The organism is Streptomyces sp. NPDC101225 (assembly GCF_044767585.1).
Lineage (GTDB): Bacteria > Actinomycetota > Actinomycetes > Streptomycetales > Streptomycetaceae > Streptomyces.
Map to the genome: position 1 here is coordinate 113,718 of NZ_JBIWOE010000012.1, position 55,725 is coordinate 169,442.

Sequence of the window (55,725 nt, forward strand, 5' to 3'; positions counted from 1 at the left end):
CGGCGCCCTCCGGGTCCACCTGCGCCGCCAGGTCCTCGACGAGCTGCGCGACCCGGGTGCCGGCGAGGCGCACGTACCGGTGCCGGCCCTGGCGTTCCTCGGTGAGCAGCCCGCCCGCGACGAGCTTGCCCAGGTGCTCGCTCAGCGTCGACGCGGCGACGCCCGCGTGCCGGGCCAGCTCGCTCGCGGTCCAGGCCCGTCCGTCGAGCAGTGCCAGCAGACACGCGGAGCGGGTCTCGTCGGCGATCAGCCCGGCGAGCCGGGCGAGCTGCGGTGCCTGCGGATTCCTGGCGGTCATGCGTCCCAGGATGGGGCACGGACACTTCGGCGCCGGCCGAAGTGTCTCAGCCGGTCCGCCGGGCCTGCTCGTACTGCTGCGCCAGCCCGTCCAGCAGGGCCGTGAGCCCCGTCTCGAAGGCCCGCTCGTCGATCTTCTCCTGCTGCTCGGCGAGCAGGTGGGCCTGGCCGAGGTGGGGGTAGTCGGCGGGGTCGTAGGCGCCGGCGTCGTCCACGAAGCCCCCGGCGAAGGAGCCGAGCGCGGAGCCCATGACGAAGTACCGCATCAGCGCACCGATGGAGGTGGCCTGTGCGGGCGGCCAGCCGGCGTCGACCATCGCGCCGTAGACCGCGTCCGCGAGGCGCAGTCCGGCCGGGCGGCGGCCGGGCCCGGTGGCGAGGACCGGGACGATGTGGGGGTGGTCGCGCAGGGCGCTGCGGTAGGAGACCGCCCAGTCGTGCAGCGCGGTCCGCCACTCCCGGCCGTCCTCGAACATGGACAGGTCGACCTGCGCGCTCACCGAGTCGGCGACCGCCTCCAGGATCTCGTCCTTGGTGCGGAAGTGGTTGTAGAGCGAGGGGCCGCTGACGCCCAGCTGCGCGGCGAGCCGGCGTGTGGAGACGGCCGCGAGACCCTCCGCGTCCACCAGCGCACGTGCCGTCTCGACGATGCGGTCGGTGCTGAGCAAGGGCTTGCGCGGTCGGGCCATGGCGCACATAGTAGGGCTGCACCTTGAAACTAGCAGTGCTAATTTAAATGTCCGGCTTTCAAGATCCGTCTTCTGTGGGGTGACTCGGCATGAACCTGGAGCTCAGCGAGGAGCAGGCCGCCGTCCGGCGGCTCGCCCGGGACTTCGTGGACCGCGAGATCGCCCCGCACGCCGTCGCCTGGGACCGCGCGGAGGAGGTCGACCGGTCGATCGTGAAGAAGCTCGGCGAGGTCGGCTTCCTCGGCCTCACCGTCGACGAGGCGTACGGCGGCAGCGGTGGCGACCACCTCGCGTACTGCCTGGTCACGGAGGAGCTCGGGCGCGGCGACTCCTCGGTGCGCGGCATCGTGTCCGTCTCGCTCGGGCTGGTCGCGAAGACGATCGCGGCCCGGGGGAGCGAGGAGCAGAAGCGGCGGTGGCTGCCGGGGCTCACCTCCGGCGAGTACGTCGGCTGCTTCGGCCTCACCGAGCCGGGCACCGGCTCCGACGCGGGCAACCTCACCACGCGCGCCGTGCGCGACGGCGACGCCTACGTCCTCAACGGCTCGAAGATGTTCATCACCAACGGCACTTGGGCCGATGTGGTGCTCCTGTTCGCCCGCTCCACCGATGCCCCCGGCCACAAGGGCGTCTCCGCCTTCCTGGTACCCGCCGACAGCCCCGGCCTGACCCGCCGCACCGTCCACGGCAAGCTCGGCCTGCGCGGTCAGGCCACCGCGGAACTGGTCCTGGACGGCGTCCGCGTCCCCGCCTCCGCCATGCTGGGCGAGGAGGGCAAGGGTTTCTCGGTCGCGATGTCGGCGCTGGCCAAGGGGCGGATGTCGGTCGCGGCGGGATGCGTGGGCATAGCGCAGGCCGCGCTGGACGCGGCGGTGGGGTACGCGGGCGAGCGCGAGCAGTTCGGCAAGCCCATCGCCGGGCACCAGCTGGTGCAGGAGCTGATCAGCGACATCGCCGTGGACGTGGACGCGGCGCGCCTGCTCACCTGGCGGGTGGCCGATCTGATCGACCGCGGGCAGCCCTTCGCCGTCGAGTCCTCCAAGGCCAAGCTCTTCGCCTCCGAGGCCGCGGTCCGCGCCGCCGGCAACGCCCTCCAGGTCTTCGGCGGCTACGGCTACATCGACGAGTACCCGGCGGGCAAACTGCTGCGCGACGCCCGGGTGATGACCCTCTACGAGGGCACCAGCCAGATCCAGAAGCTGCTCATCGGGCGTGCGCTGACCGGAGTCTCGGCGTTCTGAGGGTCTTCTGAGTAGCCGAGCTGAGTATCCCGGCGGATGTGGCACCGGCCAGGCCCGCCGACGCTTGTCCCCATGAGTGACACACCGGGCAAGCAGCAGAACACGGCCGCCTTCTACGGCCAGGCCGTCGCCTCCTTCGCCGTCGCCATGGCCGCGACCGCCATCGGCATCTTCAAGCTGAACGCGGACGCCTGGGTGCGGGCGTTCCTCGCGATCGCCGTCCTGTACCTGGTCACCTCGGCCTTCACTCTCGCCAAGGTGATCCGTGACCGGCAGGAGGCGGCGGAGCGCGCGTTCCATCCCTTCGAGAAGCTCTGACGTCCCCTGAAGGCGCGGGCGGGCACCCTAAGCGCTCGCTCACCTTCGGCGGTATGGTGGGGTGTCTGTCTGCGAGAGGGGTCGGCGAGCGATGAGTACGGCGGAGGAGACGGCCGGCGGCGAGGCGGCCGCGTGGGGCGAGGTCACGCCCGACGCGGCCCGGCGACTGCTGATCGCCGCGGTGGAGGCCTTCGCCGAGCGGGGGTACCACGCCACCACGACCCGTGACATCGCGGGCCGTGCGGGCATGAGCCCGGCCGCGCTCTACATCCACTACAAGACCAAGGAAGAGCTGCTGCACCGGATCAGCCGGATCGGCCACGCCAAGGCGCTGGAGATCCTGCAGAAGGCGGCCCGGCGCGAGGGCACCGCGACCGAGCGGCTCGCCGACGCGGTGAGCTCCTTCGTCCGCTGGCACGCGGGCGGGCGCACCACCGCGAGGGTCGTGCAGTACGAGCTGGACTCGCTCGGTCCCGAGGCCCGCGAGGAGATCCTCGCGCTGCGCCGGCGCTGCGACGCCGAGGTGCGGGCGGTCATCGAGGAGGGCGTGGCGGTCGGCGAGTTCGACGTGCTCGACGTGAAGGGCACCACCCTCGCCGTCCTCTCGCTGTGCATCGACGTCGCCCGCTGGTTCAACGTCGAGGGCCCCTGGACGCCGGACGAGGTCGGCGCGCTCTACGCCGACCTCGTGCTGCGCATGGTGGGGGTCACGTAGCCGCCGGGCTCAGAGGTAGAAGCGGGCCACCGACTCGGCCACGCAGACCGGCTTCTCGCCGCCCTCGCGCTCCACGGTGTAGGCGACGGCCACCTGGACGCCGCCCGCCACGTCCTCGACGCCGCTGATCCTCGCGGTGGCGCGCAGCCGCGAGCCGACCGGTACGGGGGCGGGGAAACGGACCTTGTTGGTGCCGTAGTTGACGCCCATCCGCACCCCCTCGACGCCCATCAGCTGCGGGCCGAAGAGCGGCAGCAGGGAGAGGGTCAGATAGCCGTGCGCGATGGTGGTGCCGAAGGGTCCGGCGGCGGCCTTCTCCGGGTCGACGTGGATCCACTGGTGGTCCCCGGTGGCCTCCGCGAAGAGATCGATCCGCTTCTGGTCGATCTCCAGCCAGTCGGTGTACCCCAGCTGTTCGCCCACCGCCGCCTTCAGTTCGTCGACGGACCTGAAGATCCTCGGCTCTGCCATGTCCCGGCCTCCCGTGCCTCGCAATGTCTAAGCAACTGCTTAGCATGGTCGGGCCCGCATCCGATGTCAACGGACCGCCACGGGGAGCGGGTGGGTAGGGTTCGAGGGGTGCCCCAGATTCCCGAGAAGATCCACGAGCTCACGGTGGGCCAGCTCGCCGCGCGGAGCGGCGCCGCGGTCTCCGCCCTGCACTTCTACGAGTCCAAAGGCCTGATCAGCAGCCGGCGGACCACGGGCAACCAGCGCCGCTACCACCGTGACGCGCTGCGCCGGGTCGCCTTCGTGCGGGCCGCGCAGCGCGTCGGCATCCCCCTCGCCACGATCCGTGAGGCACTCGCCGAGCTGCCCGAGGAGCGCACCCCCACCCGGGAGGACTGGGCCCGGCTCTCCGCGGCCTGGCGCGCCGAGCTGGACGAGCGGATCAAGCAGCTCAACCGCCTGCGCGACCACCTCACCGACTGCATCGGCTGCGGCTGCCTGTCCCTGGACACCTGCGTCCTGTCCAACCCGGACGACGTGTTCGGGCAGAGCCGCTCGGGGTCGCGGCTCATGATCGAGCCGGGCGGCCGCCGCACGCCGCCGGAGCGGGGCTGAGCCGGGCCCGGCCCGGCTCACCCGTACGCGGTGCCGCCCTTGCGCGTCGGGGAGACCGCGCCGGCCGCCCTGCCGCCGATCGCCGGGCCGCAGCGCTCCGCGGCCGGGCGGATCACGACCCCCTCGCGCAGACGCAGTTCTCGCCCGGACACCACTCGTCGGCCCGCTCGCGATCCCCGGCACGCGTCCGATGCCGTACGGCCGCCCGTCCCGCAGGGGCGCCAACGGCGGCTCCCCGTCGAGCAGTTCGGCCGCGTCCGGCCGCCGGACGGTGTCGTCGGTCTCCGCGCCGACGTCGCACACGGCGCAACCCGAGGCCTCGCGGCGTCTGTCGGCGCCGTGGGCCAGGGCCTGGACGCCCGCGCCGTACTCCTCGCCGAAGAGGCCGACCGGCGCGCGCCCGGCGTGCCCGACGCCGGCCCGGGGGCAGCGGACCGGGCGCGGACTCGGCCTCGCCGCTCATGGCACGCGGGATCGGCGGCACCCGCCTGGTGATGCCCAGCCGCTCCGCGAAGTCCGTGCCGTCCAGGGCGGCCCGCGCCCTCGGCGACGGCCGCGGGACGGGGGCCCGTCTGGGCCGGTTCGAGCGCGTCGGCGTTCGGGTGCGCGTGGAGCGTCGGCACTCCGGCGGTGACGCGGAGCGCCGGCATCGCGGGTCCCCCTGGGCACACGGCTCTCAGGCGTGCTGCCCCTCCTGGCCACGAGGGCCGTACCGGGCCAGCGCCTCGGTCACCAACTGCGCGTTGGAGCGGGCCCGTCGGCCGTCCGGCAGCAGCAGGGTGTCCTCCAGGCCGATGCGGGTGGCGAGCCCCAGGCGCCCGGCCAGGCGCAGCACCGGCCAGGCCCCGCCGTCCTCGCCGTGCAGCAGCACCGGCCGGCCGTGCGCGCGGCCCACGCCGGACAGCAGGGCGCGGGCCGTGTCCTCGGCCGTGTCCGCCGAGGTGTCCGTCACCTCGGCCAGCACCCGCAGCACCCGCGGGCCGAGCGGGGAGACGGCGAACCGGGCGGCTCCGTCCGTCCCGGACCAGATGCCCGCCTCGACCCCCACCCCGAGTTCGATCAGCGCCGCGGCGATCTCCTCGGCGCCTTCCTCGTGCCAGTTGACCGAGGCGTGGTCGGGCGGCTCGGGCAGGCCGGCCCAGCCGCGGATCCGCTCCAGCCGGTCCGCCGCGTGCGGTTCGGCCCAGGCGCCCGTGGTGACTCCGACCGGCACCGCGACCCGCGCCCGGATCGCCGCCAGGGTCGGCGCGAGCACGCGGGGAGAGAGCGAGTCGTGGCCGCACGGCGACTTGGGGTGGACATGGAGATCGCGCGCCCCGGCCGCCACGGCCCGCGCCGCGGACTCGGCCATCGCCTGCGGAGTCAGCGGCACCATCGCGCCGTCGGCGGACCCGCGCGGTCCGTTCAGACACACCTGCACCATGGCTCAAGCCTGGCAGGCGCCACCGGCAACTGGCCGGTGGCCTCGGGAGGTCAGGGTTTCAGGGGGTGCGGCATCCCCGGCGCACCCCCGCCGTGCTCAGGCCGAGACGAGCAGCCTGCCGCGCCTTGCGTCCGCCAGGGCCTCGGGCTTGAGCACGGGCCGTGGCACGAGAATTCCGCAGTGTGTGCAGACCGGACCGGTCGAGGGTTCGTGGTCCAGGTCGTACTTCCAGATCAGGCGTTCGTCGCCGCACACCGGGCAGACGGCCCCCGGTTCACGCTCCAGAGCGGCGATCAGCCGGCGCAGCACTTCGGCCAGCGGTTCCCGGGGGTGCACGCGTGGATCGTCGCACCAGGCGACACCGAACCCCCCCCAGGTCAGCCGATGCCAGTCGTCGACCGTGCCCGGCCGGCGCAGCCCGTCGTGCTTCTCCTTCTTGCGCCGCTCGGCGAACTCGACCTCGTAGGCCAGCCAGACCGAGCGCGCTTCCTCCAGTTCCTCCAGTGCGGCCACGAGCCGCACCGGGTCGGGGGAGCGGTCCTCCGAACCGAACCCTGCCCGGGAGCACAAATGGTCCCAGGTCGCCCTGTGCCCGTAGGGAGCGAACCGCTCAAGGCACTTGCGCAGTGAGTAGCGCCGCAGTGCCAGATCGCACCGCGGGTCGCGGACCTGTCTCGCCAGACTCCGGAAACCGGCCATCGCCCTGCACCTCCGTCACACCTGCACCTGTACTTCGGTCACTTCGGCGTCGTCGTAGGGACGTCGCCGAATAGACGTATCGACAAGCGAATCGGCTCCATCCGATTTCCGATGCCCTCCATAAGCCCGTCGTACGACTCCCGAAACTTGACGCATGTTCATCTTCACTCCCGGGGATACCGGCGGTAACGTCCCGGCTCACCCCCGTCGGTAGGAGCTGCCATGCCACGACGTACCTCGCGTAGCACCCCGTTCAGACTGAGAACTCCCGGCAGACTCGCCGGGTTCCTGAAGACGGCATCCGTATGTGCCCTGATTGCTGGTCTTTTGTCCCCACTGGCCCAGGCGACGGCAGCCGCCGCCACGGCCCCGAACGACTACTGCGGCGGCCAGTGCTCCGACATCGTGCCGCCGGGCGAGAACGGCAACGCGACCCTGGCCCAGATCCTGCTCAACCAGGCCTTCGGAACCCAGCCCGCCCATGCGGACGACCAGCTCGGACCGTACGCGAACCTGGCGTCGGAGTACTCCACGCTCACCGACGCGAAGATCAACACCTTCTTCAACGACGCGTCGTTCGGGGTCGCTTCCGACCAGGTCGCCTCCTCGGAGAAGCCCGCGGGACGCGGCGACGTGACGATCGTCCGTGACAAGAAGACGGGTGTGCCGCACATCACGGGCACCACGCGCTACGGCACCGAGTTCGGGGCCGGGTACGCCGCGGCCGAGGACCGGCTGTGGCTGATGGACCTGTTCCGGCACGTGGGGCGCGGCCAGCTGACGTCGTTCGCCGGCGGCGCGGCCGCCAACCAGGGGCTGGAGCAGCAGTTCTACCGCAACGCCCCCTACACCGAGGCCGACCTGCAGGCCCAGATCGACAACGCGGTCGCCGACAACGGGGCCCGCGGCCAGCAGGCCCTCGCCGACGCGAACGCCTACCTCGCCGGCATCAACTCCTACATCGACGCCTCGGACTCGGGCCGCTACTTCCCCGGCGAGTACGTCCTGACCGGGCACAAGAACGCGATCACCAACGCCGGCACCATCGACCACTTCAAGCTGACCGACCTGGTGGCGCTGGCCTCGGTGATCGGCTCGCTGTTCGGTTCCGGCGGTGGCGGTGAGGTCGACAACGCCCTGTCACTGATCGCCGCCCAGTCCAAGTACGGGGTGGAGGAGGGCACCAAGGTCTGGGAGTCCTTCCGCGAGCGCAACGACCCCGAGGCCGTCCTCACCGTCCACGACGGCCGGAGCTTCCCCTACGGCACCAAGCCCGCGAACGCCCAGGGCGAGGCCCTGCCCGACGCCGGCTCGGTGACCGCGGAGCCGCTGGTCCACGACGCCACCGGCACCGGCGCGAGCCAGAGCGCCACCGCGGCCGCCCGGCAGGCGACCGCGACCGCCCTCGGCTCCGCGAAACGCGGCATGTCCAACGCCCTCGTCGTCAGCGGCGCGTACACCGCGAGCGGCCACCCGGTCGCCGTCTTCGGTCCGCAGACCGGCTACTTCGCCCCGCAGCTGCTCATGCTCCAGGAGATCCAGGGCCCGGGCATCAGCGCCCGTGGCGCCTCCTTCGCGGGCCTGAGCATGTACGTCGAACTCGGCCGCGGCCAGGACTACTCGTGGTCGGCGACCACATCGGGCCAGGACATCATCGACACCTACGCCGTCGAGCTGTGCCAGGACGAGTACCACTACCTGTACCACGGCACCTGCACGGCCATGGAGAAGGTCGAGCAGAAGAACTCCTGGAAGCCGACCACGGCCGACGGCACGGCGGCGGGGTCGTACACCCTGCGCGTGTGGAGAACGAAGTACGGGCCGGTCGCCTACCGGGCGACCGTCGGCGGGAAGAAGGTCGCCTACACCACCCTGCGCTCCTCCTACCTGCACGAGGCCGACTCGATCATCGGCTTCCAGATGCTCAACGACCCCGACTACGTGAAGAGCCCGCAGACCTTCCAGTCCGCGGTGCAGCACATCAACTACACCTTCAACTGGTTCTACGCCGACTCCCAGCACACCGCCTACTACAACAGCGGGGACAACCCGGTGCGCGCGAGCGGCGTCGACACCGAGTTCCCGGTGTGGGGGCAGGCCGCCTACGAGTGGAGGAACTGGGACCCGGCCACCAACACGGCGGACTACACGCCCGCCGCGCAGCACCCCAACTCCGTCGACCAGGACTACTACGTCTCCTGGAACAACAAGCAGGCCCTGGACTACACGACCGCGAGCTGGGGCGACGGCTCGGTCCACCGCGGGAACCTGCTGGAGGACCGGGTGAGGAAGCTGGTCGCGGCCGGCGGGGTGACCCGTACGAAGCTGGTGCAGGCCATGGCGGACGCGGCGCTCGCCGACCTGCGCGCCGAGGACGTGCTGCCGGACCTGCTGAAGGTCATCGACAGCGGTACGGTGACCGACCCCACGGCCGAGGCGGCCGTGAGCGAGCTGCGGGCCTGGCTCACGGCGGGCGCCCGGCGCACGGAGACGTCGGCGGGCTCGAAGACGTACGCCGACTCCGACGCGATCCGCATCCTGGACGCCTGGTGGCCGCTGCTGGTGAAGGCCGAGTTCCAGCCCGGTCTCGGTACCGACCTGTACAGCGCGCTCACCGCCGACCTGCCGATCGACGAGTCCCCGTCGGCCGGGCACGGGCCCACCGGCTCGCACGCCGGCAGTTCCTTCCAGTTCGGCTGGTGGAGCTATGTCGACAAGGACATCCGGGCGGTGCTGGGTGAGTCGGTGAAGGGACCGCTGGCCGAGAAGTACTGCGGCGGCGGCAGCCTGGGCGACTGCCGGGACATCCTGATCAGCACGCTGACGGAGGCGGCCGGCACGTCCGCGTCCGACGTCTACCCCGGCGACGACCTGTGCTCGGCGGGCGACCAGTGGTGCGCCGACTCGATCAACCAGCGCACCCTGGGCGGCATCAAGCACCGCACCATCAGCTGGCAGAACCGGCCCACCTTCCAGCAGGTGGTGGAGTACACCTCGCACCGGTGACGCTCGCGGACGACGCGGCAGCGGCGGCGGGTCAGCGGATGCGGCCCGCCGCCAGCACGATCCTGGCCAGTTCCGGGTGCACGATGTCGCTGTGCGCGCCGGAGGGCGGCCCGCCGGTCCTCACCACGGCCGCGGCGTCCACGTTGACGCAGCCCGACGCCGGCAGCGTCGCCTTCAGCGCGTCGGCGAGCTTGTACGCGCGCGTGCCGGTCACCGCCTGCACGCCGTCGTGCCCCATCGCCCCCCACCGGGCGCCCAGCAGGTCCGTGAGGCCGAAGCCCTCGATCAGCCCGCGCGCGTCGTCCGCCATCCGCGAGGCCAGCGGATAGATCGTGCCGAGCGCCGAGTCGAAGCGGGAGAAGCAGCACACCAAGGGGCCGTCGACGCGGTTCTGCTGCCCCTGCAGGACGCCGCCCTCGTGCGCGTCGTGCGGCAGCCGGGCCGCGAACGCGTAGTGCGAGAAGGCCCCTTGGAGCAGCGTCACGGACTTCACCGTGCGGACGCCGTCCGGCAGGCCGCGCAGCGCGAACGACACCAGGCGGGCGCCGAAGCTGTGCCCGACGAGATGCACCCGCACCGCCGGCGCCGCGCTGGCCAACTGCCCCACCAGCGGCCCGAGTCCCCGCTCGCCGACGGTGCCGGCGCGCCGCTTCATCGCGTAGTACGTCGCCTGCCGCAGCAGTTCCTTCGCCCCGTCCCAGGGGTTGGGCAGGCTGAACTCCGCGGTGTCACCGCCGGAGCGCAGGTTCGCCAGCGCCTGGGCGAAGTCGTCGCAGAGCGTGGCCGCGTCCCCGGTGAAGAGCACCGGGTCGCTCCGCGGCACGCCCTCGCAGAGCGTGTCCGCCGCGAACAGGGGCTGCGGCCCGCCCGGCACGACCTCCACCAGCAGCCGTACCAGCCGCCCGAACTCCTCGATCTCGTTCTCCGGCCGCTGGTCCAGCATCCGCGCGATCTGGTCGACCACCGTGGCCCGGCCGGGGAAGGCCTCCAGCAGCGCGTGCCGGGTGTCCTTGTCGAGGGCGGGGCCCGGCACGGCCTCCGCCTCAGTGGCCACCACGGACTTCGGGAAGTTGGGGACGGGTTCGTCGCTGAAGCGCATCGACGGCCAGATCACCCCCACGTACCCGATCCTCGCGTTCGGCGCGAGGCCCGGAACGGGCGCGAAGAACCGCCGGTACAGCGCGGTGGCACCCGAACGGTCGTTGTTCCAGCCGTGCGCGAAGACGATGAGGTCGCGGACGCCGCGGCGGGTGACCTCGCCCAGCAGCCTGTCCCGCTCCCGGCCGTCGACGTCCCCGTCCGCGTCGAAGGTCAGCTCCCAGTAGGGAGTCACACTCATCTGCGGCTGTGCCATGACAGGCCCCCTCGCCCCCGTAGCAACGCGTGGTGGGCGCATCGTCCTGCCGGCGGGCGAGGTTGGCCATACGTCACGAGTCACTTGTAGAGGAGGTAATCCTTGCGAATGCGGCGGAAAGCGGTCAGCTCCTGCTGCCAGCCCGCGACCACCTCGTCCGTGCTCGCGCCCGCGTCGATCGCCGTCCGCACGTGCGTGGAGCCCGTCAGTTTGTCGATCCAGTTGTCGGACCGCCAGGCGAATCCGCTCCAGACCTGACGGGCGGTCACCAGCAGGGCGATGCCGGTGCGCACCGGGTCGTACGCCGCGCGGTCGGACACGTGGATCTGCACCCCGCCGACGGTCCTGCCCTGGAACTTGGAGAACGTCGGCGCGAAGTACGCCTCCCTGAAGTGCACACCGGGCAGGCCCAGCCGGCCCACCGCGGCGGCCCAGCGGCCGTCGACGCCCTCCGCGCCGAGGAGTTCGAAGGGCCGGGTCGTGCCGCGTCCCTCCGACAGGTTGGTGCCCTCGAACATGCACGTCCCCGGGTAGACCAACGCCGTGTCGGGTGTGGGCATGTTGGGGCTCGGCGGCACCCAGGGAAGGGCGGAGGCGTCGTAGAAGTCGGCGCGCCGCCAGCCCGTCATGAGGACGGTCTCCAGCGGGACGGGCGCGTCGAGGAACTCCCCGTTGAACAGCCGGGCCAGCTCGCACACGGTCATGCCGTGCGCCTGCGAGATCGGCTGCCTGCCCACGAAGGTCGCGAACTCCTTGTGCAGCACCGGGCCCTGGGCCGACCGGCCGCTGACCGGGTTGGGGCGGTCCAGCACCATGACGTGCTTGCCCGCCAGCCGGGCCGCCTCCATGCAGTCGTACAGCGTCCAGATGTACGTGTAGAAGCGGGCGCCGGCGTCCTGGATGTCGAAGACGATCGTGTCGACGCCGGCGGTGGTGAAGACGTCGGCGAGGGGCTGACCGCTCTTGAGGTACGTGTCGTAGACGGGCAGGCCGGTGGCGGGGTCGTCGTAGCGGCCCTCGGAGCCGCCGGCCTGGGCGGTGCCGCGGAAACCGTGCTCGGGGCCGAAGACGGCCACCAGGTTCACCCGATCGTCCGCGTGCATGACGTCGACGATGTGCCGCACGTCACGGGTGACGCCGGTGGGGTTGGTGACGATTCCCACACGCCGGCCGCGCAGGGGTGCGTAGCCGCTCGCCCGGAGGTTCTCGAAGCCGGTGCGCAGTGGTCGGTGGCGGCCGGCGTCGGCGGCGCCGGCCGGAGGTGCGGCGGTGAAGGATGCTGCTGCCGTGGTCGCTGCGAGGAGGGCTCGTCTGGATAGGCGCATGGGGTGCAAGGTATTGCTCCCGCCGGTCGTGGGAAAGGTGGCGGTGAATCGTGGCCTGTCGCGCGGTTCCCCGCGCCCCCAAGACCTTGCAGGCAACCCTTTCCTGTTACATACCGACCGGTTAGTCTGGCCGTCGCGGGGTGCTGAGCCGAGCCTTTGTCGAAGGAGACCGATGGTGGAAGCCGTTCGAGGTGCTGGTGTCGTCGTCACGGGGGCCGGAGGTGGGATCGGGGCCGCGATCGCACGGCGGTTCGCCGCCGAGGGGGCCCGGGTCGTCGTGAACGATCTCGACGGGGCGCGGGCAAGGGCCGTCGCCGACGAGATCGGGGGCACCGCGGTGCCCGGCGACGCCTCCGGGATCGTGGCCGAGGCGAAGAAGGCGCTCGGCGGCACCGTCGACGTGTACTGCGCCAACGCCGGGGTCGCCTTCGAGGACGGGGCCCGGGGGCTGTCCGCCGACGAGAAGTCCTGGGCGACCTCCTGGGACGTCAACGTGATGGCGCACGTCCGTGCCGCGGACCAGCTGCTGCCGGACTGGCTGGAGCGCGGGAGCGGGCGGTTCGTGTCCACCGTCTCCGCCGCCGGGCTGCTGACGATGATCGGCGCGCCCTCCTACAGCGTCACCAAGCACGGGGCCTACGCCTTCGCCGAGTGGCTGTCGCTGACCTACCGCCACCGCGGGATCAAGGTGCACGCGATCTGCCCGCAGGGCGTGCGCACCGACATGCTCGCCGCCACCGGCGCCGCGGGCGACCTGGTGCTCAGGCCGACCGCGGTCGAGCCCTCCGACGTCGCGGACGCCCTGTTCAAGGGCATCGGCGAGGACCGGTTCCTGATCCTTCCGCACCCCGAGGTCGCCGCGTACTACCAGGCCCGCGCCGCGGAGCCGGACCGCTGGCTGACCGGCATGAACCACCTCCAGCAGAAGTGGGAGGAGGTGCGGTGACCGGCTCCCGGTACGAGGCCAGGCCCTGGGTGGCCCTGCTGAACGACGCCCAGCGCGCACCGATCCGGCCCGACCACTCCCTGGTGCACTCCCTGCGGCGGGTCGCCGCCGAGACCCCCGAGCGGGACTGCCTCGCCTACTTCGACGGGAGGCTGAGCTACCGCGAGGTCGACGAACTGAGCGACTCGGTCGCCGGGCACCTGGCCGCCCGCGGACTGGAGCGCGGCGACCGGGTGGCGATCCTGCTGCAGAACTCCCCGCAGTTCGTGCTCGCCCTGCTGGGCGCCTGGAAGGCCGGCGCGACCGTCGTGCCCGTCAACCCGATGTACAAGTCGGGGGAGGTGGGACATGTCCTGCGGGACGGCGAGGTGGCCGCGCTGGTCTGCTCGGACCGCGCCTGGGAGACGTATCTGCGCGAGACGGCCGCGGACTCGCCCGTGCGGATCGTGCTGACCGGCTGCGAGCTGGACTTCCAGACGCGCGGGGACGCGCGCGTGCTCGCCTTCGAGCGGCAGCCGCAGGCCGCGGACGCCGCCGACCTGACCACCGTGGCCCGGGCCGGCTACGAGGCGCCCCAGGGCCGCGCACCCGGCCCGTCGGACATCGCGCTGATCAGCTACACCTCGGGTACCAGCGGCACCCCCAAGGGCGCCACCAACACGCACGGCAACATCATGTACAACGCCGAGCGGCAGCGGACGGGGCTGGGGCTGCCGGACGCGCCCGTCTACTACGCGCTGGCGCCGCTGTTCCACATCACCGGCATGGTCTGCCAGCTCGGGGCGTGCCTGAACAGCGCGGGCACGCTCGTGCTGACGTACCGCTTCGAACCGGGTGTCGTGCTGGAGGCGTTCGCCGAGCACCGGCCGCACTACACGGTGGGTCCCTCCACGGCCTTCATGGCGCTGGCCGCGCACCCGGAGGCCGGTCCGGACCACTTCTCCTCCTTCGTCGTCATCTCCAGCGGCGGCGCGCCCCTGCCGCCCGCCCTGGTGGAGAAGTTCCGGGCCGGCTTCGGGCCGTACATCCGCAACGGCTACGGCCTGACCGAGTGCACCGCGCCCTGCGCCTCCGTCCCGCCCGACCGGGAGGCGCCCGTCGACCCGGTCTCCGGGACGCTGGCCGTGGGCGTGCCGGGGCCCGAGACGGTCGTACGGATCGTCGACGACCAGGGGCAGGAGATGCCCTTCGGCGAGCAGGGCGAGATCGTCGTCCGCGGGCCGCAGGTCGTGCCGGGCTACTGGCGGCGGCCGGACGCCACCGCCGAGACGTTCCCGGGCGGTGAGCTGCGCACCGGCGACATCGGCTTCATGGACGAGCAGGGCTGGCTCTACGTCGTCGACCGCAAGAAGGACATGATCAACGCCTCCGGCTTCAAGGTGTGGCCGCGCGAGGTCGAGGACGTGCTCTACACGCACCCGGCGGTGCGCGAGGCCGCCGTCGTCGGGGTGCCCGACGGCTATCGCGGCGAGACCGTCAAGGCGTACATCAGTCTCCGGCCGGGAACGGATACGGACCCCGGTGAACTCGCGATGTACTGCAAGGAGAGACTGGCTGCCTACAAATACCCGCGGCAGGTGGAGATCCTGCCCGACTTGCCGAAGACGGCCAGTGGGAAGATCCTCCGGCGGGAGCTCCGCTCCCGGCCGCAGCACAGCGAATAAGTACGTCGAGAACGGCAGAAAGACCGGAAGGCAGGTGGCGGCACAGTGCCCAGGACGACGGACGGTGACGGCACGCCCGTCCCGCAGCGGCTGCTGGCCGCCGCCACCAGGCTCTTCGCCGAGCAGGGCTACGATCGCACCTCGGTGCAGGAGATCGTCGAGGCGGCTGGCGTCACCAAGGGGGCGCTGTACCACTACTTCGGCTCCAAGGACGACCTCCTGCACGAGGTGTACGCGCGCGTGCTGCGCGTCCAGCAGGAGCGGCTCGACGCGTTCGCGGACGCGGACGAGCCGATCGAGAAGCGGCTGCGGGGCGCGGCGGCCGACGTCGTCGTCACCACCATCGAGAACCTCGACGACGCGATGATCTTCTTCCGCTCGATGCACCATCTGAGCCCGGAGAAGAACAAGCAGGTGCGCGCAGAGCGCCGGCGCTACCACGAGCGCTTCCGTGCGCTGGTGGAGGAGGGCCAGCAGACGGGCGTCTTCTCCACGGCGACCCCGGCCGACCTGGTGGTGGACTACCACTTCGGCTCCGTCCATCACTTGTCCACCTGGTACCGCCCGGACGGCCCGATGGGCCCGCAGGAGGTCGCCGACCACCTGGCGGACCTGCTGCTGCGGGCACTGCGCCCGTAACGAGCGCACGAGTAGGGGGTGGTCGCCACGGCGACCGCCCCCTACCGCTTGCCCTTACAGGTACTTCTTCAGCTCCCGCCGTGCCAGCGACCGCTGGTGCACCTCGTCCGGGCCGTCCGCCAGCATCAGGGTGCGGGCGGCGGCGTAGAGCTCGGCGAGCGGGAAGTCCTGGCTGACGCCGCCCGCGCCGTGGAGCTGGATCGCGCGGTCGAGGATGTCGACCACCGCGCGCGGGGTGGCGATCTTGATGGCCTGGATCTCCGTGTGGGCGCCCCGGTTGCCGACGGTGTCCATCAGCCAGGCCGTCTTCAGCACCAGCAGCCGCAGCTGCTCGACGGCCACGCGCGCGTCCGCGATCCAGTTCTGCACCACGCCCTGCTGGGCCAGTGCCTTGCCGAACGCCGTGCGGGAGACCGCCCGGCGGCACATCAGCTCGATCGCCCGCTCCGCCATGCCGATCAGCCTCATGCAGTGGTGGATACGGCCGGGACCGAGGCGGGCCTGGGCGATGGCGAACCCGCCGCCCTCCTCGCCGATCAGGTTCGAGACGGGCACGCGCGCGTGGTCGAAGATCACCTCGGCGTGGCCGCCGTGGTAGTGGTCCTCGTAGCCGAACACCTGCATGGCGCGCTTCACGGTGACGCCCGGCGTGTCCCGCGGGACCAGGACCATGGACTGCTGGCGGCGGATGTCCGCGCCGTCCGGGTCCGTCTTGCCCATCACGATGAAGATCTTGCAGTCCGGGTTCATCGCCCCGGAGATGTACCACTTGCGGCCGGTGACGACGTAGTCGTCGCCGTCGCGCTCGATGTGCGTCGTGATGTTCGTGGCGTCGGACGACGCCACCTCCGGCTCGGTCATCGCGAACGCCGAGCGGATCTCGCCGGCGAGCAGCGGCTCCAGCCACTGCTTCTTCTGGCGCTCGTCGCCGAACTGCGCGAGCACCTCCATGTTGCCGGTGTCGGGCGCCGCGCAGTTCGTCGCCGTGGGCGCCAGCTGCGGGCTGCGGCCGGTGATCTCGGCGAGCGGCGCGTACTGGAGGTTGGTCAGCCCGGCACCGTGCTCGGCGTCCGGCAGGAACAGGTTCCACAGGCCCTGCCGGCGCGCCTCGGCCTTGAGCTCCTCCACCACGGCCGGGGTGTCCCACGGCGACGCCAGCGCGGCCCGCTGCTCCTCGGCCACCGCCTCGGCCGGGTAGACGTGCTCGTCCATGAAGGCGAGGAGTTGGGCGCGCAGTTCCTCGGTGCGCGCGTCGAACGCGAAGTCCATGACTGATCAGCCTTCCTGAAGAGTGGTCAGGCCGTGCTCGATGAACACGGGCACCAGGTCACCGATGCGGTCGAAGCCGCGGCCGACCGTCTGGCCCAGGGTGTAGCGGTAGTGGATGCCCTCCAGGATCACGGCGAGCTTGAACCAGGCGAACGCCGTGTACCAGGAGACCGCGGAGACGTCGCGCCCCGAGCGCGCGGCGTACCGCTCGATCAGCTCGGCCGGATCCGGGTGCCCGGGCGCCTCGGCCGTGGTGGAGACGGGGGACTTCGGCAGCCCGAGGGGCATGCTGTACATCACCAGCAGGCCGAGGTCGGTGAGCGGATCGCCCAGTGTGGACATCTCCCAGTCGAGGATCGCCTTGATCTGGTCGTCGTCGCCGATCAGGACGTTGTCGAGCCGGTAGTCGCCGTGCACCACGGCCGGCGCGGGGGACCGGGGAAGGTGCCGGCCGAGCGTCGCGTGCAGCTCGTCGATGCCGGACAGGTCGCGGTTGCGGGAGGCGTCCAGCTGCTTGCCCCAGCGGCGCAGCTGCCGGTCCAGGAAGCCCTCGGGGCGGCCGAAGCCGGCGAGACCCACCTCGGCGGGGTCCACCGCGTGCAGCTCGACCAGGGTGTCCACCAGGGACAGCACGGCGTCCCGGGTGCGCTCCGGGCCGAGGGGAGCGAGCTGGTCGGCGGTGCGGTACGGCGTGCCCTCCACGAACTCCATGACGTAGAACGGGGACCCGAGCACCTGCTCGTCCTCGCACAGCAGGACCGGGCGCGGCACCGGGACGTTCGTCGGGTGCAGGGCGCTGATCACGCGGTGTTCCCGCTTCATGTCGTGCGCGGTGGCCAGCACATGGCCGAGCGGGGGCCGCCGGACGACCCAGCGGGACGTGCCGTCCGAGACCGAGTACGTGAGGTTCGACCGTCCGCCCTCGATCAGCCGGCCGGTCAGGGAGCCATGCACCAGACCGGGCCGTTCCTGGTCGAGGAGGCCGCGCAGCCGGTCGAGATCGAGACCTGGCGGGTGGTCGGGGCTCATCGGTGCTCCTTCGCGGGCGCGGCAACGTGTCCCGACCAATGATGCCGACCGGTCGGTATGCCGTCCAGTGCGGAAGCCGAACGTGATCCGGGCCACGATAGGCCGACAGCTCCCCGCGCGGTGCCGCGGGGAGCTGCCGGGAGGCCGGTTCCGGCCGGGCCGGGGGCCGTCAGCGGGCCCCGGCCGGCGTCAGTGGTCGTCCCAGTGGCCGTCGTGCGCGGCGTGCCGGTGCCCGTCGTGGAGGTAGTCGACGTGGTCGCCGTGCAGCACGCTCTCATGGCCGCAGCCGTCGCCGTGCCGGTGGTCGTGGCCCTCGTGCGGGACGTGCTCCTCGGCCTCGCACTCGTCCCAGTGGCCGCCGTGCTCCCGGTGCAGATGCCCGCCGTGCGCGTAGTCGACGTGATCGCCGTGCGGCACCTTCGTGTGGCCGCAGTCCGGGCCGTGGTCGTGTGCGTGGGAGGCGTGTTCCTGATGGAGGGGGGTCATCGTGCTCACCTTCGGGGGTACGGGTGATGACGACGCACAGGCTGCCACGCATGTGCCCCATATCGGGGCATCCCGGTTGCGTGGCGCCGGGAGGAAGGCCGCGGCCCGCCCGCTCGCCCCGGTGTCCCGCCCGCCGGCACCGTCCGTCAGTTCTGCGCCTGGAGCACGAGCGCCGCTCCGCACCATGCCATCGCCACCGTGCACAGGACGGCGGCCGCGGCGTACCGCGGGGCCAGGGCCGGGGGGATGCCCGTCGCGGCCAGGGCGCGGATGCGGTGGTGGGCGACCAGCAGGAAGCCCAACCAGAGGGCGAGGAGCAGGACGCAGGCGACGACTCCCGCCGCGGAGGCCCCGCCGTGCAGGGCGCTCTTGCCGGCGAGGACCGCGGCGACCGTGCTCGTCAGGGTCGTGCGCCGCCAGGCCAGGCGGGTGCGCTCCGGCTGCAGGCCGGGGTCGCGGTCGGGGACGGCACTCATCCCTCCCACCCGACGATCACGACCACGACCATCGCGACGGCCACCACGGCGACCACGACGCTCAGCACCGCCGGGAACCGGGAGGCGGGCAGGTCCTCCCCGCGGCGCATCGCCCGCTCGCAGCGCATCCAGTGGTTGACCGCCCGCAGGGAGCACAGCCCGCCCGCGCCGAGCAGGGCCAGCGCCAGCCCGACACGCCAGGCCCAGCGCAGGTCGGGCAGGAACTGGTCCACCGCGAACCCGCCGCCGATCAGGGCGAGCGCCGTGCGCAGCCAGGCCAGGAAGGTGCGCTCGTTCGCCAGCGAGAAGCGGTAGTCGGGCGTGCTGCCTTCCTCGCGCACGCCCTCGGGCGCGAACCAGAGGCGGACGTTCCGTACGAATGCGATCACGCGAAGGACCTTATCCGGCGGAACGGAACGCCTTCAGGCGCCGATAGGCGGCCAGTCCGTCCGGCACCCAGTCCCACTCCGTCAGACGCCGCTCCACCTCCGCCTCCGGCAGGAAGTCGTGCCAGGCCACCTCCTCGGCCTGCGGGCTGACCGGCAGCTCGCAGCGCACGTCGTACACCGCCGACCACCAGCTGTGGCCGGCGCCGTCGTCGTAGAGGAACTTGAAGCGGAAGCGGGGGGCCGGGAGGCCGGAGACGCCGAGCTCCTCCTCGGCCTCGCGCAGCGCCGCCTCGTCGTAGGACTCGCCCGCGCCGACCACGCCACCGACGAACATGTCGTAGCGGGAGGGGAAGACCAGCTTGGTCGGGGTGCGGCGGTGGACGAAGAGGCGGCCCTGCGCGTCCCTGGCCTCGATGAACACACAGCGGTGGCGCAGGCCCTGGGCGTAGGCCGCGCCGCGCGGGGACTGCCGGACCACCTGGTCGTGCTCGTCGACGATGTCGAGGATCTCGTCTGCGGGGCTCGTCATACGGCCATCCAAGCAGGACGGCGTCAGTTCGGCTGGGGGTCCCGGACCCGCTGGTTCTTCGGCCGGAGGTCCCCGGCCCGCTCCGGGCGGGCCGCGCCGCTCGGCATGCAGGGGTGCAGCCCCAGCAGCACGATGCCGCCGACGATGGCGGCGAGACCGGCCGCCTCCCAGGCGAGGGCGCCCGCGTCGGTGCGCAGCCGGTCGCCGAGGAAACCGACCCCGCAGGCGATGCCGGCGAGGGGCTGTGCGGCGGTGAGGGCGGGCAGGGACATGCGCAGGGGTGCGGTCTCGAAGGCGCTCTGGACCAGGATCAGGCCGGTGACGCCGATGACGAGGACGCCGTACGGCTGCCAGGTGGTGACCAGGTCGGTCAGGCCGCCCGCGGAGAAGCGCTGCCCGCTGATGCGGGTGAGGGCGTCCTGGACGCCGTAGAGGAGGCCGGCGGCGAGGGCGAGCAGGACCGGGCCCGCACTGAGCCGCGAGCGCTTCGCGAAGGTCGTCAGCAGGAGCGCCAGGCCGACCATGGCGCCGATGATCAGCCAGTGCCGGAAGGGGTCGGTGAGCGCGGTGCCGCCGCGCGGCTCGCCCGCGACGATGAAGGCGGTGACACCGCCCGCCAGCAGGGCCAGTCCCGCCCAGCCCTGGCGGCCCAGCGACTGTCGGGTCTGCAGGCGGGAGAGCCCGAGCGCGAACAGGAGGTTGGTGGCCAGCAGCGGCTCGACCAGGGAGATCTCGCCCTGGCTCAGCGCGATCGCGCCGAGCACCATGCCGGCCACCATCAGGGCGATGCCGCCCAGCCAGCGCGGCACCTGCATCAGGTCGACGAGCAGGCGTGGCGAGAGGAAGTCGCTGAGGGGTGCCCGCTGGGCCGCGTTCTGCTGGAGCACGAATCCGAGGCCGAGGCAGCAGGCCGCGCTCACGGCGAGAATCAGAACCAGAACGGACACGCGCGTACCTCGATCGTCGGGGCGGGGTCTCGGGGTGCGTTTGGGTGACTGTAGCGTCCCCTCGCCGTCCCGTCATGGTGAAGCGGTCCTCGCGGCACCGCCATGGCGTACGCCACACAAGGAAACGGATATTCCGCGCGGCTGTGGGACGTACGGATCCAAGTGCCTCTTCCGGCACGGGAGTTGACGCGTGTAACACCCGTTCGTCCCTTGACGCGGACCAATGGCTGCGGGTTTGCTGTCCGTGACCAGTCGACGGCACATCGATATCGGGCGACGAGCAGCGTCGCGTGAGGACGTTTCCCGCGGTGTCTCCACCTCCGCCACCTCTCGGCCGGGGCCGCAAGCGCGCGGCCCGGGCCCTCGACGCGGCGCTGGACGACGCCGGGCTGCGGGCCGCCCGCGCCGCGCTGGCGCAGGGCCGGTGGCAGGCCGCCCGGTCGCTGCTCGTCCAGACGGGCGACGACTGGGACCGGCGCGGCCACCGGGTCGCCGTGCTGGCGCTGGAGCCCTACGCGCAGGCGTGGGCCCGCGACTGGCTGCTCGCCGAGCCCGACTCCACCGACGCCGCCCTGCTGCACGCCCTGGCGCTGGTCCAGCGCGCCCTGCGCGGCAAGGAGAAGCCGGAGCGCGCACGAGAGGCGTGCCGGGCGGCCGCGGACCGGGTGCCCGCCGACCCCACCCCGTGGCTCGGCCTGCTCATGCTGGAGCGCGGGACCGGTACCGGTGACGAGACCGCGCGCCTCTTCGACCAGGTCCGCGGCCGCTACCCCGACCACCACCACGCCCACCACCTGATGGTCGCCCACCTCGCGGAGCGGCACCCCGGCGCGGGCCCCGACCCGCTGCACGAGGTCTACGACTTCGCCAACTGGGCCGCCGAACAGGCCCCGGCCGACTCCCCGCTCGCCATCCTGCCGGTCGTCGCGCACGCCGAGCGCTACCGCGTGCTCGCCGCCGCCGGGCAGGAGTCCCCGGACCCGGCCGCCTCGGGCCACTGGAGCGGACGCCGGGCCCGGCAGGTGATGAAGGCCGCCTTCGACTGGTGGCTGGAGTGGGAGCACGAAGGTCACCCGCGCCGCCTGGTCGACCTCAACTTCCTCGCCCACGCCAAGTTCTGCGAGGGCCGGGGCGCCGAGGCGGCCGCGCTCTTCCACCGCATCGGCGAGCTCGCCACCCCGGCCCCGTGGTCCTACCCGGACCGCGATCCGCACTCCGCCTTCCGTGCCGCGCGCGCCGCCGCACTCGGCACGGCATGACACTCCCGACTCCGACAGAAGGACGGTCTCCGCGATGACCACGGGCAGTTCCAGCGCGAGCAGATCCACCTCCGACGGCATCAGCACCTATCTCGGCCAGGAGCGCGCCCTGCGCGCCGACCGCCTCGGCACGGGGGGCCTGCTGCTCTCCGTGCTCGCCGCGACCGCTCCCCTCATGGTGGTCGCGGGTGTCATGCCCACCACATTCGCGGTGATGGGCATCGTCGGGCAGCCGCTGCTGTTCGTCGCCCTCGGCGTGGTCCTGATCCTGTTCAGCGTCGGATACGCCGAGATGAGCCGGCACGTCCACAACGCCGGTGCCTTCTACGCCTACATCTCCCGCGGCCTCGGCGGCACCGCCGGAGCCGGCGCGGCCCTGGTGGCGCTGGTCGCCTACAACGCCCTCCAGGTGGGCATCTACGGCATCTTCGGCTTCGAGGTCTCCGGGCTCCTGGACAAGTACGCCGACGCGACGGTCGCCTGGTGGATACCGTCGCTGGCGGCCCTCGTGGTCGTCGGCCTGCTGGGCTGGCTGAAGATCGACGTCAACGCGCGCGTGCTCGGCGTGCTGCTGGTCATCGAGGTGATCCTGGTGGTCATCTTCGACGTCGCGGCGATCGGCGACCCCGCGGCGGAGGGCCTGTCGCTGCACGCCTTCAACCCGGACACGCTCAGCGGCGCGGGCGTCGGCACCGCGCTGTGCTTCTGCATCGCGGCCTTCCTCGGCTTCGAGCAGGCGCCCGTGTACGCGGAGGAGACCAGCCGGCCGCACATCCTGGTGCCGCGCGTGATGTTCTACGCCGTCGGCGGCGTCGCCGTCTTCTTCGCCCTCAGCAGCTGGGCGCTGTCCGTGGCCGCCGGACCCTCGAAGGTCGTCGGCGTGGCGCAGAAGGAGAGCGCCGGCATGCTCTTCTCGCTGACCGACTCCCGGCTCGGCCCGGCCTTCACCGACGTCCTGCACGTCCTGTTCGTGACCGGCATGTTCGCGGCCATGCTCAGCTTCCACAACGTCGTCGCCCGCTACACCTTCGCCATGGGCCGCGAGGGCCTGCTCCCGCGCGCCTTCGGCCGGACCACCGGCTCCAGCGGCGCCCCCGGCACCGGCTCCCTGCTGCAGACGGCCGTGGCGGCGGTGGTCGTGATCGTCTTCGCGGTGACCGACGACAGGCCCACCGGGGACCCGACCGCGCCCGTGCTGCACCTGTTCACCTGGTTCGGCAACATCGGCGCCCTCGGCGTGATCCTGCTGATGGCGGCCGCCTCGGCGTCGGTCATCGTCTTCTTCGCCCGGCGGGGGGCCGCCGGCGCCCAGTCCTGGCGTCTGGTCACCTCCGGGCTCGCCGGCGCCGCGCTGCTGGTCATCGCCGGCTACACGGTCAAGGACTTCGACGTCCTGGTCGGCACCGGCCCCGGCTCGGCGCTGAGCCGGCTGCTGCCCGGCATCATCGGGCTCGCCCTGGTGGTGGGCCTGGCCCAGGGACTGTGGCTGCGCTTCCGCTCGCCCGAGGCGCACGCCCGCATCGGGCTCGGCAACGAGGCGTTCCAGCTGGACAAGGCGGCGCGGGAGACGCCGTAGGGCATCGCCGGCTTCTCGGGAACCGGCGCGCCGGTTCCCGAGAAGCCGGTAAGAAGATGACGGAATCCTGACGAGCACCCGCGATCCCTGGCTCCGCCGGGGCCGCGGGTGTTCGAATGGACCCGTGAACTCCGAACAGCCCGAGGAGCCCGGCGAGCCGCGGCCCTCGGCGGAACGCGGTACTCCGATCGGCCGCCGGGTCCTGCTCGGCACCCTCGGCCTCGGTGCCCTCGGCGTGGTGGCCGCGCCCGGGCTGCAGCGCGCGCTCGAAGGCTTCCTCGGCGCCGCGGCCGACAAGGACCCCACCGGTCTGACCGGTCTGCTGCCCAACGGCGGCGGCTTCCGCTACTACTCCGTCGCCTCCTCCGTGCCGCACAAGGACGCCTCGGACTACCGCCTCACCGTCGACGGCCTGGTGGACCGCCCGAAGACGTACACGCTCGACGACCTGCGTGCCCTGCCGCAGACCAAGCTGGTCAAGGACGTCCAGTGCGTCACCGGCTGGCGGGTCCCCGGCACCCCCTTCGAAGGCGTGCGCCTGTCCCGGCTGCTGGACGCCGCCGGGGTGCACGGCTCGGCGGGCGCCGTCCGCTTCCGCTGCTTCGACGGCACGTACACCGAGAGCCTCACCCTCGACCAGGCGCGCCGCTCCGACGTCCTGGTGGCGCTGCGCATGCAGGACAAGGACATCGGCCACGCCCACGGCGGGCCGGTGCGCCTGTACGTGGCGCCGATGTACTTCTACAAGTCCGCCAAGTGGCTCTCCGGGATCACCGTCACCCAGCACGTGCAGCCTGGCTACTGGGAGCGCCTCGGCTACGACGTCGACGCCTGGGTCGGCCGTTCGAACGGACGTGACGATGCCCCTACGAGCTGACGCGCACACCCCGCCGGCCGCCGAGATCCGCCGGTTCGGGCCCGCGCAGCGCTGGGTGCACCGCACGACGGCCGCGCTGATGGGCGTGTGCGTGGTGACGGCGGCCTTCCTGTACATCCCGCAGCTGGCCGAACTGGTCGGCCGGCGCGAGCTGGTGGTCCGCATCCACGAGTGCGCCGGGCTCGCCCTGCCCGTGCCGGTCCTGGTGGGCCTGTTCTCCCGCCACTTCCGCGCGGACCTCGGGCACCTGAACCGCTTCGGGCCGCACGACAAGGTCTGGCTGCGCGCGGCCCTGCGCCGCGACAAGCGCCGCTCCTCGCGGCCGGCGGCCAAGTTCAACGCCGGGCAGAAGATCTACGCGGCCTGGATCGCCGGCGCGTCGCTGGTGATGCTGGGCACGGGCCTGATCATGTGGTTCACCCATCTCACCCCGATCATGTGGCGCACCAGCGCGACCTTCGTCCACGACTGGCTGGCGCTGACCATCGGGATCGTGCTCGCCGGGCACATCGGCATGGCGATCGGGGACCCGCAGGCCCGCAGCGGGCTACGGACCGGACGGGTCGACCGGGAGTGGGCCGAGCGTGAGCACCCCCTGTGGCGTCCCTGACGGCGCGCTCGCGGACGGCACCACGGCGGGCGCGGCGACGGTGAAGGCGTCCGGCAGCCGCACCTGCGTACCGCCGTACCGGACGACCACGTCGACCGCCTGAGGAGAGGCGTCCAGGGACGGCACCACGGCCGACAGCACCAGTCGGTCACCCGACCGGGACCGCGGCACGAGCGGCCCGGGCAGCAGCTGCCCGCCGATGGACAGGCTCCCGAACCGCAGCAGTTCGCTCTGGTCGAAGAAGGTGTCGCGCAGTTCGACGGCGACCGTGTCGCCCGGCCGCACCGTGCCGTCGTCGCCGGTGCCGACGCCGGCGATCCCGTAGGCGCACGCGGGAGAGGCGCCCGCGGAGGCCGTCAGCCGCACGGTGTCGCCCGGACGGCGCCGGTGGAGGTCCAGCAGCCCGCCGAGCACGGCGTAGGCGGCCCGGCCCTTGCAGGTGCGCAGCTTCCCCGCCAGGTCGGCGTGGTCCTTGCCCACCGTGTTCCAGCCGCCGCCCCGGCCCTGCGCGGCCAGGCACCCGGTGGCGAGGGCGCGCAGCACCCGCCACTCGGGGTCGGCGGACGCCCTCGGGATCACGTCGAGCGCGGCCCGGCAGCGGTGCGGGTCGCGCAGCAGGTCGTAGACGCTCGACGGATCGGGAACCGCGTCGGCGTCGGGCGAGACGGGACCGGGCGGGAGCCAGTCGGGGCTCACGAGCAGCCTGTCGGCGGAGGCGGGCGTGGGCGAGGAGCGGTCGGGAGGCGGTGCGGTGGCCGTCATGGTGTGGCCCGGAGTGCTCGGGGCCACGGTGCCGGCCGCCTCGCCCGCGGGTGACCGGCGCGGGGCGGACGACGAGGGAGCCGCGAGGGAACGGGCGCTCGGCGACGGGCCGGCCGTCACGATTCCGGTGCCCCCGCCTCCTTCGTCCGGCGCGCCCCGTCCGTCACCGGTGAAGGCCGCGGCGGCCACCGCCACCGCTCCGACCACGAGCAGCCCCGAGATACGCATCCCGAGGGAAACCGCCATGACACCCCCCGACCCGGACGAGTCCCGCCCCCGCACACCCCCGACACGCACGACCCCCGGACGCCCGGGTCCAGGGGTCTTCCCATCATCGGGCCGGCGGCGCCGCCGGGGAAGGCGTCTTCCACCGATCCTCCGCGGCGAATCAGCCGCCGAAGTCCAGCAGCACCTTGCAGGAACGGCCGCGGTCCGCCGCGAGGGCGAACGCCGACTCGGCCTCGGTCACCGGGACCACCGCGCTGACCAGCCCGTCGAAGGCGGGCCGCGCCGCGAGCAGAGGCAGCGCCTCGTCGAACTCGGTGTCGAAGCGGAGCGCGCCCCGCAGCTCGATCTCCCGGCTCACGACGAGGTTCCCGGCGAACGGGGTCGGGCCCGGCGGCAGCATGCCCAGCTGCACCACGACCCCGCCGCGCCGCACCAGGCGCAGACATGTGTCGAGGCCGGCCGCCGCCCCGGACGCCTCCACGGCGACGTCCACCTCGTGCGCCCCGGACGGCCACCCGGCGTCGGCGGGATCGTCGGCGCGTACGACGGTGTCGGCACCCGCGACCCGCGCGTACTCCAACGCCGCCGGAAGGAGGTCGGTGACCGTGATCCGGGCGGCGCCGGCCGCCCTGGCCGCGGCGACGACCAGGCAGCCGATGGGGCCGGCACCGGTGACCAGGACGTGCCGGCCCGCCACCGCCCCGGCCCGCCGCACCGCGTGCAGGGCGACGGACAGCGGCTCGGCGAGCGCGGCCCGCCGCAGCTCCAGGCCCGCCGGGAGGGGCCTCAACTGGCCGGCGGGGACGACGATCCGGGCCGCGAAGCCGCCCTGTACGTGCGGGAGGCGTGCGGCGCTGCCCAGGTACCGGGTGTCACGGCAGATGTGCCGGCGCCCGTCGGCGCACTCCGGGCAGCGACCGCACGGGGTCGCCGGGTGCACCGCGACCGCCGTGCCGGCGGCCGGCGCCGACGGGGCCGGGGAGCCGTAGGAGAGGACCGTTCCGACCACCTCGTGCCCGAGCAGCATGGGCTCCTTCAGCAGGAAGTCGCCGACACCGCCGTGCCGCCAGTAGTGCAGGTCGGAGCCGCAGACGCCGCCGTAGCGGACGGCGACGAGCGCCTCGCCGGGCCCGGGCTCCGGGACCGGCAGCTCCTCGACGCGCAGGTCGCCCCGGCCGTGGATCACACAGCCGAGCGCCCGCGGCCCCGTGGCCGGCCCCCTCACAGGACGCTCGTCATTCCGCCGTCGACGTACAGGATCTGCCCGCTGACGAAGTCCGCGGCGGGCGAGGCCAGGAACAGCACCCCGCCCACCAGGTCCTCCGTGCGGCCCCAGCGGCCGGCGGGCGTGCGGCGGCGCACCCAGGCGCTGAACTCCTCGTCCTGGACGAGGGCCCGGGTCAGCTCGGTCTCGATGTAGCCGGGGCCGAGGCCGTTGACCTGGACGCCGTGCGGGCCCCAGTCGGCGCACATCCCCTTGGTGAGCATCTTCAGGGCGCCCTTGGCGGCCGCGTAGGGCGCGATGCCGGGGCGGGCCACCTCGCTCTGCAGCGAGCAGATGTTGACGATCTTGCCGTGGCCGCGCTCCGTCATCCTGCGGGCCGCCTCACGGCCGACCAGGAACGCGCTGGTGAGGTTGGTGTCCAGCACGCGGTGCCAGTCGGCGTCCGTGAACTCCAGGAGCGGGGCGCGCAGTTGCATGCCCGCGTTGTTGACCAGGATGTCCAGCGGGCCGACCCGCTGTTCGACGTCCGCGATCCCGGCGGCCACGGACGCACCGTCGGTCACGTCGAACGCGGCGGTGCGGACCTCGCCGGGCAGGTCCGCCGCCGCCTCGGTGAGGCGGCCGGCGTCCCGTCCGTTGAGGACCACCGTGCAGCCGGCCTCGGCCAGCCCGCGGGCCAGGGCGAACCCGATGCCGCGGCTGGAACCGGTGACCAGGGCCGTGCGGCCGCTGATGTCGAACAGCGGGTGAGTCATCCGCGTACTCCTAGATGATCAGTGACAGGAGCAGGACCAGGGCGCCCGCGACCACCGAGATGATCGTCTCCATGACGGACCAGGTCTTGACGGTCTCGCCGACGCTCAGTCCGAAGTACTCCTTCACCAGCCAGAATCCGGCGTCGTTGACATGGCTGAAGAACAGCGAGCCGGCGCCGACGGCGAGGACGAGCAGGGCGGCGTGCGTGGTCGACATGTCGGCCGCGAGCGGGGCCACCAGGCCGGCCGCCGAGACCGTCGCCACCGTCGCCGAACCGGTCGCGAGACGGATGATCACCGCGATCAGCCAGCCCAGCAGCAGCGCCGGGATCGACCAGTTCTTGGAGACGTCCAGGATCATCTGGCCCACGCCCGAGTCGATGAGCGTCTGCTTGAAGCCGCCGCCCGCGGCGACGATCAGCAGGATGCCCGCGATGGGCATCAGGCCCGTCTCGACGGTGTCCCTGATCCGCTCCCTGGTGAACCCGGCGGCCCGGCCCAGCGTGAACATGCCGACGATCACGGCGGCGAGCAGCGCGATCAGCGGGTTGCCGATGACGTCGAAGACGCGCTGGGTGAGGTTCGCCGGGTCGTCCACGGCGATGTCGACGAGAGCCTTGAGCAGCATCAGCACGACCGGCAGCAGCACGGTGGCCAGGGTGGCGCCGAAGTTCGGGCGCTTCTCCAGCTCCTCGGAGGCGCGCGGCGGCAGCATCCGGTCGGGGACCGGGACGTCCACCCAGCGGGCCGCGACCTTCGAGAACAGCGGACCGGCGATGATCACCGTCGGTATCGCCACGAGGATGCCGAGCGCCAGCGTGACGCCGAGGTTGGCCTTGAGCGCGGCGATGGCGACCAGCGGGCCGGGGTGGGGCGGGATCAGGCCGTGCATCACGGACAGGCCCGCGAGCGCCGGGATGCCGACGCGCATCAGGTTGTAGTTGCCGCGCCGGGCGACCATCAGCACGACCGGGATCAGCAGCACGATGCCGACCTCGAAGAACAGCGGCAGGCCGATCACCGAGGCGATCAGGACCATCGCCCACGGCATGGACCGCCCGCTCGACTTGGCGAGGATCGTGTCGACGATCTCGTCCGCGCCGCCGGAGTCGGCCAGCAGCTTGCCGAGGATCGAGCCGAGCGCGATCAGCACGCCCACGCTGGCGACCGTGGCGCCGAGTCCGGTGGTGAAGCTGACGATCACCTTGTCGAGGGGGGCTCCCGCGACGGCGCCGAGCACCAGCGAGCCGATCGTCAGGGAGAGGAAGGCATGCAACTTGAACCGGGTGATGAGCACGACGATGACGGCGATGCCCACCAGTACGGCGATGCCCAGCTGAGCATGGCCGGCCGAGGTGATAGGCGGAGGCGCGTCCGCTGCCAGCATCTCGACGCTGAGTCTGGTCACGGTGTTTCCCTTGCAGGTACGGGGATGGGGGACGTGGGTGTTACGCGGCCGGGTGGGGGAGGCCTTCCAGCGCCTTCGCGGCCCGTGCGGTGATCTCCTCGGGGCTCCCGGCGACGCTCACGGCGACGCCCGCCTCGTCCGGCTGGAGCGGTTCGAGCGTGGCGAACTGGGAGTCGAGCAGCGCCGTGGGCATGAAGTGGCCCTGCCGGTGCGACATCCGCTCCTCGACGAGGGCGCGGTCGCCGGTCAGATGGACGAAGACGACACCGGGGGCGGCGGCACGGAGCCGGTCGCGGTAGGCCCGCTTCAGCGCCGAGCTGCTGACCACTCCGCCGAGCCCGGCGCGTCCGTGCGCCCAGGCGCCGATGGCGTCGAGCCAGGGCCACCGGTCCTCGTCGCCGAGCGGAACTCCGGCCGACATCTTGCGGATGTTGGCCTCCGGGTGGAAGTCGTCGCCCTCGGCGTACGGGACGCCGAGCCTGGCCGCGAGAAGGGGACCGATGGTGGTCTTCCCGGTGCCTGCGACGCCCATCACCACGACGACATGGGGGGTGCTCATCGCTGCCTCACTGTCTGCTGTCTTCTCCGACACCTGGTGGCGACCTGATGTCGACGACACTGAAACCGATTAGGTACGACGAATTCAAGAGTCTGTGACAAATAAGTCTGACTTTTTGTTCCCGTGACCTGCCCCGTACGCTGAGTGCATGAGCACACCGGGCCGGGGGCTGCACGGCCATGTACTGGACTGCCTCGGGCCCGCGATCACCGCGGGCCAGTACCCTCCGGGCAGCGTTCTTCGCACCGACGAGCTGGCGCAGAACTTCGACGTGTCACGCTCCGTGATGCGGGAGGCCGTGCGGGTGCTCGAGTCCATGCACCTGGTCGAGTCGCGCCGCCGCGTGGGCGTGACCGTCCGCCCGAAGGCCGAGTGGAACGTCTACGACCCCCAGGTCATCCGCTGGCGGCTGGCCGGCGCCGACCGCCCCCGGCAGCTGCGCTCGCTCACCGTCCTGCGGTCGGCCGTCGAGCCGGTCGCCGCGGCCCTGGCCGCCCGGCACGCCTCCGCCGAGCAGTGCGCCGAGCTCACCGAGTGCGCGCTCGGCATGGTCGCCAACTCGCGGGGCCACCGGCTGGAGGCGTACCTCGTCCACGACATGGCCTTCCACCGGGTGATCCTCACGGCGTCGGGCAACGAGATGTTCGCGCGGCTCGGTGACGTCGTCGCCGAGGTCCTCGCGGGCCGCACCCACCACGAGGTCATGTTCGACGACCCCGACCCGGCCGCCGTCACCCTGCACGTCCAGGTCGCCGAGGCGGTCCGGGCGGGCGACGCGGCCCGCGCGGAGGAGCTGACCCGGGAGATCACGGTGGGCGCGCTCCAGGAACTGGACATCCTGGCCCCCTAGTGGGGTGCCTCGGCCGGGGAAGTGCCCGTCGCGTCGAGGACGTCTCCGGCCACGTACACCCACGCTCCGTCCACCCGCTCGAACCGGCTGCGCTCGTGCAGCGCGCCGCCCGCGAAGGACGCCCGAAACGTCACCGTGCCGGCCGAGTGGAACGCGGAGCCGTCGGCCGTCCCCAGGATCTCCAGGCCGCGCCAGCGCATCCCCGGGTCGAGGTCGAGCCGCGCTGGGCGGGTGCTCGGGTGCCAGGTCCGCAGCAGATACGGCTCGTTGAGCTTCACGAAGGCGCTGTAGCGCGAACGCATCAGCGCCTCGGCCGTCGGCGCCGCGGCCTCACCCCGGTGGAAGCGGCCGCAGCAGTCCTCGTACGGCTGAGCGAGACCGCACGGGCAGGCGGCGCGGTGAACCGGGGCGGAGCCGTGCTGCCGCCGGGACGGTGAGGTGCGTCGGGCCATGGGCGCCATTCTGCTGCACCGGGCGCCACGGGAGACCGGGGCCTACGCCGACTCGGCGTTGGTGGGCGGGTGGCTGGGACGCACCGGGATCTGCGTGGGCAGCGGCGGCAGCTCCGCGCCGTACGCCCAGGCCTCGAACAGGCTGTCCAGCGGCTCGTCCGCGAACCGGTTGACGTGGGCCGCGAAGGTCCTGGTCGTCACGGCCCCGTCCCGGTGCAGCACCGCCCAGCCGCGCAGCATGCGGAAGAACGCGTCGTCGCCCATCGCGCAGCGCACCGCGTGCAGGGTCAGCCCGCCCCGCTCGTAGAGCCGGTCGTCGAACATCGACTTGCGGCCCGGGTCGGCCAGCCGCAGGTCCTGCGGTCGCGCGGACAGCAACCGGTGTGCCAGGGCGGCGAGCTGCTGCGCGCTGCGCCCGCCGGAGCGCTCCGACCACAGCCACTCGGCGTACTTGGCGAACCCCTCGTTCAGCCAGATCTGCCGCCAGTCCGCGATGGAGACGCTGTTGCCGAACCACTGGTGCGCCAGCTCGTGCGCCACCAGCCGCTCCGAACCCCGCGCGCCGTCCACGTGGTTGGCGCCGAACAGCGACAACCCCTGCGCCTCGACGGGGACGTCGAGCTCCTCCTCGGTCACCACGACGGCGTACTCGCCGAACGGGTAGGGCCCGAACAGCTCCTGGAACAGGTCCATCATCTGCGGCTGCCGCGCGAAGTCCCGGGAGAACTGCGGCAGCAGATGCGCCGGGATGTGCCCGTGCTGCGGCACCCCGCCCGGCCCCGGATCGCCCAGCAGCACCGTCTGGTACTTGCCGATCGCGAGCCCCACCAGATAACTCGACGTCGGCGCCGGCTGCTCGTACACCCAGGTCGTCGTGGACGCCTTGGTCGTACGGGTCAGCAGCCGCCCGCCCGCCACCACGGCGTACGCCGACGGCGTGGTGATCGAGATCTGGTACGCGGCCTTGTCGGCGGGCCGGTCGTTGCACGGGTACCAGGACGGCGCCCCGATCGGCTGACTCGCCACCAGCGCCCCGTCCTCCAGCTCCTCCCAGCCGAGCCCGCCCCACGGGCTGCCCACCGGCCTGGGGTTGCCGGACCACTGCACCTCGACGGTGAAGGCGGCACCGGCCCGCACCGGCTTGGCGGGGCGCACCCGCAGCTTCCCGCCGCGGTGCGTGTAGTGCGGCTGCCGCCCGTCCACCCGGACCCGGCCGATCTTGAAGTCGGAGAGGTTCAGGAAGAACTCCGGCAGCGGCGACCGGCCCGCTATGGCGTTGATGCGGGCGGTCCCGGCCAGCCGGTTCGGGCCGGGGCGGTAGTCCAGCGTGAGTTCGTACCGGTGCACCCGGTACCGGGCGTCACCGTGGTCCGGGAAGTACGGGTCCGCACCCGCCTGCTGCTGAACTGCCACTGCCGCTTCTGCTCCCTGCGCCGTATCGCCACCCGCCTGTGCCGGTGCCTCGCACGCGGCAGGTCCCGCCTCCGGGCGCCCGCGCGGCTCGGAGTGACCCGCGCTCAGGGACGCCAGGCCTCGATCGGGTTGCCCAGCCAGCGGGTGTCGTCCGGGACGGACTCCGCTGCCATGACGAGCGACGCGGGGCCCAGGGTGGTGCGGGCCCCGACCGTGCTGCCGGGCAGCACGATCCCGCCAGGGCCCAGCGTGGCACCCTCACGGAGAACCACAGTATCCGTCCGCAAGATCCGGTCGTGGAAGAGGTGGGTCTGCAGGACGCAGCCGCGGTTCACGGTCGCCGCGTCCTGCAGGGTCACCAGATCGGTCTCCGGCAACCAGTAGCTCTCCACCCACACCCCCTTGCCGATCCTGGCGCCCAGGCCGCGCAGCCAGCCCGTCATCAGCGGCGTCCCCGGCACCAGGGCGGCGAGCCAGGGCACGGCGACGACCTCGACGAAGGTGTCCGCCAGCTCGTTGCGCCACACGAAGCCGCTCCACAGCGGGTGTTCACCCGTCCGGTGCCGGCCCACGAGCAGCCACTTCGCGAGGACCGAGACGCCGGCCGCCGCGCCGCCGGCCGCCAGCAGCACCAGCCCGGACAGCAGCGGGGCCCACGGCCCGAGCAGGCACAGCAGCGCCACCGTCGCCGCCGCGAGGGCTGCCGAGCAGAACACCGGCACGATCCGGCACAGCTCCACCAGACCGCGCGCCCACAGCAGCCGGGCCGGCGGGTCGTAGGTGCGGCTCCGGTCGCCGGACTCGGCGCTGCGCGGCAGCCTCACCGGCGGCAGCCCGAGGTAGGAACTGCCCTTCTTCGCCTTCTTCGGCGTGGCCGACAGCACCCCGACCAGACCGCCGTCCGGCACGCTGCGCCCCGGCGCCGTCATCCCCGAGTTCCCGAGGAACGCCCGCCGCCCGATCTCCGCGCGCCCGATCCGCATCCAGCCCCGGCCGAGCTCGTACGGCGCGGTCAGCGTGTCGTCGGCCAGGAACGCGCCCTCGCCGACCGTCGTCAGACTCGGCAGCGCGAGCACCGTGGAGACCTCGGCGCCGCGCCCGACGCGCATCCCGAGCAGCCGCAGCCACACCGGCGTGACCAGCCCGGCGTACAGCGGGAACAGCGTCTCGCGGGAGCGGTCCATCAGCTGCGTGACGGTCCAGGCCTGCCAGCCCGTCCGGCTGTGCGTCGGGTACGTGCCCTCGCGCAGCCCCAGGCTGAGCAGCCGTACGGAGACCAGGATCAGCAGCGCGTACGCCGCCCCGAAGGCCAGCGTCGCCGGAACCAGGGCGAGCGCGGCGCCCCGCACGGGCGCGGCCGGGTCGACGAGCGCACGCGCCACGAGGAACGCGGCGCCGCCCGCCAGCAGCGGCAGCGCGGAGAGCGCGAGGCCGGTCAGGCCGTACATCACCCGCCAGTAGGTGCCCCGCTGCGGGCGCTCCTTGGGCCATTGCCGCTTGGCCTTGCCGAGCTTGACCGCGGGCGCACCGGCCCAGCGCTGGCCGGTCGGGATCTGCCCGGTGACCGCCGAGCCCGGCGCCACCTCGGCGCGCTTGCCCACGCGGGCGCCCGGGAAGAGCATGCTGCGGGTGCCGACGGTGGCGTGCGCGCCGACCTTGACCGCGCCGATCTCCAGCCGGTCGCCGTCCAGCCAGTACCCGGACAGGTCGACCTCTGACTCCACGGCCGCGCCCCGGCCCAGCTTGAGCAGACCGGTGACCGGGGGCAGCGAGTGCAGGTCGACGTCCTGGCCGACCCTGGCGCCCAGCGCCCGCGCGTACCGCTCCAGCCAGGAGCCGGTCAGCGAGGTCGCCCCGCTGAACTCGGCCAGCCGCTCCGCGGTCCACAGCCGCAGGTGCACGGCGCCCCCGCGCGGGTACCGGCCGGGCGCGACGCCGCGCAGCAGCAGCCGCGCACCGCCCGCGGCGATCGCCAGCCGCCCGGGCGGGGTGAACAGCACGGCGGCACCGGCTGCGAGCAGCCACCAGGGGGCCGTCGGCAGCCACGCGTAGGCCGGCAGCAGATTCCCGGCCGCGGCGAGCGCGATCGTCCAGCGCAGGCCGAGCAGGGTGAACAGCGGGACCAGGAGCAGGAGCTGGATCACCTTGGCACGGACCGGCACCGGGGCGACGGCGCGCCGGGAGCCGTCGTCCGGCACCGACGCCTCGAGCCGGCGGGCCAGCTTGCGCAGGGTGGGCTGCTGGTAGATGTCGAGGACGGCCGCGCTCGGGTAGCGGGTGCGCAGCCTCGTGGTGAGCTGGGCGGCGGCCAGGCTGCCGCCGCCGATCGCGAAGAAGTCGTCGCGGGCCCCGGCCACGGGGATGCCGAGGACCTCCGTCCACTGCTCGGCCAGCCACGCCTCGGTGCCGTAGAGCCGCTCGGCGGGCCCGCCGGTCTCCAGCCCCTCCAGGGGCCAGGGCAGCGCGCCCCGGTCGACCTTGCCGCTGGTCCGTGTCGGCAGATCCTCGACCGGGGCCAGCAACGGGACGAGCGCGGCGGGCAGTTCGGCGCGCAGCTTCTCCACGGCGGCCGCCTGGTCCCAGCCGTCCTGGGTGACGACGTAGCCGACGAGGAGCTGGTTGCCGCTGCGCGCGGTGCGCACGGCGGCCGCGGCGCCCGCGACACCGGGCAGCGCCTGCAGGGCCGCGTCCACCTCGCCGAGCTCGATGCGGCGCCCGCCGAGCTTGATCTGCTCGTCGGCCCGCCCGAGGAAGACCAGGCCCTGCGGCTCGGCCCTGACCAGGTCACCGCTGCGGTACGCCCGCTCCCAGCCCAGGGACTCCAGCGGCGCGTACTTCTCCGCGTCCTTCGCGGCGTCGAGGTAGCGGGCCAGGCCGACCCCGCCGATCACCAGCTGCCCGCTGCCGCCCATCGGCACGGGCTCGCCGGCCTCGTCGACGACGGCCAGCTCGTAGCCGTCCAGCGGCAGCCCGATCCGCACGGGCTCCTCGCCGGACATCAGCGAGGCGCAGGCCACGACGGTCGCCTCGGTCGGCCCGTACGTGTTCCAGACCTCGCGCCCCTCGGTCACCAGCCGCTGCACCAGTTCGGGCGGGCAGGCCTCGCCGCCGAAGATCAGCAGACGTACGTCGTTGAGGGTCTCGGACTCCCAGAGGGAGGCGAGCGTCGGGACCGTGGACACCACGGTGATCTCCTGCTCGACCAGCCAGGGCCCGAGGTCGGCCCCGCTGCGGACCTGCGCGCGCGGCACCGGCACCAGACAGGCGCCGTACCGCCACGCCAGCCACATCTCCTCGCAGGAGGCGTCGAAGGCGACCGACAGTCCCGCCATGACCCTGTCACCGGGGCCGATCGGGTCGTCGGTCAGGAACAGCGCGGCCTCGGCGTCCACGAACGCCGCGGCGCTGCGGTGGCTGACGGCGACGCCCTTGGGTCTGCCGGTGGAGCCGGAGGTGAAGATGACCCACGCGTCGTGCTCGCCACCGGGCCGCGCGGCGGGCACGTCGCCGCGCCCGGTCACGGTCAGCTCGTGCCCGGCCCCGACCACGGCCCGCACCCCGGCCTCCCCGAACACCAGCTCGGCCCGCTCGTCGGGGTCCTCGGCGTCCACGGGGACGTAGGCCGCGCCCGCGGCGAGGACCGCCAGGACGGCCACGTAGAGGTCGTTGGTGCCGGAGGGGACGCGCACACCCACCCGGTCGCCGAGGCCGACCCCGGCCGCGGCGAGGCGTCCGCGCAGCCGCTCCACCTCGGCGGCCAGCGCACGGTAGGTGAGGCGCGTGGTGCCGTCGTCGAGGGCGAGCTCGTCCGGGCAGGAGCGCACCGAGGCGTCGAAGATGTCGACGAGTGTGCGCGGAGAGGCCGCCTGACCTCCCGAAAAGCGGGCGATGTCGCCGAACTGCTGGTCGATCTCCTCGTGGATCTCAGCGCTGAGCTCTTCGTCGAGCAGGCCGAGAGCGCTGCTCTCGTGTATGGCTGCCATCGGTCCTCGCGTCTCGATCCCGGAAGCCTCCGGGGCGCTGGCGGGCCCGCAGGTCTGCCTGGGGTTGTCCGGCTCCAGCTCCGTAACAAGCCGGAAATTTTAGTACGAACGCTAGGTTCGCCCCCGTGAATCGGCCACTCGGGCGGGCCGTCCGGGGGGTCACGAGGCCCCGACGGGGCTGCTGACCTGGTCGTCCTTTGGGGAAGGAGAGATGTCCCACACGACGAGTGAGGCCGCGACCCCGGGGGGTCACGGCCTCACTTCCGATGTGTCCGAGGGGGGACTTGAACCCCCACGCCCGATAAAGGGCACTAGCACCTCAAGCTAGCGCGTCTGCCATTCCGCCACCCGGACAAGGTGTCTGTCGTGCGCGGGTGCTGCCCGCGGCGACGAGAGAAACACTACCAGGCTTTGAAGGGGTCCCAGGTCACCCCCCGTCCGGCGTGAACGGCGTGTGACGGGCGGTGTCCGCCCTTGGGGGCCGAGCGGGCGCAGGGGGAGGATGAGGGGAACCACCAGCAGTGACAGCGGGAGGAAGCAGCGTGAGCGACACGGGCACGGCCAAGGGCGTCTCCGGCGAGGACGAGGTCGTGGACCTCTGCCGCGAGCTGATCCAGATCGACACCAGCAACTACGGCGACCACTCGGGTCCGGGGGAGCGCAAGGCGGCCGAGTACGTCGCCGGGAAGCTCGCCGAGGTCGGGCTCGAACCGGAGATCTTCGAATCGCATCCGGGCCGGGCCTCCACGGTGGCCCGCATCGAGGGCGAGGACCCCTCGCGGCCCGCGCTCCTCATCCACGGCCACCTCGACGTCGTCCCGGCCAACGCCGACGACTGGACCCACCACCCCTTCTCCGGCGAGGTCGCCGACGGGTGCGTGTGGGGCCGCGGCGCCGTCGACATGAAGGACATGGACGCCATGACCCTGGCGGTCGTACGCGACCGGCTGCGCAGCGGCCGCAGGCCCCCGCGCGACATCGTCCTGGCCTTCCTCGCCGACGAGGAGGCGGGCGGCACGTACGGCGCCAAGCACCTGGTCGACCGGCATCCCGGCCTGTTCGAGGGCGTCACCGAGGCGATCAGCGAGGTGGGCGGCTTCTCCTTCACGGTCAGCGAGCAGCGGCGGCTCTATCTGATCCAGACGGCCGAGAAGGGCATGCACTGGATGAAGCTGACGGTGGCCGGCACCGCCGGGCACGGGTCGATGATCCACCGGGACAACGCGATCACCGAGCTGTCGGAGGCGGTCGCGCGGCTGGGCCGGCACAGGTTCCCGGTCCGCGTCACCAGGACGACCCGGGCCTTCCTCGACGAACTCGGCGACGCGCTCGGCACCGAGCTGGACCCGGAGGACATGGAGTCCACGCTGGCCAGGCTCGGCGGCATCGCCAAGCTCATCGGCGCGACCCTGAGCAACACGGCCAACCCCACCCAGCTGGGAGCGGGCTACAAGGTCAACGTCATCCCGGGTGAGGCCACCGCCCACGTCGACGGCCGCTTCCTGCCCGGCTTCGAGGAGGAGTTCCTCACCGACCTCGACACGGTCCTGGGGCCCAAGGTGAAGCGCGAGGACGTGCACGCCGACAAGGCCGTCGAGACGACCTTCGACGGGGCGCTGGTGGAGGCCATGCAGTCCGCGCTGGTGGCCGAGGACCCGGCCGCCAAGGCGATCCCGTACATGCTCTCCGGCGGCACGGACGCCAAGTCCTTCGACGACCTGGGCATCCGCGGCTTCGGCTTCGCACCGCTCAAGCTGCCCCCGGAGCTGGACTTCGCCGGCATGTTCCACGGGGTCGACGAGCGGGTGCCGGTCGACGGCCTGCGGTTCGGCGTGCGCGTGCTCGACCGGTTCATCGACGCGTCGTGACCTTCGTAATCGGCAGCGCGTACGGGGCCGGACCGGGACGAGTGAATGCGACGATCAGCTCGTAGCTCCATTACTCCCTCCTCGTTACAGGTAGTGCGATCAGCGACACGGGATCGCATTGCCAACAAGGAGGAAGTAATGATCAAGAAGGTCGTCGCTGCTGCGGCTGCCACTGGTGGTCTGGTTCTCGCGGGTGCGGGCCTGGCCGTCGCCGACTCCGGTGCTCAGGGTGCGGCGGTGCACTCCCCGGGCATCGTGTCCGGCAACGTCGTTCAGGTTCCGGTGCACGTCCCGGTGAACGTCTGCGGCAACACGGTCTCCGTGATCGGGCTGCTGAACCCCGCCTTCGGCAACACCTGCACCAACAAGTGACGTCGATCCGCTGAGGATCGTGTCCGCCGTCGGCTCCGGAGCGCGCGCCATGCGCTCCGGGGCCGACCGGCTGTTGCCGTGGATTTCTTCGAACGATTTCGCGGGACGCGCGAGATTCCAGGTCAGGATCGAAGGCAGGGAGAATTCAGCAATGCGACAGGTCACCCGCAAGGGCCTGATGACCGTGGCGGCCGCGACCGGCGTGCTCGCCGCGGCGGGCGGCTACGCCCACGCCGACTCGGGCGCGAGCGGCTCCAGTTCCAACTCGCCGGGCGTCCTGTCCGGCAACACCGTGCAGGCCCCGGTGCACGTGCCGGTGAACGTCTGCGGCAACACGGTGGACGTCGTCGGGATCCTCAACCCGGCGGTGGGCAACTCCTGCGCCAATGAAGGCGGCGGCAACGGCTCCTCCGGGGCGCACGGCGGCTCGCACGCCGGCGGGCGTGCCGCCGACTCACCCGGTGTGGGCTCCGGCAACCACGTCCAGGTGCCGGTCGACGTGCCGGTGAACGTCTGCGGGAACAGCGTGAACGTCGTCGGCGTCGGCAACGCCGTGAAGGACGACGACTGCTCCAACGGCGGTTCGGGCGGCAGGCACAAGACGCCTCCCGGCGGTGGGCACCAGACGCCTCCCGGCCACCCGGGAAGCCCGGGTCATCCGGGTCACCCTGGTCATCCGGGTCACCCTGGTCATCCGGGTCACCCTGGTCATCCGGGTCACCCCGGTCATCCGGGTCACCCCGGTCACCCCGGTCACCCGGGCAACCCCTCGCACCCCGGCACTCCGAGCACTCCGCCGAAGACCGGCGGCTCCACGCCGGGCGGCTCCACACCCGGCGGCTCCACGCACGTCAACCACCCGGGCACCGAGACGGTCGGCGCTCCCCGGGCCGGTGCGCAGCTCGCGCACACGGGCGGCGACCTGCCGATCGGCGTCGTGCTCCCGGTGGGCGCGGGTGCGCTGCTGGCCGGCGCGGTCATGTACCGCAAGGCACGTGCCTCGGTCTGAACCGGCGCAAGCATCCATGAAGCACCGCGAACTTCCCCGACGGTGCGCAGAACGGAGCGGGCCCCGTGCGTGCGGGGCCCGCTCCGTCGCGTCCTGGGCCTCAGCTCACCACGTGGCGCGCGCCTGGCGGATGATCCGCCGGCGCAACCGCACTCTGCGGCTGCCGTCGCGCAGCAGGCTCAGACGGTCCAACTCCCAGTGTCCGTACTCGGCATGGTCCGTCAGCAGGCGTGTGGCGTCCTTGCGGGAGACCCCGCGCGGTACGTACACGTCGACAAATTCGTATTCCGGCATCGCATCTATTGTGCGGGCTGGGGCCCGGTACGGATAGCGTCTGCACTATGTCTGATGCTGCGCAGCCCACCGCTGCCGAGGTACGAGCCGCCGCCGAGGCGGTCAAGACCGCGCTCGACCGCCACCTGGCCGCGGTCGAACGCAGGTCCGGGGAGGACGACCCGGCCGTCTACGAGGCGTTCAACGAGCTCGCCGCCGCCGCCGAGACGTACGACGAGCTGCTCTACGACCGCTATGACGAGGTCACGCCCTTCGAGATCCCCGGGGCGGAGGACGCGCTGCCGCCGTACACCGGTCCCGAGGAGCCGAACGCCCTGAGCGTGCTCATCCGCCGCGACTACGCGGTGGCGGAGCCGCAGCGGCTGCTGGCACAGGCACAGCGGGTGGAGGCGGCGGACTCCGACGACTCCCGGAGCACCGGCGCGGAGGCCTCGGCGACCGTGCACGGCGCGCTGGGCATCCTCTTCGGCGAGTTCGAACCGGACGAGATCGCCTCGCGGCACAAGGAGTTCGGGCTGGAGGAGGGCGACTCCACACTCTGGGTGACGGCCACGGACGAACCCGCCGAGCCCGGTGAGTGGCTGGAGGCGCCGTTCGAGCAGATCGATCCGCAGCGGGTGGTCTGCCGCTTCGACGTGAGCGCCGTCTTCGACGACGAGCTCGACGACGTGGGCCTGGAGGACGTGGACGACGAGGACCTCGAGGACGAACTCGACGCCGACCTGGACGGCGAGGACGACCTGGAGCCGCTCGACGCGGAGCGCTGACGCGGCACACCGGCCGGACGGCGGCGGTCGCGGGGAGACCCTGGGACCGCCGCCGTCGCCGTCCGTCCGGCGCGTCAGCCGGTGACCGGCGCCTGGGTCGCCAGCAGCAGCGGGAGACGGGTGGTGCGGGGCTTGGCCACGACCTCGGCCACCGCCCGGGGCAGCGCCTGCTCGACGCCGTGGACCACGGACAGGTGGCGCCCCGCCCTGCCGAACGCCGTGTAGACCCACGGACGGCTCAGGGCCTGCGCGGCGTCCCCGGGCAGTACCACGATCGCCGCGGGCCAGCGGTCGCCCACCGCCTGGTGCGCGGTCAGCGCCCACCCGTGCCGCACGGACTGCTCCACCCGCTCCTTCGGTACGACGACGGCAGTGCCCGCGCACGACAGGTGCAGCCCGTCGGTGTCGGCCTGCACCACGGTGCCCGCGACCGTGCGCCCGGGTGCGGGGGAGTAGGCGATCCGGTCGCCGGGGTCGAAGCCGCCGAAGCGGCCGGGGCCGGGGTTGAGGCGTTCCTTCAGCGCCGCGTTGAGCGCGCGCGTCCCCGCCGCGCCGCCGTGTCCAGGAGTGATCACCACGGTCTGCCCGGACGGGACGCCGATCGCCCGCGGCACCGAGTCCGCGACGAGCTGCACGGTCCGGTGCACGGCCTCTCGCGCGTCCCGCACGGGGACGATCACGACCTCCTTGCCGGGCGCCTCGACCTGCTGGAGCTCACCGATGCCCACGCCGGAGACCAGCTCGCCCAGAGGGCCCGGATCCGGCGTCCGGGAGGCGACCCGGGGGCAGACCCGCGTCCCCAGCAGATCGCCGAAGACCCGCCCGGGCCCGGCCGACCACAGCACCGCCGGGTCGCCGGCCAGCACCAGCCGGGCGCCGTCCGGGAGCGACTCGATCAGCAGGGCACCCGTCTCGACGTCCAGCTGGGGTGCGTCGAGCACGACGAGGAGGTCCAGGTCCAGCGCGCCGTCGGCGTCCCGGCCCGGGCCCTCGGCGCCGGAGAGCAGACCGGCGACGGTGGTGACGGGGGCGGTGCCGGGCTCGGGGCTCTCGTGCCCCTGCCCGGCCCACAGCGCCGCGAACCGGTCGCGGCCGCCCGCGGTGTGCGTGGCCGCCCAGACGCGCAGCCCGAGCCCGGCCGCCGACCGCAGGAGGGCCGCCGGCTCGGCCAGGGAGGCGTCCCCGCCGGTGTGCAGCACCAGGCCGTGGCCGGCGACCGCGCGCAGGAGCTCGGCGGTGGAGCCCTGCGCGGCGGCGGTGGCCTGCTCCCAGTCCTCGGCCGAACCGTCCTGCTTGGGCACCGAGTTGACGAGCCGGGCCAGGCCGTCGGCGAGGCTCTCCTCGGCGAGGGCGTACCGCTCCAGGCCGATCAGGATCCGGACCGGGCGCTCCCCGGCCTCCTCGCCCTCCTCGGCCGCCTGCGGCTCCGGCGCGGCCGGGTCGAGGGCGTCCTGGAAGACCAGCGCCTCGCCCTCCGCGACGGCGCTCTGCACGGCCGCGTCGGTGTCCGGCACACCCCGCTGGGCCAGCGCCGCGGTGAGCGCCGGCATCTCCAGGGCCGTGTGCCCGGCGAGCGCCGCCTGCTCCAGCAGCCAGCCTGTCAGGGCCCGGCCCCGCCGCTCGTCGTCCGGCCCGCACTCCGCGCCGAGCAGCGCCCGCGCGAAGCCGTCGGCCTGCTCGGGCCGCACCCCGCCCAGACGCAGCAGCAGCCAGGGATCGGCCCGCAGCCGGCCGTCCGCGTCCTCACCGAGTGCGGCGGCGGCCTGTACGGCGAGGGTCTCGGGGGCGCCGCCCTCGGCGAGGACGCGCGCCACCGCGCCGACCGCTTCCGGCGCGGGACCCGGGGCCGGTGCGGCGGCCGGTGCGGGCCGCGGCCGCCGCACCGGCTCGGGGGCGGGGCGGCGCGGAGCGGGCCCGGCCTCCTCGAAGACGGTGGCGGCCGGCTTCCGGCCGCTCTCCACGGCCCGCACGGCGGCCAGCAGATCGGCGGCCTTCCCGCTGAGCTTCGCCCCGCTGTCGACGCGGCCGGCCTTCTCGGCCTTGCGCCGCTCGATCCGCTCCCGCTCGACCCGCTGCGCCGCCAACTCGGCCTCGGCCTCGGACTTCTCGGTGGCGCCCTCGGCGCCGGCCGCCGCCTCCCCGGTGGCGTCCGCCCCCGGTGTCTCGTCCCGCGCAGCCGCGCCCGGCGTCCCCGGCTCGGCGTCCTCCGTGGTCTCGGGGTCCGTGCTCACAGCGTGCTCCAGTCGTGATCGGGATAGCGGTGCACGGGCGCCGACACGTCGTCGAGCGCCCGGCAGATCTCGTCAGGAAGACTAAGGGCCTCCACTGACAATGCCGCCGTGAGCTGCTGCGCGTTGCGCGGACCGATGACGGGGGCGGTCACGCCGGGCCGGTCGCGGATCCAGGCGAGGGCGACCTGAAGGGGTGTCACCGCGAGCCCGTCCGCCGCGGTCTGCACGGCGTCCACGATGCGGCTCGCCGTGTCGTCGAGGTACGGCGCGACGAAGGGGGCCAGGTGCTCCGAGGCGCCGCGCGAGTCGGGCGGCGTCGCGTCGCCCCGGTACTTGCCCGTCAGGACCCCGCGGCCCAGCGGTGACGACGGCAGCAGGCCGATGCCCAGGTCCAGCGCGGCCGGCAGCACCTCGCGCTCCACGCCGCGCTGCAGCAGCGAGTACTCCATCTGCGAACTCGCCAGCCGGGTCCGGGTCCCGGGAGCCGCGAGCTGCCACGTCGCCGCCTTCGCGAGCTGCCAGCCGCAGAAGTTGGCGACGCCCGCGTAGCGCGCGCGACCGCTGCTGACCGCCAGGTCGAGGGCGTGGAGCGTCTCGTCGAGCGGGGTGCAGGGGTCGAAGGCGTGGATGTGCCAGACGTCGACGTAGTCCGTGCCGAGGCGGGCGAGCGAGGCGTCCAGCGCGGAGAGCAGATGGCCGCGCGAGCCGTCGACGCGGCGGTCCGGGTCCGGCACGCTGCCGGCCTTCGTCGAGATCACCAGGTCCCGGCGCGGCACCAGGCCTTCTATGAGGCGTCCGAGGAGGTACTCGGCCTCCCCGTCGCCGTACACGTCCGCCGTGTCGACGAGGTTCCCGCCCGCCTCCCAGAACGACTTCAAGAGGTCCGCGGCGTCGTGCTCGTCGGTGTCCCTGCCCCAGGTGAGGGTGCCGAGTCCGATACGGGACACACGAAGACCGGTACGGCCGAGATGCCTCTGCTCCATGAACGCCGAGATTACTGGCCAGAACCTACGGTGTGGGGGCCTGTGGACAACCAGTTTCCACACGCTAGGGTCTGCCGAACAGGCACGTTACTGATGGGTAAGGGGATGCGGCATGCAGCTCGGGATCAACCTCGGCTACTGGGGTGCCGGAATGGACGCGGACAACCTCGCGGTCGCCAAGGAGGCGGACCGGCTCGGGTACGCCGTGTGCTGGGCCGCGGAGGCGTACGGGTCGGACGCGGCCACGGTGCTCACCTGGGTCGCGGCCCACACCGAGCGCATCGACATCGGCTCGGCCATCTTCCAGATCCCGGCCCGCCAGCCCGCCATGACCGCGATGACCGCGGCCACGCTGGACTCGCTCTCCGGCGGCCGGTTCCGCCTCGGCCTCGGCGTCTCCGGACCCCAGGTCTCCGAGGGCTGGTACGGCGTCAGGTTCGACAAGCCGCTGGCCCGCACGCGTGAGTACGTGGAGATCGTGCGCAAGGCGATGACGCGCGAGCGGCTGTCGTACGAGGGCGAGCACTGGACGCTGCCGCTGCCCGGCGGCCCGGGCAAGCCGATCAAGCTGACCGTGCACCCGCAGCGCGAGCACATCCCGCTCTACATCGCCGCGATCGGCCCGAAGAACCTCGAGCAGACCGGCGAGATCGCCGAGGGCGCCCTGCTGATCTTCCCCTCCGCCGCGCACCTGGAGGAGACCACGATCAAGCACCTGCGGGCCGGTCGCGAGAAGGCCGGAAAGACGATGGAGGGCTTCGACGTCCACCCGACGCTGCCGCTGGCCGTCGGTGCGGACAAGGACGTGGCCGCGCTGGCCGACGCCTTCCGCCCCTACACCGCGCTCTACGTGGGCGGCATGGGCAGCGCCAAGCAGAACTTCTACAACCGGCTCGCGCAGCGCATGGGCTTCGAGGCCGCCGCCGCCGAGGTCCAGGAGAAGTACCTCGCCGGCGACAAGCAGGGCGCCGCGGCCGCGGTCCCGCACGACCTGATCGACCAGACGACGCTGCTCGGCTCCGTGGACCGCATCGCGGACCGGATGAAGGAGTACGCCGCGGCCGGAGTCACCAGCCTGAGCCTGAACCCGGCGGGTTTCACGCTCGACGAGCGGCTCGCCTCGCTCCGCGCCGGCACCGAGGCCCTGGAGCGCGCCGGACTGGCGTGACACCGGCGCCGGGCGGGACGTTCCGCGCGGGAAGTGTTCTGCGGCCGTGGTGGGGGCTCGGGGGGTCTTCCCCGCCACGGCCGTCACCGTGCACAACGCGCCACGGCCCCGGTGGTTACGCACCGGTGCGACGCGCGGGTCCTCCTTTTGGCGGAGTTGTCCGACACAGCTGTTGCAGCACCTCTCGAGCCGCATTTGACTCGTTCTGCGCGGAATCCGGCGTCACTCCGTGCGGCCTGCAGAGAGGTGTCCACGATGCTTTCGGCAAAGAGCCTGTTCCAGGAGATCCTCGACCACGACGAGTCCTTCGCCCTGTTCTGCTCCATCGCGGCCAGCGGGGAGTCCCAGGGAGGCTGGGAGAACGCCCGCATCGCCGCGCTCGTGCCGGAGAGCGAACGTCCCCTGGCCCCCAAGATCACCCGGCACGGCGCCGACGAGGACAAGCACGGGCGGATCTTCAGAGCGCTGATGCGCAAGCGCGGACTCGAACCCGTCCCGGTCCCGCCCGAGACCGACTACACGATGCTCCTGGAGAAGCACGGCATCGGACTGGCCCACGAGAAGCTCAAGGGCCAGGAGCCGCTCACCGTGCAGGACATCGTCGTCTACCTCTCCCACAGCCGGGTCACCGAACAGCGCGCCTCCGAGCAGATGGAGCTGCTGCGCAGGCACTTCGCCGACCACCCCGACATCGGCCGCGCGGTGAAGATGATCTCCCACGACGAGGACAACCACCTGGCCTACTGCCACGAGGAACTGCTCCGCTTCGCCCGCGCCGGGCACGGCCGGGCGATCCAGCGGACGCTGCGGGAGTGCGCGCTCGCCGAGATCCGCGTCTACCGCGACGTCAGCATCGCCGTCATGACGCACATGGGGCGCGCGCTCGGCTGGTCGGGGGCGAAGACGGCCCTGCTCAGCACGGGCATCCGGGCCGTCTACGGGTACGAGCGGATCGCGGGCTGGCGGCGGATGGTCAGCCTGCGGATGCCGGAGCGGCGTGACGCGCTCGGCGGGCCCGCGAGCACCGCCGCCGAGTTCGCCTGACATTGCCGGGACCCTCCCGGGGCCGCCGCCTCACAGCCAGCCGCGGCGCTTGAGCAGCCGGTACAGCAGCACCTCCAGCACGGCCATGAGCAGGATCACCGCCGGATAGGACACCGCCCAGTGCAGCTCCGGCATGTGGTCGAAGTTCATGCCGTAGATCCCCGCGATCATGGTGGGTACCGCGGCCATGGCGGCCCACGCGGAGATCTTCCGCATGTCGTCGTTCTGCCGGACGCTCATCTGCGCGAGATGCGCCGAGAGCACGTCCGAGACCAGCCGGTCCAGCCCCTCCACCGCCTCGTTCACACGCGTGAGGTGGTCGCTCACGTCCCGGAAGAACGGCCGGGCCTTCTCGTGCACGAAGGGCACCTGCACGCCGAACAGGCCGTTGCCCGCGAGCCGGGTCAGCGGCTGGGCCAGCGGGCCCGTGGCCCGGCGGAACTCCAGCACCTGCCGTTTGAAGGCGTAGATCCGGGACGCTGTGTGCCGGGAGCCGCCGCCGGTCGGCGAGAACACCTCCGCCTCCAGCTCCTCCAGGTCGGTGCCCAGCTCGTCCGCCACCTCCACGTAGTGGTCGACGACGGCGTCGGAGATCGCGTACAGCACCGCCGTGGGGCCGTGCCGGAGCATGTCCGGCTCCTCCTCGAGCCGGTGCCGTACGTCCGCGAGGGGCGACTCCTCGCCGTGGCGGACGGTCACCACGAACGAGTCGCCGAGGAAGACCATGACCTCGCCGGAGGTCACGATGTCGCTCCTGGCCTCGTAGCCGACCGGCTTGAGGACCACGAACAGCGAGTCGTCGTACACCTCGAGCTTGGGGCGCTGGTGCGCGTTCAGGGCGTCCTCGACGGCCAGCGGGTGCAGGGCGAACTCCTGCGTGACCCGGTCGAACTCCTTCTCGGTCGGCTCGTGGAGGCCGATCCAGACGAAGGCGTCGCCACCGCGGCGGCACATGGCGAGGGCGTCGGAGAAGTCCTCCGGCCCCTCCGTCCGCCGCCCGTCGCGGTAGATGGCGCAGTCGACGATCACGGAGCGTATTGTCCCGCCGCGCGCCCGTGGACGCACCCGGGCGTGCGCCTACCCTTGGCCGCATGCCCACGCTGATCCTGGTCCGCCACGGCCGTTCCACCGCCAACACCGAAGGGGTGCTCGCCGGCTGGACGCCCGGCGTCGCCCTCGACGAACGCGGCGCCGCGCAGGCCGCCGCACTGCCCGGACGACTCGCCGCGCTGCCGATCTCCGAGCTGGTCAGCAGCCCGCTCCAGCGCTGCCAGGAGACCCTCCGGCCGCTGCTGGAGGCCCGGCCGGGCCTCACCGTGCACACCGAGGAGCGGATCGGGGAGGCCCACTACGGCGACTGGACCGGCCGCAAGCTCGCCGAACTGGGGGACGAGCCGCTGATGCAGGTCGTGCAGGCGCACCCGTCGGCCGCGGCCTTCCCGGGCGGCGAGTCGATGCGCGCGATGCAGACCCGCGCCGCCGAAGCCGTACGCGAGTGGAACGCGCGCGTGGAGCGCGACCACGGCGCCGACGCCGTCTACGTGATGTGCTCGCACGGCGACATCATCAAGTCGCTCGTGGCGGACGCCCTCGGACTTCATCTCGACCTCTTCCAGAGGATCTCCGTCGAACCGTGTTCCATCACCGCGATCCGTTACACACGACTGCGGCCCTTCCTCGTCCGCCTCGGTGACACCGGTGACTTCACGTCCCTGGTGCCGCGCGAGGACCCCTCGGCCGGCGACGCCCCGGTCGGGGGCGGTGCGGGCGCACCGTGATCGTCGGGCGCAGTAGGGTGAAGCGGTCGCAGTAGCACCGCACCCCTCCGCACCCGCGGTCCGTGCGGTCATCCGGTCCGATGCCGATCCACGAATCCAGGAGACAGGACGTGTCCCGTCAGGTGTTCCTCTACGACCCGCCGGACCGCTTCGTGGCGGGCACGGTCGGGCTGCCCGGACGCCGTACGTTCTTCCTCCAGGCCACCGCGGGCCCCCGTGTGACCAGCGTGGCCCTGGAGAAGACCCAGGTCGCCGCCCTCGCCGAGCGCATGGACGAACTGCTCGACGAGGTCGTGCGCCGCAGCGGCGGCAGCGCCGCCGTGCCGGCCGTGGCCTCCACCGAGGTCAACGACAACGACCCGCTGGACTCCCCCGTGGAGGAGGAGTTCCGGGTCGGCACCATGGCCCTCGCCTGGGACGGCGAGGAACAGCGCATGATCGTCGAGGCGCAGGCCCTCGTGGAGCTCGACGCCGACTCCGAGGAGGACCTCGCCGAGGCCGAGGAGCGCCTGCTCCAGGACGAGGAGAACGGACCCCCGATGCTGCGGGTCCGGCTGACCGGCGCGCAGGCGAGGGCCTTCGCCAAGCGCGCCCTCGACGTCGTCAACGCCGGGCGGCCGCCGTGCCCGCTGTGCAGCCTCCCGCTCGACCCGGAAGGACACGTATGTCCGCGCCAGAACGGATACCGCCGCGGAGCGTGACCGACGTCGACCTGCTGGTGGAGGGTGAGCTCACCGTCCGCGGCCGTATCCGCGAGGCGTCCAACGCCGCGCTGTACTGCACGGTCTCGCACGAGGGCCGGGAAGCGGCCTGCATCTACAAGCCCGTCGCCGGAGAGCGGCCGCTGTGGGACTTCCCCGACGGCACCCTCGCCCAGCGCGAGGTGGCCGCCTACGCGGTCTCCGAGGCGACCGGCTGGGGCCTCGTCCCGCCGACCGTGCTGCGCGAGGGGCCGCACGGCGAGGGGATGGTCCAGCTGTGGGTCGAGGTGGCTCCGGAGGCGGAGCTGCTCGCCCTGGTGGAGGGCGAGGAGCCCGAGCCCGGCTGGAAGGCGATCGGCTTCGCCGAGGTGGGCGAGGGACGGACGGCGCTGCTGGTGCACGCCGACGACGAGCGGCTGCGCCGGCTCGCCGTGCTCGACGCCGTGATCAACAACGCGGACCGCAAGGGCGGCCATCTGCTGCCCACGGCCGAGGGCCGGCTGTATGCGATCGACCACGGGGTGACCTTCAACACCGAGAACAAGCTCAGGACCCTGCTGTGGGGGTGGGCGGGCGAGGCGCTGGCCCCGGAGGCGGTCGACGCCCTCAAGGTCCTTCAGGAGGCCCTGGGCGACCGGGGGGCGCTGGCCGCGCGGCTGTCCGGGCTGATCACCGCCGCCGAACTGGACGCCACGCGCGCGCGGGTCGCCGTCCTGCTGGAATCCGGCAGGCATCCGGAGCCGAGCGGGGAGTGGCCGGCCATTCCCTGGCCGCCGGTCTAGAAGCAGAGTGGCCGGTATCGCGCAAGAGCGCCCTACCGGCCATCCGGCCCGGTCCGGTTCGTATACGGAACTTCCGTCCGGTTAGGCTCATGACATGCATGCCTGGCCCGCTTCCGAGGTCCCCGCCCTGCCCGGTCAGGGCCGCGACCTGAGGATCCACGACACCGCGACCGGCGGTCCGGTCTCCCTCGACCCCGGTCCCGTCGCCCGTATCTACGTCTGCGGCATCACGCCGTACGACGCGACCCACATGGGGCACGCGGCGACCTACAACGCGTTCGACCTCGTACAGCGCGTGTGGCTCGACACCAAGCGGCAGGTTGAGTACGTCCAGAACGTCACCGACGTCGACGATCCGCTCCTGGAGCGGGCGCAGCGTGACGGCGTCGACTGGGTCGCCCTCGCCGAGCAGGAGACCGCCCTCTTCCGCGAGGACATGACCGCTCTGCGGATGCTGCCGCCGCAGCACTACATAGGCGCGGTCGAGGCGATACCCGGCATCGTGCCGCTCGTCGAGCGGCTGCGGGAGGCGGGTGCCGCCTACGAACTCGAGGGCGACACGTACTTCTCCGTCGAGTCCGACCCGAACTTCGGCGGGGTCTCGAACCTGGACGCGGCCGCCATGCGGCTGCTGTCCGCCGAGCGCGGCGGCGACCCGGACCGCCCGGGCAAGAAGAACCCGCTCGACCCGATGCTGTGGATGAGCGCCCGTGCGGGCGAGCCCAGCTGGGACGGCGGATCGCTCGGCCCCGGCCGCCCCGGCTGGCACATCGAGTGCGTCGCCATCGCCCTGGACCACCTCGGCATGGGCTTCGACGTCCAGGGCGGCGGCTCCGACCTCGCCTTCCCGCACCACGAGATGGGCGCCTCGCACGCCCAGGTGCTGACCGGCGAGTTCCCCATGGCCAAGGCGTACGTGCACGCCGGCATGGTCGCCCTGAACGGCGCGAAGATGTCCAAGTCGAAGGGCAATCTGGTCTTCGTGTCCGCGCTGCGGCGCGACGGGGTGGATCCGGCCGCCATCCGGCTGGCGCTGCTCGCCCACCACTACCGGTCCGACTGGGAGTGGACCGACCAGGTGCTCGCGGACGCCGAGGCCCGCCTCGGCCGCTGGCGCGCCGCCGTGTCCCGGCCCGACGGCCCGTCCGCCGACGCCCTGGTGGAGGAGATCCGGGAAGCACTCGCGAACGACCTGGACGCACCGGCCGCGCTCGCCGCGGTCGACCGCTGGGCCGGGCTGCAGGAGGCCGAGGGCGGCACCGACACCGGCGCTCCCGGTGTCGTGTCGCGCGCCGTGGACGCGCTGCTGGGCGTGGCCCTGTAGCGCTCGTCGCGCACGGAGAGGGGCGCTTCCTCCCGGGAGGAAGCGCCCCTCGTGTCACAGCGCGCGGGTCAGGCCCGGTGGGTCAGATCCTGCGGATCTGGATGCTGCGCAGGATGTGCGGCGAGTTGGAGTCCCAGACGCCGACCACCTGGTGCCCGAAGGCGAAGGCCTCCTGGACCTGGTCGTGGGTCTGGGGGTTCGGGTTGGTGAGGATCCTGAGCTGGCCGTTGATGCGCAGCACGATCACGCTGGGCTGTCCCGGCAGCGGCTGCACGACGTCGACGTAGCCGTCGGCGATGCCGGCCTGCAGTGCCTGGATCTGCTGCTGGATGTGCTGTACCGCGGCCTGGACGATCTGGGCGACCTGCTGCTGCACCTGCTGCTCGACCTGGTGCTGCTGCCCGGGCTGCTGCGCCACCTGCTGCTGGCCGAGCTGCTGCAGGAGGCCGTGGTAGGGCTGCTGCTGGCCGAGCTGCTGGAGCTGCTCGAGCGAGCCGCCCATCCCCATGCCCATGGGCTGCTGGCCGAAGCCCTGCTGGCCGAACGGCTGCTGGCCGAAGCCCTGCTGGCCGAACGGCTGCTGCCCGAAGCCCTGCTGGCCGAACGGCTGTTGCTGGTGCTGCTGGTAGGGCGACGTGCTCGGGTACTGCTGTCCCAGTTGGCTCATCTGCGGGGTGGTGCTCATGCGGGTGTCACCTTCCCTGATGGTTGGGATACGTCAGCCCGTGACGACCAGGCCGACGATCTCGTCGTCCGAGAACCACACTCGGACGTCGGGCCGTCCCCCCGCGAAGGCGGAGTGCACCGCCTGGCGGATCTCCGGGGACGGGTCGTTGAGGTTCCGCCAGGCGCCGGCCACGAACAGCCTGAGCCTCGGCGGGAGTTCGCGCGGATACGGCAGCAACTCGTCCCAGTACCGCTCGGCCAGGCCCGAGCCGACCGACTGCGGCAGCAGACGGCTGACCGCCGCCTTGATGTCGGGCCGGTTGCCGATCCGCTGGGAGGCGGGCCGGCCCGGTGCGTCCTGCTGCGGCGAGCCCGTCGCGCGCAGCACCTCGCGGGCACGTTCCGGGGACATCGGCGTCTGGCCCGCCGTCTTCAGCATTCCCTGCAGCGCGGCCAGTGCGCCGACCACGACCGGGGAGGCGGAGGACGTCCCCGAGAACGTGTCCGTGTACCAGGCGACCTCCTCGGGCCCGCCCTGCAGATCGCCGGGCCGGTCCCAGAAACCGCCGGTGGTCGTGACCTCGCGGCCCCAGCCCTGGGCGTCCACGCGGGCGCCGTAGTTGGAGAACGCGAGCCTCGACCGGTCCGGTCCGTGGTCGCGGCCGTGCGTGCCGGGCGGCGGAGCGCCCGCGCCGACCAGGACCGCGCCGGAGGACTGGTTGGAGGGGTTGAACGGGTTGCGCCACCAGTCGGGGAACTCGTCGGGGCGGCGCTCGTAGAGCGCGTCGTCGAGCGACTCGCCGCCGTTGCCCGCGGCCGCGACCACCAGGATGCCCCGGGCGGTGGCGTAGCGGACGGCCGCGAAGTCGTCCGGCCACCACTCCAGGGGGAGGTAGCCGCGCTGGTCGTCGCGCTCGGCGTACTCGAACCGCGGCCCCGGACGGTGGAGTTCGACCAGGACGACGTCGCCGGGACCGAGCCGCTCGGCCGCCGCGTGGATCGCGGCCGCCGTGCCGATGTCCTGGAAGGACGCGGCCGCGGTCACGGCCTCGGGCACGATGCCGCACACGCCGTACTCGTTGCGGTCGCCGCCGATCACGCCGATCACGGCGGTGCCGTGGTTGCGCCAGGCGAGATCGGTCAGCGGGGTGCCGACCACGACGCCGGCCAGCTTGGCGGCCAGGTCCTCGTGGCCCAACTGCCAGGCGCCTTCGACGTCGACGACCGTCACCCCCTGACCCGAACCACCGGGCCGGTGCCATGCCCAGTGGGCGTCGATCCCGTCGGGGGCGGGGCGCAGATAGCCCTGACGGCCGCTGAAGTCCGGTGTGACCGGGGCGCCCTCCTTCAGGCGGCCGTCGTCGGCCACCGTCGCGGGGACGGCGCCCGGCTTCACGTACGCCGTGTCGATCCCCGGCAGGGCCGCGATCCGCGACCGCAGCTCCTGGGCACGGCTCTCCCCGCCGCGCACCCGGTAGAACAGGGCGAGGTCGGGAACGCTCTGCTCGCCGGGCGCCGCCGAGGTCTGCTGAAGCCGCTCCTCGCTGCCGAACAGCGGTTGCAGACGCAGCTGTTCGTCGCTGAGGAACATGTTGAGGGCCGAGACGTCGGCACCGGCCGCCGAGCGGACGCCCTCGGTGCGAGCGCGCAGCCGGGCCTCGGTGCTCGCGACCACGATCAGTTCCTGCTCGGCTCCTCGATAGGTGAATCCCGCTCCGTCGGGTCCGGGCCCGCCGGCCCCGGGACCCTGTGCCGGCTGTACCTGGTCGCTCATCGGTGCCGCTCCCTTCGGTTCGGTCCGTGCGGGTGCGCCGTCGCTCCACAACCAAGCACGCGGATGCCGACCCGTAAAGGCTGTTTTCGCCAACTTGGTTTGAGACAAGTTGAATTGGGTAACGTGTGCAATCCGGCCGGAAACAGCGGTCACGTCCCAATCCGGCCAAAGTCGCTGGCGTCCTGACGCGTCGCCGCGGCCCTGGACGACGAGAAGGGCGGTGCGCCACCGGCGCACCGCCCTCACTCGGCCTTCACCCGCTCATTCCTCCGAGGACTCGTCGTCCTCCGTGCCCGGCTTGGGCGGCTTCGGCGGTTTCGTCCGGCCGGGGTTGTCCCGCAGGTACGGCGTGCTGTCGCCGCCGTCCGCGGTGGCGTGCCCGCCGCCCGGCGGGCCCGATCCGTCCCGGCGCCGCAGATACCGCTCGAACTCGCGGGCGATCGCCTCGCCCGACGCCTCCGGCAGCTCCGCGGTGTCCCGGGCCTCCTCCAGCGTCTGCACGTACTCGGCGACCTCGCTGTCCTCGGCGGCCAGCTGGTCCACGCCCACCTGCCAGGCGCGCGCGTCCTCGGGCAGCTCGCCCAGCGGGATGCGTACGTCGATCAGGTCCTCCAGGCGGTTGAGCAGGGCCAGCGTCGCCTTCGGGTTCGGCGGCTGCGACACGTAGTGCGGCACGGCCGCCCACAGCGACACCGCCGGCACGCCCGCGTGCGTACAGGCCTCCTGCAGGATCCCGACGATGCCCGTGGGCCCCTCGTACTTCGTCTCCTCCAGGTCCATGCGGCGCGCCAGGTCCGCGTCGGACGTGGTGCCGCTGATCGGAACCGGACGGGTGTGCGGGGTGTCACCGAGCAGGGCGCCCAGGACGACCACCAGCTCCACGCCGAGTTCGTGCGCGAAGCCCAGCAGCTCGTTGCAGAACGAGCGCCAGCGCATGGACGGTTCGATGCCACGGACGAGGACGAGGTCGCGCGGCTTGTCGCCGCCGACCCGGACCACCGAGAGGCGCGTGGTCGGCCACGTGATCTTGCGCACGCCGCCGTCCATCCACACCGTGGGGCGGTTCACCTGGAAGTCGTAGTAGTCCTCGGCGTCCAGCGCCGCGAACACCTCGCCCTTCCACTCCTTGTCCAGATGCGCGACCGCGGCGGAGGCTGCGTCGCCGGCATCGTTCCAGCCCTCGAACGCGGCCACCATGACCGGGTCGATCAGCTCGGGAACCCCCTCGAGCTCGATCACCCAGGCCTCCTTTCCGACATGCCCTCGCTTGACCACCCAACCTTACGGCGTGGGACGGGGCCACCCGCAGCCCCCTTGCACGGGCGGGTGAACGGATCACTGCCCTGTTCGGGAGCCCGGGACACCCCTTCCGGCCGCGTACCTCACAGCGTCGAGCGCAGCCACTGCTCGACGCTCGCGATGTGCACCGTCGCCCACGACCGCGCCGCCTCCGCGTCCCGGTCGCGCAGTGCGGCCAGGATCGCCCGGTGCTCGTGCAGGGTGCGGCTGACCGCGTCCTCCTGGGTCAGACCGCGCCAGATGCGGGCCCGGGTGGTCGGCCCCGACAGGCCGTCCAGCAGCGAGCAGAGCACCGAGTTGCCGGAGGTCTGCACGATGCCGCGGTGGAATTCGAGGTCGCAGGCGACCAGCTCCTCCACCGACGGCGCGTCCCCGAGTTTGTCCAACTGGGCCGCCAGCGCGTCCAGTTGCTGCTCGCTGATGCGCGAGGCCGCCATCGCCGTGGCGGCCGGCTCCAGGATCCGCCGCACCGCCAGGAACTCCAGCACGGTGTCGTCGCGGTGGAAGTCGACGACGAAACTCAGGGCCTCCAGCAGCAACTGCGGGTCGAGGCTGGTCACATAGGTGCCGTCGCCCTGCCGTACGTCCAGGATCCGGATCAGCGACAGGGCGCGCACCGCCTCCCGCAGGGAGTTGCGGGACAGCCCGAGCTCGGCCGCCAGCTCGCTCTCCTTGGGCAGCCGGTCACCGGGGCGCAGCGCGCCGGAGACGATCATCCCCTTGATCTTCTCGATCGCCTCGTCGGTGACCGCCATGTCCCGCCTCCCTGCCGTTCAGACATCCGATGTCTCACGTCATTATGACGTTCCAGCGGGCTGAACGGGGCGCCGGACGCTCAGCCCGGACCCGGAATCCCCGCCCACGCGAAAGGGGCGGCTCCGTCGGCATGGAGCCGCCCCCGCCGCGGATCCGGCCTCCGGGGAGAGGGGCCGCCCCGCTGTCGTGCCGGTCCTGGCCAGGGGAAGGGACCGGCACGAGGTCACTTCTTGTCGAGCAGGTCCTGAACCTTCGCGCGGACCTCGTCCGTGGCCAGGCCCCGGATCGTCAGCGTCGTCCGGCGGCGCAGCACGTCGTCCGGCGTCTCGGCCCACTCGTTGTCGCGGGCGTAGACGACCTGCGCCCAGATCTCCGGTGCGTCCGGGTGCACCCGCTCGCCCAGCTCCGGGCTCTCGTTCGCCAGCCGCGCGATGTCGAAGGCCAGC

General features: G+C 72.7%; 54 protein-coding genes, 1 tRNA gene and 1 pseudogene (2 of these 56 running past the window's edge). 23 read left to right on the forward strand and 33 right to left on the reverse strand.

The features are described from left to right. Both ACIRPX_RS19295 and ACIRPX_RS19300 read right to left on the reverse strand, forming a co-directional pair. A protein-coding gene (locus ACIRPX_RS19295; protein WP_404195669.1) for an ArsR/SmtB family transcription factor crosses the window boundary here: on the reverse strand, positions 1-298 show its start. The gene continues 416 nt to the left of window position 1, outside the view; the window shows 298 of its 714 coding nt (coding positions 1-298); the start codon lies at positions 296-298; its stop codon lies beyond the left edge, outside the window. Positions 299-344: 46 nt separating this feature from the next. Next, positions 345-986 carry a TetR/AcrR family transcriptional regulator gene (locus tag ACIRPX_RS19300; protein WP_404195672.1) on the reverse strand — a complete coding sequence of 214 codons (642 nt, stop codon included), beginning with the start codon at positions 984-986 and terminating at the stop codon, positions 345-347. Positions 987-1,075: 89 nt separating this feature from the next. Between ACIRPX_RS19300 and ACIRPX_RS19305 the strand changes: the two genes are divergently transcribed. The 3 genes from ACIRPX_RS19305 to ACIRPX_RS19315 all read left to right on the forward strand — a co-directional run bounded on the left by ACIRPX_RS19305 (position 1,076) and on the right by ACIRPX_RS19315 (position 3,260). Next, positions 1,076-2,227: an acyl-CoA dehydrogenase family protein gene (locus ACIRPX_RS19305; protein WP_404195675.1), complete on the forward strand. Its 1,152-nt coding sequence runs from the start codon at positions 1,076-1,078 to the stop codon at positions 2,225-2,227. Between the two features lie 72 nt (positions 2,228-2,299). After that, positions 2,300-2,545 carry a YiaA/YiaB family inner membrane protein gene (locus tag ACIRPX_RS19310; protein WP_404195678.1) on the forward strand — a complete coding sequence of 82 codons (246 nt, stop codon included), beginning with the start codon at positions 2,300-2,302 and terminating at the stop codon, positions 2,543-2,545. A gap of 91 nt (positions 2,546-2,636) precedes the next feature. Next, on the forward strand, positions 2,637-3,260 hold the full coding sequence (locus ACIRPX_RS19315; protein WP_404195681.1) for a TetR/AcrR family transcriptional regulator: 624 nt from the start codon (positions 2,637-2,639) through the stop codon (positions 3,258-3,260). Between the two features lie 9 nt (positions 3,261-3,269). Here the strand turns inward: ACIRPX_RS19315 and ACIRPX_RS19320 are convergent, their stop codons facing one another. After that, entirely contained in the window at positions 3,270-3,731 is a 462-nt protein-coding gene (locus ACIRPX_RS19320) for a MaoC family dehydratase (RefSeq protein WP_404195683.1), read from the reverse strand. 108 nt (positions 3,732-3,839) lie between these two features. On the opposite strand from ACIRPX_RS19320, the gene soxR reads away from it, so the two are divergent. Next, positions 3,840-4,325, forward strand: coding sequence for a redox-sensitive transcriptional activator SoxR (gene soxR, locus ACIRPX_RS19325; protein ID WP_404195686.1), 486 nt, complete (start codon positions 3,840-3,842; stop codon positions 4,323-4,325). A 17-nt stretch (positions 4,326-4,342) separates the two neighbouring features. Here soxR and ACIRPX_RS19330 read toward each other — a convergent pair. The 3 genes and pseudogenes from ACIRPX_RS19330 to ACIRPX_RS19340 all read right to left on the reverse strand — a co-directional run bounded on the left by ACIRPX_RS19330 (position 4,343) and on the right by ACIRPX_RS19340 (position 6,447). Next, a pseudogene (locus tag ACIRPX_RS19330) lies at positions 4,343-4,975 on the reverse strand (hypothetical protein). Between the two features lie 26 nt (positions 4,976-5,001). Next, on the reverse strand, positions 5,002-5,748 hold the full coding sequence (locus tag ACIRPX_RS19335; RefSeq protein ID WP_404195689.1) for a 3-keto-5-aminohexanoate cleavage protein: 747 nt from the start codon (positions 5,746-5,748) through the stop codon (positions 5,002-5,004). Positions 5,749-5,844: 96 nt separating this feature from the next. Beyond that, the gene (locus ACIRPX_RS19340; RefSeq protein ID WP_404195692.1) at positions 5,845-6,447 is read right to left on the reverse strand and encodes a hypothetical protein; all 603 of its coding nucleotides are present in this window, start codon (positions 6,445-6,447) and stop codon (positions 5,845-5,847) included. Between the two features lie 222 nt (positions 6,448-6,669). Here ACIRPX_RS19340 and ACIRPX_RS19345 point away from each other — a divergent pair, with 222 nt between their 5' ends. Then, positions 6,670-9,453, forward strand: coding sequence for a penicillin acylase family protein (locus ACIRPX_RS19345; RefSeq protein WP_404195695.1), 2,784 nt, complete (start codon positions 6,670-6,672; stop codon positions 9,451-9,453). Between the two features lie 31 nt (positions 9,454-9,484). On the opposite strand, the gene ACIRPX_RS19350 is transcribed toward ACIRPX_RS19345, so the two are convergent. Further along, positions 9,485-10,807: a serine-threonine protein kinase gene (locus tag ACIRPX_RS19350; protein ID WP_404195698.1), complete on the reverse strand. Its 1,323-nt coding sequence runs from the start codon at positions 10,805-10,807 to the stop codon at positions 9,485-9,487. Positions 10,808-10,887: 80 nt separating this feature from the next. Beyond that, positions 10,888-12,132: an exo-beta-N-acetylmuramidase NamZ domain-containing protein gene (locus ACIRPX_RS19355; RefSeq protein ID WP_404195701.1), complete on the reverse strand. Its 1,245-nt coding sequence runs from the start codon at positions 12,130-12,132 to the stop codon at positions 10,888-10,890. A gap of 172 nt (positions 12,133-12,304) precedes the next feature. Here ACIRPX_RS19355 and ACIRPX_RS19360 point away from each other — a divergent pair, with 172 nt between their 5' ends. From ACIRPX_RS19360 to ACIRPX_RS19370, 3 genes are read left to right on the forward strand one after another with little or no spacing between them, the layout of a single operon-like run. Beyond that, positions 12,305-13,078 (forward strand): SDR family oxidoreductase, encoded by a 774-nt coding sequence (locus ACIRPX_RS19360; protein ID WP_404195704.1) that lies wholly within the window; start codon positions 12,305-12,307, stop codon positions 13,076-13,078. After that, positions 13,075-14,742, forward strand: coding sequence for a class I adenylate-forming enzyme family protein (locus ACIRPX_RS19365; protein WP_404195707.1), 1,668 nt, complete (start codon positions 13,075-13,077; stop codon positions 14,740-14,742). The genes ACIRPX_RS19360 and ACIRPX_RS19365 overlap by 4 nt, the downstream gene beginning before the upstream one ends. Before the next feature lie 45 nt (positions 14,743-14,787). After that, positions 14,788-15,381, forward strand: a complete 594-nt coding sequence (locus tag ACIRPX_RS19370) for a TetR/AcrR family transcriptional regulator (RefSeq protein ID WP_384253067.1) — start codon at positions 14,788-14,790, stop codon at positions 15,379-15,381. Between the two features lie 54 nt (positions 15,382-15,435). Here ACIRPX_RS19370 and ACIRPX_RS19375 read toward each other — a convergent pair whose 3' ends face one another. The 7 genes from ACIRPX_RS19375 to ACIRPX_RS19405 form a co-directional block, all read right to left on the reverse strand. Further along, positions 15,436-16,650: an acyl-CoA dehydrogenase family protein gene (locus ACIRPX_RS19375; protein ID WP_404195711.1), complete on the reverse strand. Its 1,215-nt coding sequence runs from the start codon at positions 16,648-16,650 to the stop codon at positions 15,436-15,438. 6 nt (positions 16,651-16,656) lie between these two features. Next, positions 16,657-17,679 carry a phosphotransferase family protein gene (locus tag ACIRPX_RS19380; RefSeq protein ID WP_404195714.1) on the reverse strand — a complete coding sequence of 341 codons (1,023 nt, stop codon included), beginning with the start codon at positions 17,677-17,679 and terminating at the stop codon, positions 16,657-16,659. 189 nt (positions 17,680-17,868) lie between these two features. Next, positions 17,869-18,165, reverse strand: a complete 297-nt coding sequence (locus ACIRPX_RS19385; protein ID WP_404195717.1) for a hypothetical protein — start codon at positions 18,163-18,165, stop codon at positions 17,869-17,871. 146 nt (positions 18,166-18,311) lie between these two features. Continuing rightward, positions 18,312-18,641 carry a DUF202 domain-containing protein gene (locus ACIRPX_RS19390; protein WP_404195720.1) on the reverse strand — a complete coding sequence of 110 codons (330 nt, stop codon included), beginning with the start codon at positions 18,639-18,641 and terminating at the stop codon, positions 18,312-18,314. Continuing rightward, the gene (locus ACIRPX_RS19395) at positions 18,638-19,030 is read right to left on the reverse strand and encodes a YidH family protein (protein WP_404195723.1); all 393 of its coding nucleotides are present in this window, start codon (positions 19,028-19,030) and stop codon (positions 18,638-18,640) included. Before ACIRPX_RS19395 ends, ACIRPX_RS19390 begins: the two co-directional genes overlap by 4 nt. Before the next feature lie 10 nt (positions 19,031-19,040). Further along, complete coding sequence (locus tag ACIRPX_RS19400; RefSeq protein ID WP_404195726.1) at positions 19,041-19,559, reverse strand: NUDIX domain-containing protein; 519 nt, start codon at positions 19,557-19,559, stop codon at positions 19,041-19,043. Positions 19,560-19,582: 23 nt separating this feature from the next. Then, the gene (locus tag ACIRPX_RS19405) at positions 19,583-20,506 is read right to left on the reverse strand and encodes a DMT family transporter (protein ID WP_404195729.1); all 924 of its coding nucleotides are present in this window, start codon (positions 20,504-20,506) and stop codon (positions 19,583-19,585) included. A 308-nt stretch (positions 20,507-20,814) separates the two neighbouring features. Between ACIRPX_RS19405 and ACIRPX_RS19410 the strand changes: the two genes are divergently transcribed. The 4 genes from ACIRPX_RS19410 to ACIRPX_RS19425 all read left to right on the forward strand — a co-directional run bounded on the left by ACIRPX_RS19410 (position 20,815) and on the right by ACIRPX_RS19425 (position 24,828). Then, the gene (locus ACIRPX_RS19410; protein ID WP_404195732.1) at positions 20,815-21,765 is read left to right on the forward strand and encodes a DUF982 domain-containing protein; all 951 of its coding nucleotides are present in this window, start codon (positions 20,815-20,817) and stop codon (positions 21,763-21,765) included. Positions 21,766-21,799: 34 nt separating this feature from the next. Then, a complete protein-coding gene (locus ACIRPX_RS19415; protein ID WP_404195735.1) occupies positions 21,800-23,341 on the forward strand; it encodes an APC family permease in 1,542 nt (513 codons plus the stop codon). A 124-nt stretch (positions 23,342-23,465) separates the two neighbouring features. Further along, positions 23,466-24,218, forward strand: a complete 753-nt coding sequence (locus ACIRPX_RS19420; RefSeq protein WP_404195738.1) for a molybdopterin-dependent oxidoreductase — start codon at positions 23,466-23,468, stop codon at positions 24,216-24,218. Beyond that, positions 24,202-24,828 (forward strand): cytochrome b/b6 domain-containing protein, encoded by a 627-nt coding sequence (locus tag ACIRPX_RS19425; RefSeq protein ID WP_404195740.1) that lies wholly within the window; start codon positions 24,202-24,204, stop codon positions 24,826-24,828. The genes ACIRPX_RS19420 and ACIRPX_RS19425 overlap by 17 nt, the downstream gene beginning before the upstream one ends. On the opposite strand, the gene ACIRPX_RS19430 is transcribed toward ACIRPX_RS19425, so the two are convergent. From ACIRPX_RS19430 to ACIRPX_RS19450, 5 genes are all read right to left on the reverse strand, one after another. After that, positions 24,766-25,836, reverse strand: a complete 1,071-nt coding sequence (locus ACIRPX_RS19430; RefSeq protein WP_404195743.1) for a hypothetical protein — start codon at positions 25,834-25,836, stop codon at positions 24,766-24,768. The two genes, ACIRPX_RS19425 and ACIRPX_RS19430, sit on opposite strands and share 63 nt — an antisense overlap. A 142-nt stretch (positions 25,837-25,978) precedes the next feature. Beyond that, a complete protein-coding gene (locus tag ACIRPX_RS19435; RefSeq protein WP_404195746.1) occupies positions 25,979-27,004 on the reverse strand; it encodes an L-idonate 5-dehydrogenase in 1,026 nt (341 codons plus the stop codon). Positions 27,005-27,039: 35 nt separating this feature from the next. Continuing rightward, a complete protein-coding gene (locus tag ACIRPX_RS19440; protein ID WP_404195749.1) occupies positions 27,040-27,798 on the reverse strand; it encodes an SDR family oxidoreductase in 759 nt (252 codons plus the stop codon). A gap of 10 nt (positions 27,799-27,808) precedes the next feature. Continuing rightward, a complete protein-coding gene (locus ACIRPX_RS19445; protein ID WP_404195751.1) occupies positions 27,809-29,206 on the reverse strand; it encodes a GntP family permease in 1,398 nt (465 codons plus the stop codon). A 40-nt stretch (positions 29,207-29,246) separates the two neighbouring features. After that, positions 29,247-29,765, reverse strand: a complete 519-nt coding sequence (locus ACIRPX_RS19450) for a gluconokinase (protein WP_404195753.1) — start codon at positions 29,763-29,765, stop codon at positions 29,247-29,249. Positions 29,766-29,913: 148 nt separating this feature from the next. Between ACIRPX_RS19450 and ACIRPX_RS19455 the strand changes: the two genes are divergently transcribed. After that, on the forward strand, positions 29,914-30,615 hold the full coding sequence (locus ACIRPX_RS19455; protein WP_404195756.1) for a FadR/GntR family transcriptional regulator: 702 nt from the start codon (positions 29,914-29,916) through the stop codon (positions 30,613-30,615). On the opposite strand, the gene ACIRPX_RS19460 is transcribed toward ACIRPX_RS19455, so the two are convergent. From ACIRPX_RS19460 to ACIRPX_RS19475, 4 genes are all read right to left on the reverse strand, one after another. Continuing rightward, the gene (locus tag ACIRPX_RS19460) at positions 30,612-31,067 is read right to left on the reverse strand and encodes a YchJ family protein (RefSeq protein ID WP_404195759.1); all 456 of its coding nucleotides are present in this window, start codon (positions 31,065-31,067) and stop codon (positions 30,612-30,614) included. The genes ACIRPX_RS19455 and ACIRPX_RS19460 overlap by 4 nt on opposite strands. 42 nt (positions 31,068-31,109) lie before the next feature. After that, the gene (locus ACIRPX_RS19465; RefSeq protein WP_404195761.1) at positions 31,110-32,480 is read right to left on the reverse strand and encodes a M1 family metallopeptidase; all 1,371 of its coding nucleotides are present in this window, start codon (positions 32,478-32,480) and stop codon (positions 31,110-31,112) included. A 104-nt stretch (positions 32,481-32,584) separates the two neighbouring features. Then, a complete protein-coding gene (locus ACIRPX_RS19470) occupies positions 32,585-36,463 on the reverse strand; it encodes a Pls/PosA family non-ribosomal peptide synthetase (protein ID WP_404195764.1) in 3,879 nt (1,292 codons plus the stop codon). A 269-nt stretch (positions 36,464-36,732) separates the two neighbouring features. After that, positions 36,733-36,817, reverse strand: a tRNA-Leu gene (locus ACIRPX_RS19475). A gap of 188 nt (positions 36,818-37,005) precedes the next feature. Between ACIRPX_RS19475 and ACIRPX_RS19480 the strand changes: the two genes are divergently transcribed. The 3 genes from ACIRPX_RS19480 to ACIRPX_RS19490 all read left to right on the forward strand — a co-directional run bounded on the left by ACIRPX_RS19480 (position 37,006) and on the right by ACIRPX_RS19490 (position 39,712). After that, positions 37,006-38,331 (forward strand): M20/M25/M40 family metallo-hydrolase, encoded by a 1,326-nt coding sequence (locus tag ACIRPX_RS19480; protein WP_404195767.1) that lies wholly within the window; start codon positions 37,006-37,008, stop codon positions 38,329-38,331. 138 nt (positions 38,332-38,469) lie between these two features. Continuing rightward, entirely contained in the window at positions 38,470-38,703 is a 234-nt protein-coding gene (chpH, locus tag ACIRPX_RS19485) for a chaplin ChpH (RefSeq protein WP_404195770.1), read from the forward strand. Positions 38,704-38,854: 151 nt separating this feature from the next. Beyond that, a complete protein-coding gene (locus ACIRPX_RS19490; protein WP_404195773.1) occupies positions 38,855-39,712 on the forward strand; it encodes a chaplin in 858 nt (285 codons plus the stop codon). A 105-nt stretch (positions 39,713-39,817) separates the two neighbouring features. Here the strand turns inward: ACIRPX_RS19490 and ACIRPX_RS19495 are convergent, their stop codons facing one another. Continuing rightward, positions 39,818-40,006 (reverse strand): DUF5703 family protein, encoded by a 189-nt coding sequence (locus ACIRPX_RS19495; RefSeq protein WP_250077660.1) that lies wholly within the window; start codon positions 40,004-40,006, stop codon positions 39,818-39,820. Positions 40,007-40,053: 47 nt separating this feature from the next. Here ACIRPX_RS19495 and ACIRPX_RS19500 point away from each other — a divergent pair, with 47 nt between their 5' ends. Beyond that, complete coding sequence (locus tag ACIRPX_RS19500) at positions 40,054-40,773, forward strand: hypothetical protein (protein WP_404195776.1); 720 nt, start codon at positions 40,054-40,056, stop codon at positions 40,771-40,773. Positions 40,774-40,847: 74 nt separating this feature from the next. Here ACIRPX_RS19500 and ACIRPX_RS19505 read toward each other — a convergent pair whose 3' ends face one another. Then, positions 40,848-43,004, reverse strand: coding sequence for a helix-hairpin-helix domain-containing protein (locus tag ACIRPX_RS19505; RefSeq protein ID WP_404195778.1), 2,157 nt, complete (start codon positions 43,002-43,004; stop codon positions 40,848-40,850). Continuing rightward, positions 43,001-43,987 (reverse strand): aldo/keto reductase, encoded by a 987-nt coding sequence (locus ACIRPX_RS19510; RefSeq protein ID WP_404195781.1) that lies wholly within the window; start codon positions 43,985-43,987, stop codon positions 43,001-43,003. Before ACIRPX_RS19510 ends, ACIRPX_RS19505 begins: the two co-directional genes overlap by 4 nt. Positions 43,988-44,099: 112 nt before the next feature. Between ACIRPX_RS19510 and ACIRPX_RS19515 the strand changes: the two genes are divergently transcribed. After that, positions 44,100-45,155 carry an LLM class F420-dependent oxidoreductase gene (locus ACIRPX_RS19515; protein WP_404195783.1) on the forward strand — a complete coding sequence of 352 codons (1,056 nt, stop codon included), beginning with the start codon at positions 44,100-44,102 and terminating at the stop codon, positions 45,153-45,155. 255 nt (positions 45,156-45,410) lie between these two features. Then, the gene (locus ACIRPX_RS19520; protein WP_404195786.1) at positions 45,411-46,199 is read left to right on the forward strand and encodes a ferritin-like domain-containing protein; all 789 of its coding nucleotides are present in this window, start codon (positions 45,411-45,413) and stop codon (positions 46,197-46,199) included. A gap of 30 nt (positions 46,200-46,229) precedes the next feature. On the opposite strand, the gene corA is transcribed toward ACIRPX_RS19520, so the two are convergent. Further along, on the reverse strand, positions 46,230-47,228 hold the full coding sequence (gene corA / locus ACIRPX_RS19525) for a magnesium/cobalt transporter CorA (RefSeq protein ID WP_404195789.1): 999 nt from the start codon (positions 47,226-47,228) through the stop codon (positions 46,230-46,232). A gap of 62 nt (positions 47,229-47,290) precedes the next feature. Between corA and ACIRPX_RS19530 the strand changes: the two genes are divergently transcribed. From ACIRPX_RS19530 to mshC, 4 genes are all read left to right on the forward strand, one after another. After that, a complete protein-coding gene (locus ACIRPX_RS19530; protein WP_404195792.1) occupies positions 47,291-47,977 on the forward strand; it encodes a histidine phosphatase family protein in 687 nt (228 codons plus the stop codon). Positions 47,978-48,087: 110 nt separating this feature from the next. Then, positions 48,088-48,678, forward strand: a complete 591-nt coding sequence (locus ACIRPX_RS19535) for a DUF3090 domain-containing protein (RefSeq protein ID WP_384253217.1) — start codon at positions 48,088-48,090, stop codon at positions 48,676-48,678. Continuing rightward, positions 48,642-49,460, forward strand: a complete 819-nt coding sequence (locus ACIRPX_RS19540) for an SCO1664 family protein (RefSeq protein ID WP_404195795.1) — start codon at positions 48,642-48,644, stop codon at positions 49,458-49,460. The genes ACIRPX_RS19535 and ACIRPX_RS19540 overlap by 37 nt, the downstream gene beginning before the upstream one ends. A gap of 94 nt (positions 49,461-49,554) precedes the next feature. Then, complete coding sequence (mshC, locus tag ACIRPX_RS19545) at positions 49,555-50,784, forward strand: cysteine--1-D-myo-inosityl 2-amino-2-deoxy-alpha-D-glucopyranoside ligase (protein WP_404195797.1); 1,230 nt, start codon at positions 49,555-49,557, stop codon at positions 50,782-50,784. Positions 50,785-50,866: 82 nt separating this feature from the next. On the opposite strand, the gene ACIRPX_RS19550 is transcribed toward mshC, so the two are convergent. The 5 genes from ACIRPX_RS19550 to ACIRPX_RS19570 all read right to left on the reverse strand — a co-directional run. After that, positions 50,867-51,469, reverse strand: coding sequence for a hypothetical protein (locus ACIRPX_RS19550; RefSeq protein ID WP_404195800.1), 603 nt, complete (start codon positions 51,467-51,469; stop codon positions 50,867-50,869). A 33-nt stretch (positions 51,470-51,502) separates the two neighbouring features. After that, on the reverse strand, positions 51,503-53,224 hold the full coding sequence (locus tag ACIRPX_RS19555) for a S8 family peptidase (protein ID WP_404195803.1): 1,722 nt from the start codon (positions 53,222-53,224) through the stop codon (positions 51,503-51,505). A 261-nt stretch (positions 53,225-53,485) separates the two neighbouring features. Next, entirely contained in the window at positions 53,486-54,463 is a 978-nt protein-coding gene (locus ACIRPX_RS19560) for a PAC2 family protein (RefSeq protein ID WP_404195806.1), read from the reverse strand. Positions 54,464-54,606: 143 nt separating this feature from the next. Then, entirely contained in the window at positions 54,607-55,278 is a 672-nt protein-coding gene (locus ACIRPX_RS19565; protein WP_404195809.1) for a FadR/GntR family transcriptional regulator, read from the reverse strand. A 224-nt stretch (positions 55,279-55,502) separates the two neighbouring features. Continuing rightward, positions 55,503-55,725: the 3' end of an FAD-dependent oxidoreductase gene (locus ACIRPX_RS19570; protein ID WP_404195812.1), read on the reverse strand. It continues 1,394 nt past the right edge of the window; 223 of the gene's 1,617 nt are visible here — the last part of the coding sequence; the start codon falls outside the window, past its right edge; it ends in the stop codon at positions 55,503-55,505.

Coding starts and splice junctions, on each gene's coding strand:
- ACIRPX_RS19300 (WP_404195672.1), bottom strand. CDS start 986: ATGGCCCGACCGCGCAAGCCCTTGCTCAGCACCGACCGCATCGTCGAG.
- ACIRPX_RS19305 (WP_404195675.1), top strand. CDS start 1,076: ATGAACCTGGAGCTCAGCGAGGAGCAGGCCGCCGTCCGGCGGCTCGCC.
- ACIRPX_RS19310 (WP_404195678.1), top strand. CDS start 2,300: ATGAGTGACACACCGGGCAAGCAGCAGAACACGGCCGCCTTCTACGGC.
- ACIRPX_RS19315 (WP_404195681.1), top strand. CDS start 2,637: ATGAGTACGGCGGAGGAGACGGCCGGCGGCGAGGCGGCCGCGTGGGGC.
- ACIRPX_RS19320 (WP_404195683.1), bottom strand. CDS start 3,731: ATGGCAGAGCCGAGGATCTTCAGGTCCGTCGACGAACTGAAGGCGGCG.
- ACIRPX_RS19335 (WP_404195689.1), bottom strand. CDS start 5,748: ATGGTGCAGGTGTGTCTGAACGGACCGCGCGGGTCCGCCGACGGCGCG.
- ACIRPX_RS19340 (WP_404195692.1), bottom strand. CDS start 6,447: ATGGCCGGTTTCCGGAGTCTGGCGAGACAGGTCCGCGACCCGCGGTGC.
- ACIRPX_RS19345 (WP_404195695.1), top strand. CDS start 6,670: ATGCCACGACGTACCTCGCGTAGCACCCCGTTCAGACTGAGAACTCCC.
- ACIRPX_RS19350 (WP_404195698.1), bottom strand. CDS start 10,807: ATGGCACAGCCGCAGATGAGTGTGACTCCCTACTGGGAGCTGACCTTC.
- ACIRPX_RS19355 (WP_404195701.1), bottom strand. CDS start 12,132: ATGCGCCTATCCAGACGAGCCCTCCTCGCAGCGACCACGGCAGCAGCA.
- ACIRPX_RS19360 (WP_404195704.1), top strand. CDS start 12,305: ATGGTGGAAGCCGTTCGAGGTGCTGGTGTCGTCGTCACGGGGGCCGGA.
- ACIRPX_RS19375 (WP_404195711.1), bottom strand. CDS start 16,650: ATGGACTTCGCGTTCGACGCGCGCACCGAGGAACTGCGCGCCCAACTC.
- ACIRPX_RS19380 (WP_404195714.1), bottom strand. CDS start 17,679: ATGAGCCCCGACCACCCGCCAGGTCTCGATCTCGACCGGCTGCGCGGC.
- ACIRPX_RS19385 (WP_404195717.1), bottom strand. CDS start 18,165: ATGACCCCCCTCCATCAGGAACACGCCTCCCACGCACACGACCACGGC.
- ACIRPX_RS19390 (WP_404195720.1), bottom strand. CDS start 18,641: ATGAGTGCCGTCCCCGACCGCGACCCCGGCCTGCAGCCGGAGCGCACC.
- ACIRPX_RS19400 (WP_404195726.1), bottom strand. CDS start 19,559: ATGACGAGCCCCGCAGACGAGATCCTCGACATCGTCGACGAGCACGAC.
- ACIRPX_RS19415 (WP_404195735.1), top strand. CDS start 21,800: ATGACCACGGGCAGTTCCAGCGCGAGCAGATCCACCTCCGACGGCATC.
- ACIRPX_RS19425 (WP_404195740.1), top strand. CDS start 24,202: ATGCCCCTACGAGCTGACGCGCACACCCCGCCGGCCGCCGAGATCCGC.
- ACIRPX_RS19430 (WP_404195743.1), bottom strand. CDS start 25,836: ATGGCGGTTTCCCTCGGGATGCGTATCTCGGGGCTGCTCGTGGTCGGA.
- ACIRPX_RS19440 (WP_404195749.1), bottom strand. CDS start 27,798: ATGACTCACCCGCTGTTCGACATCAGCGGCCGCACGGCCCTGGTCACC.
- ACIRPX_RS19450 (WP_404195753.1), bottom strand. CDS start 29,765: ATGAGCACCCCCCATGTCGTCGTGGTGATGGGCGTCGCAGGCACCGGG.
- ACIRPX_RS19455 (WP_404195756.1), top strand. CDS start 29,914: ATGAGCACACCGGGCCGGGGGCTGCACGGCCATGTACTGGACTGCCTC.
- ACIRPX_RS19460 (WP_404195759.1), bottom strand. CDS start 31,067: ATGGCCCGACGCACCTCACCGTCCCGGCGGCAGCACGGCTCCGCCCCG.
- ACIRPX_RS19470 (WP_404195764.1), bottom strand. CDS start 36,463: ATGGCAGCCATACACGAGAGCAGCGCTCTCGGCCTGCTCGACGAAGAG.
- chpH (WP_404195770.1), top strand. CDS start 38,470: ATGATCAAGAAGGTCGTCGCTGCTGCGGCTGCCACTGGTGGTCTGGTT.
- ACIRPX_RS19490 (WP_404195773.1), top strand. CDS start 38,855: ATGCGACAGGTCACCCGCAAGGGCCTGATGACCGTGGCGGCCGCGACC.
- ACIRPX_RS19495 (WP_250077660.1), bottom strand. CDS start 40,006: ATGCCGGAATACGAATTTGTCGACGTGTACGTACCGCGCGGGGTCTCC.
- ACIRPX_RS19500 (WP_404195776.1), top strand. CDS start 40,054: ATGTCTGATGCTGCGCAGCCCACCGCTGCCGAGGTACGAGCCGCCGCC.
- ACIRPX_RS19510 (WP_404195781.1), bottom strand. CDS start 43,987: ATGGAGCAGAGGCATCTCGGCCGTACCGGTCTTCGTGTGTCCCGTATC.
- ACIRPX_RS19515 (WP_404195783.1), top strand. CDS start 44,100: ATGCAGCTCGGGATCAACCTCGGCTACTGGGGTGCCGGAATGGACGCG.
- ACIRPX_RS19520 (WP_404195786.1), top strand. CDS start 45,411: ATGCTTTCGGCAAAGAGCCTGTTCCAGGAGATCCTCGACCACGACGAG.
- ACIRPX_RS19530 (WP_404195792.1), top strand. CDS start 47,291: ATGCCCACGCTGATCCTGGTCCGCCACGGCCGTTCCACCGCCAACACC.
- ACIRPX_RS19540 (WP_404195795.1), top strand. CDS start 48,642: ATGTCCGCGCCAGAACGGATACCGCCGCGGAGCGTGACCGACGTCGAC.
- mshC (WP_404195797.1), top strand. CDS start 49,555: ATGCATGCCTGGCCCGCTTCCGAGGTCCCCGCCCTGCCCGGTCAGGGC.
- ACIRPX_RS19550 (WP_404195800.1), bottom strand. CDS start 51,469: ATGAGCACCACCCCGCAGATGAGCCAACTGGGACAGCAGTACCCGAGC.
- ACIRPX_RS19555 (WP_404195803.1), bottom strand. CDS start 53,224: ATGAGCGACCAGGTACAGCCGGCACAGGGTCCCGGGGCCGGCGGGCCC.
- ACIRPX_RS19565 (WP_404195809.1), bottom strand. CDS start 55,278: ATGGCGGTCACCGACGAGGCGATCGAGAAGATCAAGGGGATGATCGTC.